This is a genomic window from Sphaerisporangium sp. NPDC049457 (assembly GCF_055586705.1).
This window is the reverse complement of the sequence record NZ_JBVJHR010000024.1, coordinates 112,363-156,389: the sequence shown is the minus strand read 5'-3', so window position 1 is coordinate 156,389 and position 44,027 is coordinate 112,363. Positions and strand designations below refer to the sequence as shown.

37 protein-coding genes and 1 tRNA gene (1 of these 38 running past the window's edge) are annotated in these 44,027 nt (G+C 70.9%); 10 read left to right on the top strand and 28 right to left on the bottom strand.

The genetic code is table 11. From position 1 onward, the window contains the following. Together ACZ6QO_RS32315 and ACZ6QO_RS32310 are read left to right on the top strand one after the other, a co-directional pair. Positions 1-804 (top strand): endo-1,4-beta-xylanase (locus ACZ6QO_RS32315; protein ID WP_465856310.1); only part of this gene is annotated, 804 nt, incomplete at its 5' end. Positions 805-1,026: 222 nt separating this feature from the next. Continuing rightward, a complete protein-coding gene (locus tag ACZ6QO_RS32310; RefSeq protein WP_465856308.1) occupies positions 1,027-1,803 on the top strand; it encodes an alpha/beta fold hydrolase in 777 nt (258 codons plus the stop codon). A gap of 43 nt (positions 1,804-1,846) precedes the next feature. Here ACZ6QO_RS32310 and ACZ6QO_RS32305 read toward each other — a convergent pair whose 3' ends face one another. From ACZ6QO_RS32305 to pdxH, 5 genes are all read right to left on the bottom strand, one after another. Next, entirely contained in the window at positions 1,847-2,014 is a 168-nt protein-coding gene (locus ACZ6QO_RS32305) for a hypothetical protein (RefSeq protein WP_465856319.1), read from the bottom strand. Positions 2,015-2,426: 412 nt separating this feature from the next. Next, positions 2,427-4,655: an ATP-binding SpoIIE family protein phosphatase gene (locus ACZ6QO_RS32300; RefSeq protein ID WP_465856306.1), complete on the bottom strand. Its 2,229-nt coding sequence runs from the start codon at positions 4,653-4,655 to the stop codon at positions 2,427-2,429. 168 nt (positions 4,656-4,823) lie between these two features. Then, entirely contained in the window at positions 4,824-5,528 is a 705-nt protein-coding gene (locus tag ACZ6QO_RS32295; protein ID WP_465856304.1) for a metal-dependent transcriptional regulator, read from the bottom strand. Between the two features lie 264 nt (positions 5,529-5,792). After that, positions 5,793-7,055, bottom strand: a complete 1,263-nt coding sequence (locus ACZ6QO_RS32290; protein WP_465856303.1) for an MFS transporter — start codon at positions 7,053-7,055, stop codon at positions 5,793-5,795. A 136-nt stretch (positions 7,056-7,191) separates the two neighbouring features. After that, a complete protein-coding gene (pdxH, locus tag ACZ6QO_RS32285; protein ID WP_465856301.1) occupies positions 7,192-7,878 on the bottom strand; it encodes a pyridoxamine 5'-phosphate oxidase in 687 nt (228 codons plus the stop codon). A 140-nt stretch (positions 7,879-8,018) separates the two neighbouring features. Here pdxH and ACZ6QO_RS32280 point away from each other — a divergent pair, with 140 nt between their 5' ends. Both ACZ6QO_RS32280 and serC read left to right on the top strand, forming a co-directional pair. Beyond that, entirely contained in the window at positions 8,019-9,125 is a 1,107-nt protein-coding gene (locus ACZ6QO_RS32280) for a citrate synthase 2 (protein ID WP_465856299.1), read from the top strand. Positions 9,126-9,360: 235 nt separating this feature from the next. Next, positions 9,361-10,473 carry a phosphoserine transaminase gene (gene serC, locus ACZ6QO_RS32275; RefSeq protein WP_465856297.1) on the top strand — a complete coding sequence of 371 codons (1,113 nt, stop codon included), beginning with the start codon at positions 9,361-9,363 and terminating at the stop codon, positions 10,471-10,473. Positions 10,474-10,599: 126 nt separating this feature from the next. Here the strand turns inward: serC and ACZ6QO_RS32270 are convergent, their stop codons facing one another. From ACZ6QO_RS32270 to ACZ6QO_RS32230, 9 genes are all read right to left on the bottom strand, one after another. Further along, the gene (locus ACZ6QO_RS32270; RefSeq protein ID WP_465856295.1) at positions 10,600-11,010 is read right to left on the bottom strand and encodes a BlaI/MecI/CopY family transcriptional regulator; all 411 of its coding nucleotides are present in this window, start codon (positions 11,008-11,010) and stop codon (positions 10,600-10,602) included. A gap of 115 nt (positions 11,011-11,125) precedes the next feature. Beyond that, entirely contained in the window at positions 11,126-11,767 is a 642-nt protein-coding gene (locus ACZ6QO_RS32265; protein ID WP_465856293.1) for a rhomboid family intramembrane serine protease, read from the bottom strand. Positions 11,768-11,987: 220 nt separating this feature from the next. Beyond that, positions 11,988-12,752 carry a crotonase/enoyl-CoA hydratase family protein gene (locus ACZ6QO_RS32260; RefSeq protein ID WP_465856291.1) on the bottom strand — a complete coding sequence of 255 codons (765 nt, stop codon included), beginning with the start codon at positions 12,750-12,752 and terminating at the stop codon, positions 11,988-11,990. A gap of 31 nt (positions 12,753-12,783) precedes the next feature. Continuing rightward, complete coding sequence (locus ACZ6QO_RS32255) at positions 12,784-13,557, bottom strand: SDR family NAD(P)-dependent oxidoreductase (RefSeq protein WP_465856289.1); 774 nt, start codon at positions 13,555-13,557, stop codon at positions 12,784-12,786. Positions 13,558-13,605: 48 nt separating this feature from the next. Continuing rightward, the gene (locus tag ACZ6QO_RS32250) at positions 13,606-13,947 is read right to left on the bottom strand and encodes an anti-sigma factor antagonist (RefSeq protein WP_465856287.1); all 342 of its coding nucleotides are present in this window, start codon (positions 13,945-13,947) and stop codon (positions 13,606-13,608) included. Positions 13,948-13,999: 52 nt separating this feature from the next. Beyond that, complete coding sequence (locus tag ACZ6QO_RS32245) at positions 14,000-14,746, bottom strand: energy-coupling factor ABC transporter ATP-binding protein (RefSeq protein ID WP_465856317.1); 747 nt, start codon at positions 14,744-14,746, stop codon at positions 14,000-14,002. A 2-nt stretch (positions 14,747-14,748) separates the two neighbouring features. Further along, positions 14,749-15,513 carry a cobalt ECF transporter T component CbiQ gene (gene cbiQ, locus ACZ6QO_RS32240; RefSeq protein WP_465856285.1) on the bottom strand — a complete coding sequence of 255 codons (765 nt, stop codon included), beginning with the start codon at positions 15,511-15,513 and terminating at the stop codon, positions 14,749-14,751. Next, entirely contained in the window at positions 15,513-16,571 is a 1,059-nt protein-coding gene (locus ACZ6QO_RS32235; protein ID WP_465856283.1) for an energy-coupling factor ABC transporter permease, read from the bottom strand. Before ACZ6QO_RS32235 ends, cbiQ begins: the two co-directional genes overlap by 1 nt. A gap of 289 nt (positions 16,572-16,860) precedes the next feature. Further along, positions 16,861-18,672, bottom strand: a complete 1,812-nt coding sequence (locus ACZ6QO_RS32230; protein WP_465856281.1) for a glycosyltransferase family 2 protein — start codon at positions 18,670-18,672, stop codon at positions 16,861-16,863. Between the two features lie 140 nt (positions 18,673-18,812). On the opposite strand from ACZ6QO_RS32230, the gene ACZ6QO_RS32225 reads away from it, so the two are divergent. The 4 genes from ACZ6QO_RS32225 to ACZ6QO_RS32210 all read left to right on the top strand — a co-directional run bounded on the left by ACZ6QO_RS32225 (position 18,813) and on the right by ACZ6QO_RS32210 (position 24,346). Beyond that, the gene (locus tag ACZ6QO_RS32225) at positions 18,813-19,187 is read left to right on the top strand and encodes an STAS domain-containing protein (protein WP_465856279.1); all 375 of its coding nucleotides are present in this window, start codon (positions 18,813-18,815) and stop codon (positions 19,185-19,187) included. A gap of 170 nt (positions 19,188-19,357) precedes the next feature. Further along, positions 19,358-21,712 (top strand): HelD family protein, encoded by a 2,355-nt coding sequence (locus ACZ6QO_RS32220; protein ID WP_465856278.1) that lies wholly within the window; start codon positions 19,358-19,360, stop codon positions 21,710-21,712. Positions 21,713-22,005: 293 nt separating this feature from the next. Further along, complete coding sequence (locus tag ACZ6QO_RS32215; RefSeq protein WP_465856276.1) at positions 22,006-23,187, top strand: TRM11 family SAM-dependent methyltransferase; 1,182 nt, start codon at positions 22,006-22,008, stop codon at positions 23,185-23,187. Positions 23,188-23,371: 184 nt separating this feature from the next. After that, a complete protein-coding gene (locus ACZ6QO_RS32210; RefSeq protein ID WP_465856274.1) occupies positions 23,372-24,346 on the top strand; it encodes an endonuclease/exonuclease/phosphatase family protein in 975 nt (324 codons plus the stop codon). Positions 24,347-24,381: 35 nt separating this feature from the next. On the opposite strand, the gene ACZ6QO_RS32205 is transcribed toward ACZ6QO_RS32210, so the two are convergent. The 3 genes from ACZ6QO_RS32205 to ACZ6QO_RS32195 all read right to left on the bottom strand — a co-directional run bounded on the left by ACZ6QO_RS32205 (position 24,382) and on the right by ACZ6QO_RS32195 (position 27,333). After that, on the bottom strand, positions 24,382-25,434 hold the full coding sequence (locus ACZ6QO_RS32205; RefSeq protein ID WP_465856272.1) for a cellulose binding domain-containing protein: 1,053 nt from the start codon (positions 25,432-25,434) through the stop codon (positions 24,382-24,384). 404 nt (positions 25,435-25,838) lie between these two features. Beyond that, the gene (locus ACZ6QO_RS32200; protein WP_465856270.1) at positions 25,839-26,210 is read right to left on the bottom strand and encodes a YybH family protein; all 372 of its coding nucleotides are present in this window, start codon (positions 26,208-26,210) and stop codon (positions 25,839-25,841) included. 199 nt (positions 26,211-26,409) lie between these two features. Continuing rightward, positions 26,410-27,333 (bottom strand): LysR family transcriptional regulator, encoded by a 924-nt coding sequence (locus ACZ6QO_RS32195; RefSeq protein WP_465856268.1) that lies wholly within the window; start codon positions 27,331-27,333, stop codon positions 26,410-26,412. A 545-nt stretch (positions 27,334-27,878) separates the two neighbouring features. Here ACZ6QO_RS32195 and ACZ6QO_RS32190 point away from each other — a divergent pair. Beyond that, on the top strand, positions 27,879-29,126 hold the full coding sequence (locus ACZ6QO_RS32190; protein WP_465856266.1) for a YbfB/YjiJ family MFS transporter: 1,248 nt from the start codon (positions 27,879-27,881) through the stop codon (positions 29,124-29,126). 117 nt (positions 29,127-29,243) lie between these two features. Here the strand turns inward: ACZ6QO_RS32190 and rph are convergent, their stop codons facing one another. The 9 genes from rph to cysS all read right to left on the bottom strand — a co-directional run bounded on the left by rph (position 29,244) and on the right by cysS (position 40,585). Beyond that, positions 29,244-31,841, bottom strand: coding sequence for a rifamycin-inactivating phosphotransferase (gene rph, locus ACZ6QO_RS32185; protein WP_465856264.1), 2,598 nt, complete (start codon positions 31,839-31,841; stop codon positions 29,244-29,246). A gap of 399 nt (positions 31,842-32,240) precedes the next feature. Beyond that, a complete protein-coding gene (locus ACZ6QO_RS32180; protein WP_465856263.1) occupies positions 32,241-32,969 on the bottom strand; it encodes a VOC family protein in 729 nt (242 codons plus the stop codon). Positions 32,970-33,220: 251 nt separating this feature from the next. Continuing rightward, positions 33,221-34,285, bottom strand: a complete 1,065-nt coding sequence (locus tag ACZ6QO_RS32175) for a serine hydrolase domain-containing protein (RefSeq protein WP_465856261.1) — start codon at positions 34,283-34,285, stop codon at positions 33,221-33,223. A gap of 161 nt (positions 34,286-34,446) precedes the next feature. Then, positions 34,447-35,046: a YdcF family protein gene (locus tag ACZ6QO_RS32170; RefSeq protein WP_465856259.1), complete on the bottom strand. Its 600-nt coding sequence runs from the start codon at positions 35,044-35,046 to the stop codon at positions 34,447-34,449. 161 nt (positions 35,047-35,207) lie between these two features. Next, a complete protein-coding gene (locus ACZ6QO_RS32165; RefSeq protein ID WP_465856257.1) occupies positions 35,208-36,446 on the bottom strand; it encodes a glycosyltransferase family 2 protein in 1,239 nt (412 codons plus the stop codon). A 601-nt stretch (positions 36,447-37,047) separates the two neighbouring features. Then, positions 37,048-37,545, bottom strand: a complete 498-nt coding sequence (locus ACZ6QO_RS32160) for a hypothetical protein (protein ID WP_465856255.1) — start codon at positions 37,543-37,545, stop codon at positions 37,048-37,050. Positions 37,546-38,047: 502 nt separating this feature from the next. Continuing rightward, positions 38,048-38,120, bottom strand: a tRNA-Thr gene (locus ACZ6QO_RS32155). Between the two features lie 74 nt (positions 38,121-38,194). Beyond that, positions 38,195-39,166, bottom strand: coding sequence for a 23S rRNA (guanosine(2251)-2'-O)-methyltransferase RlmB (rlmB, locus tag ACZ6QO_RS32150; RefSeq protein ID WP_465856253.1), 972 nt, complete (start codon positions 39,164-39,166; stop codon positions 38,195-38,197). A gap of 21 nt (positions 39,167-39,187) precedes the next feature. Then, on the bottom strand, positions 39,188-40,585 hold the full coding sequence (gene cysS, locus ACZ6QO_RS32145; RefSeq protein WP_465856252.1) for a cysteine--tRNA ligase: 1,398 nt from the start codon (positions 40,583-40,585) through the stop codon (positions 39,188-39,190). A 443-nt stretch (positions 40,586-41,028) separates the two neighbouring features. Between cysS and ACZ6QO_RS32140 the strand changes: the two genes are divergently transcribed. After that, on the top strand, positions 41,029-42,765 hold the full coding sequence (locus ACZ6QO_RS32140) for a DUF2637 domain-containing protein (protein ID WP_465856250.1): 1,737 nt from the start codon (positions 41,029-41,031) through the stop codon (positions 42,763-42,765). 402 nt (positions 42,766-43,167) lie between these two features. On the opposite strand, the gene ACZ6QO_RS32135 is transcribed toward ACZ6QO_RS32140, so the two are convergent. Together ACZ6QO_RS32135 and ispF are read right to left on the bottom strand one after the other, a co-directional pair. Further along, entirely contained in the window at positions 43,168-43,437 is a 270-nt protein-coding gene (locus ACZ6QO_RS32135) for a GlsB/YeaQ/YmgE family stress response membrane protein (RefSeq protein ID WP_465856248.1), read from the bottom strand. Between the two features lie 318 nt (positions 43,438-43,755). Further along, on the bottom strand, positions 43,756-44,027 hold the 3' portion of the coding sequence (gene ispF, locus ACZ6QO_RS32130; RefSeq protein ID WP_465856246.1) for a 2-C-methyl-D-erythritol 2,4-cyclodiphosphate synthase. Its footprint extends 193 nt past the window's final position; only the last 272 of its 465 coding nucleotides appear in the window; its start codon lies off the right edge, out of view; it ends in the stop codon at positions 43,756-43,758.

Sequence of the window (44,027 nt, the reverse complement as noted above, 5' to 3'; positions counted from 1 at the left end):
CGCGACTTCAAGCAGCGCGGCGTCCCGATCGACTGCGTCGGCCTGCAGAGCCACTTCAACGGCAACAGCCCCTACAACTCCAACTACCGCACCACGATCTCCAGCTTCGCCGCCCTGGGCGTTGAAGTGGCCATCACCGAGCTGGACATCGAAGGTGGGTCGGCCAACACGTACCAGGCGGTGACCAACGACTGCCTGGCGGTGGCCCGCTGCGTCGGCATCACCGTGTGGGGCGTGCGCGACACCGACTCCTGGCTCGGCTCCGGCGCCAGCGCGCTGCTGTTCGACGGCAACGGCAACAAGAAGTCCGCCTACAACTCCGTCCTCAACGCGCTGAACAACGCCACTCCCAACCCCACCCCCACGCCGACTCCCACCGGCCCCAACCCCACGCCGACCCCCACTCCCACCGACCCCGGTAACGGCGGTAACGGGCAGATCAAGGGCGTGGCCTCGGGCCGCTGTGTGGACGTGCCCAATGCCTCCACCAACGACGGCACCGCCGTCCAGCTGTACGACTGCAACGGGCAGAGCAACCAGAGCTGGTCCTCCACCTCGTCCGGTGAGCTCAGGGTCTACGGCAACAAGTGCCTGGACGCCGCCGGCAGCGGCAACGGCGCCAAGATCCAGATCTACTCCTGCTGGGGCGGCGCCAACCAGCAGTGGCGCCTGAACTCCGACGGCTCCATCACCGGCGTGCAGTCCGGGCTGTGCCTGGACGCCGTGGGCCAGGGCACCGGCAACGGCACCCAGCTCCAGCTCTACTCCTGCCACGGCGGCAACAACCAGAAGTGGACCCGCTGACCCTCGTCCCGCCGGACGAACACCCTCGTGACGAAACCGCGCGGTGACGAACACCCCGGTGACGAAGACCGCCAGGTGACGAGCACCCTCGGGTGACACGCCACCCGGCGGGAACGGCCCTCCGGTGCGGCGCGACCCGCCACACCGGAACCCGGACAATCCACGCGCTCGCCTGACACCTGCCCGGTGACAGGCGAGCGCGTGAGTGCTTGACTCGGGGACGTGGACCTGATCTTCGAGCGGCGCGGCAGCGGCCCGCCGCTGGTGCTGCTGCACGGCATAGGACACCACTGGCAGGCCTGGGAACCGGTCATCGACCTGCTCGCCCCGTCGCGGGACGTGATCGCGGTCGACTTCCCGGGGTTCGGGGCCTCGCCCCCGCTGCCGGCACGCATCCCGTACAACCCCGAAACGCTGGCCGACGCGGTGGAGGCCTTCTGCGCCCGCATCGGCGTCACGAGGCCGCACGTGGCCGGCAACTCCCTCGGCGGTTACGTGGCGCTCACCCTGGCCGCGCGCGGCGTCGTACGGTCGGCGACGGCGCTGTCCCCGGCGGGGTTCTGGGCCGGCTCGGAGGCTCTGCGTGCCCGGGCCCTGCTGCTCGGCCTGCGCGGGCTCTGCCGTTCGCTTCCCCCTGACCGCCTGTCCGCCCTGGCCACGTCGCGTGCGGGACGGGCGATGTCGGTCGGCGTCATCGTCGCCCGGCCTTCCCGCATGGCTCCGGAGGCCGTGATAGCGGGCGGCCAGGCGTTACGCGACGCGGCCGGCTTCGACGAGACGCTGCGTTCGTTCCGCGCGGTGGTCCCGCCGGGCCGGCCGAAGGCACCGATCACGATCGCGTGGGGCGAGCACGACCGGCTGCTGCCGCCGCGCCAGGCCGTACGAGCCGCCAAGTGGTCGGAACAGCGGGTGAAGCTGCTACGCGGCTGCGGTCATGTACCGATGAGCGACAACCCGGAACTGGTCGCCCAGGTCCTCCTGGACGGCAGCTCCCACTGAGCACCGGCTCCGGGCGGCTACTACGGGACGGCTCCCGCTGTGATCAGCCCTGGGTCTGGGTGTAGAGGGCGAGGACCACGATGACGAAGGTGATCATCACCCCGGCGTACGCCACCGGGCCCAGCCTGAACATCTTCCGCATGCGGTTCAGCCCCCAGGCGAACAGGAACGCCAGGAAGATCAGCAGGATCAGCCCACCGTTCTCCATCACCACCGCCACCCGAGATCGTCCGACATGACCCGCCCACAAGGGCTCGCCCCGCCTGCCCCCCACCCGCACAGCGCCGACCACACAAACGGGTGGCAGTGCCCCACGGAGAAGGCCCGGACTCACTCTAGTCGCGATCACGCCGCCGTCAGCGGCACTCTTCCCTCACGGCATCAAGGCATGACCTGATCTTCGCCTGCGCGCCCCTGCCGCCCGCCACGCCGTCACTCCGCGCTTCGGCAGGACGTTTCACGATCACGAGGTCCATTGATCGCCGTACAACGGCGCCGGATTCGCCGACCACCCTCCCACCGCTTCGGCGCCGGAAAGACCCCCCGACCCGGCTGAGCGGACCGGAAGCACCGCCGGCAAGCCGGGCAGTACCCAGCAGACAGGAAGGAGTCGCTGTTGCGGGTCAGCGGCCCTTGGTGGGGATTTCGAACCAGACGGCCTTGCCCTCCTTGGTGGGGCGGGAGCCCCAGCGGCGGGCGAGCTGGTCGACGAGGTAGAGGCCGCGGCCGCCCTCGTCGTTCTCGCCGGCGCTGCGGATGCGAGGCAGGCGCAGATCTTGGTCGAAGACCTCGACCCAGATGGACTCCTCGCCCCGGCGCAGCCGGAGGGTGAACTCCTTCTCGTTGACGATCTCGTTGTCGAGGCCGGGGACGTCCCAGGACTCGTCGAACGGCAGCGGCGGGCCGTCGAGGACCAGCTCTCTGCGCGGGACGCTGGCGCTCGCGGCGTGCAGCACCACGTTGGTGACGACCTCGGAGACGAGCAGGCAGGCCAGTTCGACGCGTTCCTCGGGGACGCCCCAGTTGGCGAACGCCTCCGACGCCATGCGCCGGGCCTCGCCCACCATGATCGGCTGGGCGGGGAAGGTGCGTTCTTCGAACTTGAGCTCCTTGCCCGCGGAGCGGATCACCAGGATGGCCATGTCGTCGTCGATCTCGCCGGGGACCGCGACCGTGGCGGCGTCGGCGATGCGCTCGACCGACTCGGCCGAGGCCTTGGCGACCTCCTCGCACAGGATGCGCAGCATCTCGTCGTCGCTCAGCGGCGCCTCACCGGACTCGCGCACCGGGCGGCGGTCGACCAGGCCGTCGGTGTAGAGCAGGAGGGCGGCGCCGGGCGGCAGCACCCGGGTCTCCTCCTTGTACACCAGGTCGGCGTGCATGCCCTTGGCGTTGACGCCGAGCGGCTGGCCGACCTCCAGGATGTCGAGCTCGGTGACCACGCCGTCGACGATCAGCAGCGGCGGGGAGTGCCCGGCGTTGGCGAACGAGAGCTGGCGCGACCAGGCGTCGTACACCAGGTACTGGCAGGTGACGATCGGCGGGGTGCTGACGTCGGTGCCGTAGTCGTCGCGTTCGGGCGCGGCGATGATGCGCGTCCACTCGTTGAGCCGGGCCAGGATGTCGGCCGGGGACTTGTCGTCCTGGGCGAACGCCCGCAGCGCGGCGCGAAGCTGCCCCATGACCGCCGCCGCCTTGGCCCCGCGGCCCTCGACGTCGCCGATCACGATGCCGACGCGGCCCGCGGACAGCGGGATCACGTCGTACCAGTCGCCGCCCACCTGGGTCTGGATGCCCTGGCCGTGCGAGGCGAGCGGGGCGGCGGGAGTGTAGCGAACCGCGATCTCAAGGCCGTCGAGCTGCGGAAGCTCGCGCGGCAGCAGGTATTTCTGGAACGACTCGGCGGTGTGCCGCTCTTCTTCGAACAGCAGCGCGTTGTCGACGGCTATGGCGACCCGGGTGGCGATGGCGCCGACGAAGTCGCGGTCGAAGGCGTCGTAGTGCGGTGAGCGCCGGTCGGTGAGGTTGGACATGCCGAGGTACATCAGGCCGAGCGTCTCGCCGCGCGCGCACAGCGGCGCCACGATGGCCGAGGTCATGCCGATCTCGCCGCAGAGCCTGCTGGACTCTTCGCTGGGCGAGGGGTAGCTCATCGTCGCGAAGTCCTCGACGATGATCGTCTCTTGCCGGCGCAGCGCGATCTCGGCGTAGTGGCCGGCGGGGTAGCGGATCTCGGACCCGACGGGGCGCCAGGTGCCCGGCGGAGGCGTCCAGCCCTTGACGTGGGTCGAGACCTTGCGGACCAGCCGGTCGCCCTCGGACAGCTCGATGAAGCAGTGATCGGCGAACTGCGGCACCAGCATCTCGGCGACGCGGTTGAGCGTCTCTTCGACGTACAGGGAGCCGGCGAGGCGCTCGCCGATGCGTTCGAGGAGCCCGAAGCGGTCTTTCTCGCGCTCGTTGCTGCGCATCGCCTCGCGGGCGGTGATGACGATGCCGGTGACCGAGCCGGAGGGGTGCCGCAGGGGGACGGCCTGCGCGCGGACGTAGATGATGGTGCCGTCGCCGCGCACCACGTCGAAGGTGCCCTCCCAGACGCCGCCCTTGAGGACGTGCTTGGCCAGTTCGACGGCCAGGGGGTGGTCCTTCTCCATGATGCCCAGGGACAGGACGGTCTGGTCGCCGCCCGCGGGCCGTTCGGGGCTGCCGAACAGCCGCTCGGCGAACGGGTTCCAGTAGAGCACGTTGCTGAAACGGTCGGTGACGACCACCGCCATCTCGGCGTGGTCGAGGACCGAATCAGGCGTCAGATGATCGGCCGCGTCCTGCGAAAGGTCCCCCCATCGCTTCATACGGCGGCCGCCCCTCGGAGAGGGGCATGGGCAAAGGCGACCACGTGCGCTCCTGCGGCAGCCTCGGCGGTCGGACCACGACCGCCGGCGGGCTTGGGGAAGGCGGGGCTGAGGGACAAGGGAAAGGGAGACCCCCCGTTGGGATGCAACCGAACACGCTCTGATCGGTCAGCGTCGGGAGACGAAGACGTGCGCGGCGACATCACGCGGGAACTCCGCGGGCGTGTTGAGCGCTTCATCGTCACCTGTCACCCGTACACCGTCGTCGCTCGCCGCGAGCGTCACCTCGCGTCCGGGTTGTATCCCAACTTGCTTGAGTTTAAGCATCACAGCAGGATCACTTTGCACTTGTTCGCTAATTCGCCGCACGACTACGGGTATGCCTCTGGGTCCGGCGAGATCCACCATGGCCGAGATCACATCATCAGCGGACGAGTCGGACTCTTTGACGCCCAGTTCGTCCAGACCGGGGATGGGATTGCCGTGCGGGCAGACCACCGGGTTGTCGAGCAGGGTGACCAGGCGGGACTCCACCGACTCGGACATGACGTGCTCCCAGCGGCAGGCCTCGACGTGCACCTCTTCCCAGGGAAGGCCGATGACCTGGGTGAGCAGGCACTCGGCCAGGCGGTGCTTGCGCATCACCCGGGTGGCCAGGGTGCGCCCGAGGTCGGTCATGGTCAGGTGGCGGTCGCCCTCGACGCGGACCAGGCCGTCGCGTTCCATGCGGGCCACCGTCTGGCTGACCGTGGGACCGCTCTGCTGCAGCCGCTCGGCGATGCGGGCGCGCAGAGGAGTGATCCCCTCTTCCTCCAGTTCGAAGATCGTGCGGAGGTACATCTCAGTGGTGTCGATCAGGCCGTGTGCGGTCAAGGTGCCTCCCCTCCAAGTAACGATGCTACGTCCGGCTCCCGGAGGCCACAGCCGCGTGTGAACAGGCTGAGGGAACTCTGCCCCGGGGCACGGACGGATGCCCGGACAGAGCTTACGCAGACCTACCGACACAACGACGCGAGACGGGGAACGACGACCGCGGCAGCGGAAGCATGTGACTCCTTCTCTAGGATGGCATCCTTCGCCACCGGCGTCGCCTGAACCCACAGAACCTGATCTCGCGGGACAGGGTCCCCGGGGGTCTCAGCGCCGCGCCAGGCCGTCGCGCACCGCGTCGTAATGGCGGAAGGCGGGCACGGCAAGCCCCGCGATCAGCACGATGGCGGCGCAGAGCAACCCGCCGCCCGCCCACGCGGGCACCAGCCCGAAGGCCCCCGCCGTCGCGCCGGCCCGCAGGTCGCCGAGCCGGGGGCCGCCGGCGACGACGACCATGAACACACCCTGCATGCGGCCGCGCATCTCGTCGGGGGCGTAGGTCTGCAGGATCGTCTGCCGCCAGACCGACGAGACCAGGTCGATGGCGCCGCCGACGGCGAGCAGCGCGACGATCAGCCACAGAGGCTGCGCGAAGGCCGCCGCGGCGACGGTCAGCCCCCACAGTGCGATCGCGGACGTCAGCGCGAGACCCTGGCGCCGTACCCGGCCGACCCAGCCGGAGAACAGCCCGGCGGCGACGGCGCCGATGGCCAGGCTGGCCGACAGCCAGCCGAAGGCGACCGGCGACCCGGCGAAGCGCTCGGCCGTCAGCTCGGGGTACAGCGCGCGGGGCAGCGCGAAAGCCATGGCGATGATGTCGACGACGAACGACATCATCACGATCGGCTGGGTGGCGATGTACCGGAGCCCGTCCACGACCGACCGCAGGCCCGGCCGGGACACCTCGCCGACGGGCGCCAGGCGCGGCAGCCGGACGGCGGCGTAGAAGCTCGCGCCGAACAGGACGGCGTCGATGAGGTAGGCCGCGGTGTAACCGGACCTGGCCAGGATGACGCCGGCCAGCAGCGGCCCGAGCACCGTCCCGACGCTGCTGACCAGGAAGTTCAGCGTGTTGGCCGCGGCGACGTCTTCCTTGGGCAGCAGCCTCGGGATGATCGCGCCGCGCGTGGGCGAGGTGACCGCGAACCCGGTCGACTGGACGGCGACCACGGCGAGGATCAGGTAGACGTTGCCCAGCCCCGTCCAGGCGTGCACCAGCAGGGCCATCGTCGCCAGCCACGCGACCACCGAGCCCATGAGCAGCAGCCTGCGCCGGTCGACCGCGTCGGCGACGGCGCCGCCCCACAGGCCGAAGACGACGAGCGGGATGAGGTTGGCCGGCCCGAGCAGGCCGACCCACAGGGACGAGCGGGTGATCTCGTAGACCTGGGCGCTCACCGCCACGGAGGTGAGCTGGAAGCCGATGAACGAGACGCCCTGCCCGACCAGCAGCCGGCGGTAGGCGAGGACGCGCAGCGGCCGGGTGTCGACGGCGACACGTCTCAGCGCCGACCGAAGAATGACCGCCACCCCACCTCGCCGACCCGGACATTTGAGAAATCTCCGGACACTTTACCCAGCGTGCGAGGCCACACGAGCCCCGGGGGACCCCGGACGGGCCGGCGCCCGGCGACTCCGGACGGGCCGGCGCCCGGGTCGCGCCGCCTCAGGGGGCCAGGCGCTCGACCACCCAGGCGTCCCCCGCACGGCGGTAGCGCAGCCGGTCGTGCATGCGGTCGATCTGCCCCTGCCAGAACTCGACCTCCGCGGGGACCACCCGGAACCCGCCCCAGAAGTCGGGCATGGGCGGCTCCTCGGGCCAGCGCTCGGCGAGCTCGCGGTAACGGTCGTCCAGCTCCTCCCGCGAACGGACGACCGCGGACTGCCGGGAGGCCCAGGCCCCGATTCGCGAACCGTACGGGCGAGAATGGAAGTAGGCGGCGGAATCCTCTCGCGACAGGCGCACCACGGCGCCCTCCACGCGCACCTGACGGCGCATGGGGTGCCAGGGGAACACCAGGGACGCGCGGGGGTTCTCCGCCAGGTCGCGGCCCTTGCGCGACTCATAGTTGGTGTAGAAGACGAAGCCTTCCTGGCCGTACCCCTTGAGAAGCACGGTCCGCGCGGTCGGGCGGCCTCCGGCGGAGGAGGTGGCGAGAACCATGGCGTTCGGCTCGGGAAAGCCCGCGTCCACGGCGTCGGCGAACCACGACGCGAACTGTGTCACCGGGTCGGCGGCGAGGGCGTCCTCCGTCAGGGGCAGGCCCTCGTATGTGCGGCGAAGCGCCGCGAACGGCGGCGGCGGGCTCGATGCGGCATCCACAGACCGGTATTCTTCCGCGTCCGGCCCCATCCCCGAAGCGGCACCCCCCACCAGGGCGGATCGCGTTTCGGCGGGCCCTGCGGCAGAGCACCCAGGCCGAGGGGGTTGAATATGACCCGCCGGTATCTCGACATCAAGGCTTTGACTTCAAGAAAGGGAGGCGGCCGAGAATGTCCGACTTCAAACCCGGGCTCGAAGGCGTAGTAGCGTTCGAGACCGAGATCGCGGAACCGGACAAAGAAGGGGGCGCCCTGCGTTACCGGGGCGTCGACATCGAAGAGCTGGTCGGCCGCGTCTCCTACGGTCACGTGTGGGGCCTGCTGGTCGACAACAAGTTCAAGCCGGGCCTTCCCCCGGCCGAGCCTTACCCCATCCCCGTCCACTCCGGCGACATCCGCGTCGACGTCCAGAGCGCGCTCGCCATGCTGGCCCCGGCCTACGGCTTCCGCCAGCTGCTCGACATCGACGAAGACCAGGCCCGCGACGATCTCGCACGCGCCTCGGTCACCGCGCTGTCGTTCGTCGCCCAGTCGGCCCGCGGCCTGGGCCTGCCGATGGTCCCGCAGTCGCGCGTCGACGAGGCCGAAACGATCGTCGAACGCTTCATGATCCGCTGGCGCGGTGAGCCCGACCCCAAGCACGTCAAGGCCATCGACGCGTACTGGACCTCCGCCGCCGAGCACGGCATGAACGCCTCGACCTTCACCGCCCGCGTCATCGCCTCCACCGGCGCGGACGTCGCCGCCGCCCTGTCGGGCGCGGTGGGCGCCATGTCCGGCCCGCTGCACGGCGGGGCCCCCGCCCGCGTGCTGCACATGATCGAAGAGGTCGAGCGCATCGGCGACGCAGAGACCTACGTCAAGAACGCCCTCGACAGCGGCGAGCGCCTGATGGGCTTCGGCCACCGCGTGTACCGCGCCGAGGACCCGCGCGCCCGCGTGCTGCGCCGCACCGCGCAGGAGCTCAACGCCCCCCGCTACGAGGTCGCGGTGGCGCTGGAGAAGGCCGCCCTGGCCGAGCTGCACGCCCGCAAGCCCGACCGCGTCCTCGCCACGAACGTGGAGTTCTGGGCCGCGATCATGCTGGACTTCGCCGAGGTTCCCCCGCACATGTTCACCTCGATGTTCACCTGCGCCCGCACCGCCGGGTGGGCGGCGCACATCCTGGAGCAGAAGCGCACGGGCAGGCTGGTCCGCCCAAGCGCGAAGTACGTCGGTCCCCCGCAGCGCTCCATCAACGACGTCCCCGGAGCCGACGAGGTCGTCGCGGCGGGCTGACGGCCGGCAAGCACGACCGTCCGCACGCCGACCGGTCCCGCCCCGGCGAGACCGGCCACCCGGATCGAACGCCCGTACAGGGCCCGCAGCCCCCGGTTGCGGGCCTTTCGCGTGCCCGGACGCGGCCGCCGCCCAAGGTCGCGGCCGGCCGGCGGCGTCTCAGCGACACGCCGATGGCATCTCAGGATCCGGACCGGGGACATGAGCACCGAGGCGGCTCACTACCCTTGGTTAGGTGGCTGACATCGAGATTCCCGCTGAACTGAAGCCCACTGACGGCCGTTTCGGCTGCGGGCCTTCCAAGGTACGCCCTGAGCAGCTCGCCGCCCTGGCCTCCGCCGGCGCGAGCGTGATGGGCACCTCCCACCGCCAGAAGCCGGTGAAGAACCTCGTCCGCCGGGTGCGCGAGGGCCTCACCGACCTGTTCTCGCTCCCTGAGGGCTATGAGGTGGTGCTCGGCAACGGAGGAACGACGGCGTTCTGGGACATCGCGGCCTTCGGGCTCATCAGGGAGAAGTCCCAGCACCTGCACTTCGGCGAGTTCTCGTCGAAGTTCGCGGCCGTCGCCGCCAAGGCGCCCTGGCTGGCCGAGCCGACCGTGATCAAGTCCGAGGTGGGCAGCCACCCGCGGGCCACGCCCGAGGCCGGCGTGGACGTCTACGCGCTCACCCACAACGAGACCTCCACCGGCGTCGCCATGCCGATCAAGCGCGTGGCCGACGACGAGTCGCTGGTGCTGGTCGACGCCACCTCCGGAGCGGGCGGCCTGCCCGTGGACGCCGCCGAGTTCGACGTGTACTACTTCGCGCCGCAGAAGAGCTTCGCCTCCGACGGCGGGCTGTGGATCGCCCTGTTCTCGCCCCGCGCCCTGGCCCGGGTGGACGAGATCGCCGCGAGCGGCCGGTTCGTGCCCGAGTTCTTCAGCCTGCCGACCGCGATCGACAACTCGGTCAAGGACCAGACCTACAACACCCCGGCCGTGGCCACGCTGTTCCTGCTCGCCGACCAGATCGACTGGATGAACCGCAACGGCGGCCTCGCCTGGACCACCGCGCGCACCGCCGACTCGGCCGGCCGGCTCTACAACTGGGCTGAGAAGACCGCCTACACCACGCCGTTCGTCACCGACCCGGCCCAGCGGTCCAGCGTCGTCGGCACCATCGACTTCGCGGCCGAGGTGGACGCCGCCGAGGTCGCCAAGGTGCTGCGGGCCAACGGCATCGTCGACACCGAGCCCTACCGCAAGCTCGGCCGCAACCAGCTGCGCATCGCGATGTTCCCGGCCATCGACCCGGCCGACATCGAGGCGCTCACGGCCTGCGTCGACTACGTCGTCGAGCGGCTCTAGCCGCACGCGGAGGCCGTCGCCGGCCGGCGACGGCCGCGGCGGTCCTTGGTGACATAAGGGCACTTCGGGACTCCTCCGCAGGGAGTGCGCAGGAGTCTCCGATAGTCGTCCGGACGCGTTCGAAGGTCACGACGAGGGCGGCGGCACCCAGCCGGGACCGGCGATGCGCGGGGTCTCGCCGGTGCGGCGGGCCAGCTCCTCCAGCAGGCGCAGGGCGTCGTCCAGGTCGACGCTCTGCGCGAAGCACGAGAGCGCCGGCGCGCGGTCGTCGGTCTCGGCGAGGGCGGCCAGCATGACCGCCGTGACGTGCTCGTCGCGCGAGAGCCGCGCGGAGTAGCGGAACGCCTTGCGCTCGGCCGTGCGGCTCAGCAGGCCCTTGCGCACCAGCCGCTCGGCGACGGTCTGCACGGTGGTGTACGCGAGCGGCTTGCCGGCGCCGGCGTTGAGGGCTTCTTGCACCTCTCGCACGAGCAGGGGTTGAGTGGAATCCCAGAGCACCTCCATGATGGCGCGCTCCAAAGATCCCAGGCTATTCACGCCGACATTGTCTCCCACACGCACCCGCCAGGCCACTAGAGATCATTTACCGCCACGCTTTCCCTCGCCGTGATCGTTTCGCCGTTCCCCCGCCCATTCGGGCGGTCCGCCGTATTCACGCGAGCGCCGCGGCGCGCCTTCTGCGGCGCAGCGTCCAGGCCGCGATCACCCCGCCGACGAGCCCGAACAGGTGGGCCTGCCAGGAGATGCCCGGCTGTCCGGGCAGCACGCCCCAGATGAGCGAGTAGTACAGGACGGCGACGCCGATGCCGAGCGCGATGTCGAGCAGGTGCCGGTCGAACAGGCCCCGCGTCACCACGTATCCGAAGTAGCCGAACACCAGGCCGCTCGCGCCCAGCGTCACCCCGGGCGGGCTGACCACCCACACCCCGAGCCCGCTCACCACGATGACGATGAGGCTGGCCAGCAGGAAGCGCCCGATGCCGCGCAGCGCGGCGAGGAAGCCGAGGATGGCCAGCGGCACGGTGTTCGCCATCAGGTGGCCGAACCCGGCGTGCAGGAACGGCGCGAACAGGATGCCGCTCAGGCCGTTGACGTCGTGCGGGCGGATGCCGTACAGGTCGAGGTTCTGCGGCATGACGTAGTCGGCGATCTCGACCGCCCACTCGACGCCCACGAGGAAGGCGACGACGATGGCGGCGCCGAGAGCCCCGGTGACCAGGTCGACGACGCGCCTGCGCACCATCTCGCCCGAGGTGCCGCCCCGCGGTCTGACTCTGGTCGCGTAGTCGCCCATCGTTCTCCTCGCGAAGCGGACTTGGAACGCTTTTGGTCCTCCCTTTACCGTACGCTGACGGTGTTTAACCCGCGATTACCGGTGGATGCGAAAAAGACGCATGTTCCGGTATCGCGGAACATGCGTCCTTCGGGCGCCGGCGCCGGCGCAGACCCCGGCCGGCGCCGGCACAGATCATCGGGCGGAGGTGCTCACTCCCCCGCCGATCGAGCGGAGGCGTTCACTCGCCCGTCCAGTTGGGCGCGCGCTTCTCCGCGAACGCGGCGGCGCCCTCCATGGCGTCCTTGGACCCGAACACCGGGTTCATGATCGCCGCCTGCCGGGAGAACATCTCGTCCAGCGGCCAGTCGGCCGACTCGACCAGGATGCGCTTGGTCGCCAGCAGCGACAGCGGGGCGTTGGCGGCGATCTTGGCGGCGAACTCCTTGGCCGCGGCGAGCGCCCCGCCCGCGGGCGTCACCCGGTTCACCAGGCCGAGCTCGGCCAGGCGCGCGGCCGGGTAGAAGTCGCCGGTGAGCGCGATCTCCATGGCGATGTGGTACGGGATGCGGCGCGGCAGGCGCATCACGCCTCCCGCGCCGGCCACCAGGCCGCGCTTGGGCTCGGGCAGGCCGAACTTCGCCTCCTCCGAGGCGATGACGATGTCGCACGACAGCACCAGCTCGAAGCCCCCGGCTAGCGCGTAGCCCTCCACGGCGGCGACGATCGGCTTCTTCGGCGGCGCCTCGGTGATGCCGCCGAAGCCGCGCCCCTCGACCGCGGGGAAGTCGCCGGTGAGGAACCCCTTGAGGTCCATGCCGGCGGAGAAGTTGCCGCCGGCGCCGGTCAGGACGTACACGGCGACGTCCTTGCGCTCCTCCAGCTCGTCCAGGGCGGCCACGACACCTCGTGCGACGGCGCCGTTGATGGCGTTCCTGGCCTGCGGCCTGTTGATCGTGATGACGGCGATGCCGCCGTCGACCTCGACGAGAACCTCGTCAGACACCCTTACCTCCGGTTCGCGGACTCGATCGGGCTCACTTGGGCTGGAAGCGAATGCCGCCGTCGAAGCGGATGACCTCGCCGTTCATGTAGTCGTTCTCGACCAGGGCCCGCACCAGGTGGCCGAACTCCGAGGCGCGGCCCATGCGCTTGGGGAAGGGCACCGGCGCCGCCAGCTTGGCCTTGAACGCCTCGGACTCCGGGCCCGACCCGTAGATGGGGGTGTCGATGATGCCCGGGCAGATGGTCAGCACCCGCACGCCGATCGCGGCGAGGTCGCGCGCGGCCGGGAGGGTCATGCCGATGATGCCGCCCTTGGACGCCGAGTAGGCCACCTGGCCGGTCTGGCCCTCGATGCCGGCGACCGAGGCGGTGTTGATCACCACGCCGCGCGCGCCGTCGGCGTCGGCGGGCTCGGTCCTGGCCATGGCCGCGGCGCCGATGCGCATGAGGTTGAAGGTGCCGATCAGGTTGATGTCGATCACCTTGCGGTAGCTGGCCAGGTCGTGCGGCGAGCCGTCCCTGCCCACGGTGCGGGACGCCCAGCCGATGCCGGCGCTGTTGATCACCGCGCGCAGGGGCTTGCCGGTGGCCACGGCGGCGTCCACCGCCGCCTGGACCGACGCCTCGTCGGAGACGTCGGTCTGGACGAAGACGCCGCCGAGCTCGTCGGCGATCGCCTTGCCGCGCTCGGCGTTCAGGTCGGCGACGACGACGGTCGCGCCCGCCGCCGCGAGCTCGCGCGCCGTGGCCTCGCCGAGGCCGCTGGCGCCGCCTGAGATGATTGCTGCTGCTCCGTTCAGGTCCATATCCCGGACCTTAACGTGGCAACCGAATGAAGTTCTACTGGGGGTGGCTCAAATCTCGGCCGAGATGGCGGCGTCGACGTCGGGATAGACCTTGATGCGCCGGTCGAGGCCCGTCGTGCGCAGGATGCGCGCCACCGGCGCCTGCGGGGCCGCCAGCGAGACCCCGCCGCCCTCGCCCGTGGCCAGGCGCCACGCCTCGATGAGCACCGACAGACCGCTGGAGTCCATGAAGGACAGCGAGCCGAGATCGAGCACCAGGCGGCTGCTGTCTTGCTTGATGGCATCGCGCACCTCGTCGCGCAGGAAGGGCGCCGTGAACAGATCAAGCTCGCCCTCGACCGCCACGACGACGGCGTCACCGAACGCGCGCCGCGCGAGCCGCAGCTTCATGTGGAACCTCCCTTGCGGAGCCCACTTTAGCGGGGTGACGCGATGACGGGGCTCAGTACGGCAGGGGGGCCACCGCGAAGCCGTAGGGCAACTCCAGGCGATGCGCCGCCAGCAGGTCGGGATCGGCGAGGATGTCGCGGGTCGGCCCGTCGGCCGCGATGACGCCGCCGGACAGGATCAGCGAGCGCTCGCACAGCTCAAGGGCGTAGGGCAGGTCGTGGGTGACCATCAGCACGGTGACGTCCAGGGACCGCAGGATCTCGGCCAGCTCGCGCCGCGAGGCGGGGTCGAGGTTGGACGAAGGCTCGTCCAGGACCAGGATCTCGGGCTGCATGGCCAGCACCGTGGCGACCGCGACCCTGCGGCGCTGCCCGAACGACAGGTGGTGCGGCGGCCGGTCGGCGACGTCCGGCAGCCCGACCTGGGCCAGCGCCTCGTTCACCCGAAGCTCCAGCTCGAACCCGCGCAGCCCCAGGTTGGCCGGGCCGAACGCGACGTCCTCGCGGACCGTGGGCATGAACAGCTGGTCGTCGGGGTCCTGGAAGACCAGGCCGACCCGGCGGCGGATCTCGCCCAGGGTGTCCTTGCGCACGGGCAGGCCGGCCACCTCGACCTCGCCGTGGCCGGCGGCCAGGATGCCGTTGAGGTGCATCACCAGGGTGGTCTTGCCCGCGCCGTTCGGGCCGAGCAGCGCCACCCGCTCACCCCGCTGGATGGTCAGGTCGACGCCGTACAGCGCCTGGGTGCCGTCAGGGTAGGCGTAGGCGAGCTTGCTGACGTGCAGGGAAGGTGTCGGCATGCTCACGAGATGCTCCAGGAGAGTACGGCCGTCGCCAGTGCGGCCATGGGCAGCAGCGCGGCGGTCGCCCAACTGCGGGCCGAGGCGCGCCGATCGTCGATGACGGGCATTGAACCGGTGTACCCCCTGCTCAGCATCGCCAGGTGCACCCGCTCGCCGCGCTCGTAGGAGCGGATGAACAGCGCGCCCGCCGACTTGGCGAGGACCGGCAGGTGCCGCACGTCGCGGGCCACGAAGCCGCGCGACTCGCGGGCGACGCGCATGCGGCGCATCTCGTCCAGGATCACGTCCATGTAGCGCAGCATGAACATGGCGATCTGGACGAGCAGCTGGGGCAGTCGCAGGCGCTGGGCGCCGAGCAGCATTGTGCGGGGCTCGGTGGTGGCGGCCAGCAGGATGCTCGCCACGACGCCCAGGGTGGCCTTGGCGAGGATGTTCCAGGCCGACCACAGCCCTTCGGCGCTGAGCGACAGGCCGAGCACCTCGACGCGCTCGCCCAGCCCGATGATCGGCAGTGCCACGGCGAAGATGACGAACGGCACCTCGATCACCATGCGCCGCAGCACGAACCTGACCGGCACCCGGGCCGCCGCGGCCACCGCCGCCAGCAGCAGGACGTAGATGCCGAAGGCCCAGAACGCCTCTCTCGGCGTGGCGACCACGACCACGGCGAACGCCGCCACGGCGGGAAGCTTGCACTGGGGCGGCAGGCGGTGGATGACCGTGTCGCCCGGCCGGTAGAGCTGGTGGGTGTGCCCTGCGCCCATTACGCGGGCACCTTGTCGCCGTCGCGCTCGCCGTCGCCCGCCGCCTGGCGGCCGCGGCGGCGCAGCGCGTAGAAGACGACCCCGCCGGCCACCACGGTGATGCCGACGCCGACGACGCCGGCGACGCCCACCGACAGCCGTTCGTCCTCGACGCCCTTGACGCCGTAGTCCGACAGCGGCCCGTCGCCGAGCGCGTGCCCCTGCTCGTTGACGTTGAGGCCCTTGTCGCCTGCGACCTTCTCCAGCCCGTCGGGGCTGCTGGAGGCGTAGAAGGAGGCCACGCCGGCCAGCAGGACGGTGACCAGGGCGCCGCCGATCAGCAGCGGCCGCAGGCCGCGGGACGGCGCCGGAGCGGGCGCGCCCCCCACCTCGGTGGTGCCGCCGTCGGCGGTGCGCAGCACGAGCTTGGCGGCGAGCCCCCGGGCGCCGTACACCAGGTCGGGACGCACGGCCAGCACGCTGCTCACGGTGAGCGCGGTGATCAGGCCTTCGCCGAGGCCGATGAGGACGTGCACGCCGCCCATGGCGATCGCCACCGACGACACGTCGATCGGCGCGGTGCCGCCGAGCCAGAACAGCAGGGTGAAGCCCATCGCCGCGACCGGCACCGAGACGGCGGCGCCGACGAAGGCCGCGACCGGGATGAGCGCGCGGTTGCGGGGCGCGGCGCGCACGATCAGGCGGAACACCGTCCAGCCGACGACGGCGGTGACGATGGCCATCAGCGAGATGTTGACGCCGAGCGCGGTGAGGCCGCCGTCGGCGAAGAAGAAGCCCTGGACGAGCAGCACCACCGCCACGCACAACACGGCCGTATAGGGCCCGACGAGCACGGCGGCCAGCGTGCCGCCCAGCAGGTGGCCGCTCGTGCCCGCGGCCACGGGGAAGTTGAGCATCTGAACGGCGAAGATGAACGCCGCGACCAGGCCCGCCATGGGAGCCGTGCGGTCGTCCAGCTCGCGGCGCGCGCCGCGCAGGCACACCGCCACGCCGGCGGCGGCGAAGGCGCCCGCGCCGACGGAGACCGCCGCGTTGAAGAAACCGTCTGGTACGTGCACCGGAGCCTCCGGGGAAAGTCGATTCGCGCCCAACTCTAAGCCATCCGCTTGTAGCTGCAAGGAAGTGGCAAGAACGACCGAAATGCTGGGGGCGTGCCCCGGCGCTGGTAGGGGTTCCCGCCACCCCGACTCTGGCTCTAGGGGTACATGTTCGTGGCCAGCCCAGCTCACGTCCCTTACCGGGTGCGCCGCCCGGAGAAGATCGGCATTCCCGTGCGGCGCGCGGGCCTGCGTGACCGTAGCCGGTGAATGTGACGGCCGTAACCGGCCGCGCGGGGGTCGGCGGGGGTCAGCGGATGGTGCGGATCGTCCGGCGGACGACGGCCCGCGGGCCCCGGGCGAGGACGGTGACGACGAGCTTGCGCCGGATCTTGGACGCTCGCACGGTGGCCGTCCAGCGTCTGCGCCCGCGCCACCACACCACCCCCGATCCGAGACCCGTGGCCTCCGCCCCGCCGACCTGGACGGGGTAGCGCAGCGGCGGCCCGCCGAGGTCGACCTCCAGTTCGGCCTCCCAGATGCCCGGAGCGTCGAGCGTCGCCGTGGCCGTGAACCCCGCACCGCCGACGGCCGCGACCGGGACGCGCCGCTCGCTGCCGGAGGAGCGTTCGCGCCAGACCACCTGGCGCGCGCACCGGGCGGCCGGGCAGTCGCCCCCGACCGTCACCGCCCCCTCGATGGTGAACGTGCCCTTGCCGCCCCACGCGGTGCGGGTCAGCCGCGCCGAGCCGGGGACCGCGGCCACGTGGCCGCCGATGTCGATGGTGAGGTTGCCGTGCGGGCGGGTGAAGTAGGGCACCGCGACCGCGCCGGCCAGCCTCGCGGCGGGACACACGACGCCCGCGTCGCGGTCGGCGCCGAACCTCGCCACCCGGCGCACCCCTTCGCAGGCCAGCACGACGTACATGTCCCACACCCCGGGCGGCAGCCGCGACACCTCGACGCCGCCGGCGAAGACGTCGGCCACCGAGGTCACCGGCACCCGGCGTTCGGCGCCGGTGGCGCGTTCGCGCAGGAGCAGGCCGACCGTGACCCCGTTCCAGGAGTCCGACAGCGAGGCCCGGCCGGAGATCTCCAGGCGGTCGCCGGTCCATTCGAGCCCGGTCAGGCGGCGGCGCAGCACGGCGGTCTCCACCCTGGCGAGCCGGACGAGGCGGCCGGCGTCGCCGAGCGAGGCGGCCCGGAGCCGGTCGATCGGGCGCAGCCGTTCGAGCACCCCGTCGGTCAGCCACGCCGCGCACATGTCGGTCACCTCGCCGGCGATGGCGGCGCGCGCCGCGGCGTCCGCGGCCAGGAACGGCGCGCCGAGCTGGCCGAGGATGTCGAAGCGGAAATGCCGCCGCATGAGATGGTCGCGCAGCGGGCCCTCGGGGACGTGGCGCATCATCAGCTCGATCGGCGTGCGGATCATGCGCAGCCAGGCGAGCGGATCGCGGCTGCCCGGCTCCTGCATGATGCTGCTGCCGTCCGGCCGGGCGACCAGGTGGTAGCAGTCGTGGTCGGCGACCACGGAGATCGTCCGCGCGTGGCAGTAGGCGTGCACCGAGAAGACGATGTCCTCCCCGACGCGCAACGACTCGTCGAAGCGGATCTGGTGGCGGGTCAGCAGCTCGCGGCGGAAGAGCTTGAAGCAGGTGAGGGCGTTGTAGACGGTGGTCTCGCCGAGCGGCGCGAGGTCGCGATTCTCCCGGAACATGGACGTCGGCACCTTGCGGCCGTGGCCGACCATCTTGCCGAGCACGATGTCGGAGCCGTTGCGCTCGGCCATGGCGAGCATGCGCTGGAGCGCCTCAGGGCCGAGATGGTCGTCGGCGTCGCAGAAGAAGACATAGCGGCCCGTGGAATGGGCGATGGCGCGGTTGCGCGGCCGGGCGGCGCCGCCGGACGCCTGCTGGTGCCACACCCGTATCTCGGGGAACCTCTCGGCGTAGTGCGCCAGCAGGTCGCGGCTGCCATCGGTCGAGCCGTCGTCGACGACGACGATCTCTTTGCTCACCGCCTGCGTGAGGAGCGAGGCGAGGCACCGGTCGAGGTAGGGGCGGCAGTTGTGGACGGGCACCACGATGCTGACGTCGACATGCCGATTACTTTCCGTCTTCATTGCGATTCATTATGTAACCGTTGACGCTCGCCACGCGGCGCAATCACCGCGTTGACATGAGCCGGCCGACCAGCTGATTCGGCGATGCGCGCTTATTGCCTGTTTGTCGGGGTAGCGGGCCGGGAGTGGAGGTGAGGGAAATGGCCTACCCGGCACGCCAGACGGCATTGCACATCTGCGAAAGACAGGACGGCCCGTGCGTGGTCGTGGAGATCGACGGCGAACTCGACATGGGCGCCGTCCCGCGACTGCGCGCGGAACTCGATCACGCCATCGAGGAGTCGCGCCCGCCCTGCCTGGTGCTCGATCTCACCCGCACCAGCTTCTGCGACTCTCTGGGCCTCGGCCTGCTGGTCAACACCTACAACAGGGTGCGCGAGATGGGCGGGAGGCTGGCGCTGGCGGTGACCCCCGGCATGATGATCTCAAGACTGCTGACCATCACCAACCTCGACCACCACTTCGCCACCTACCCGACCACGGCGGACGCGGTGGCGACGATGCGGGCGGCCTGAAACGGGTCGCCCGCGGGCGGCACCGGGCGCGGTCAAGCGGTAAGGGTGAACGCGAGCACGCGAGCGTGACCTGACGGAATGCGAGGGCGAGCGAGAGCTGTTATGCTCGATCACTTGGCATGCCTGAACACAGGCGCGCACACCCTTCCCGTAAGGAGTATACCACGCCGATGGAGCGTCGTGCATCCTCAACCGCCCGCGCAACCGCCCGCGCCGAAGCACTGCGAGCCGAGCAGGCCTATGTCTCCATGCTGTACGAGCGCCTCGACGCCGTACGGGAACGCGCCGACCGGGCACTGCGCGCGGATCATGGGAGCGGCGCGCCCGGCGGCACTCACCAGGCCCGGCTCGAACGCGACGTGTCGGCCCACGAACACGCGCGCCGCCTGTCCCAGCTGTCAGCAGTGGAGCGCGGCCTGTGCTTCGGCCGCGTCGACGACGTCGACGGCGACACCCTCTACATCGGCCGGGTGGGGCTGCGGGACGCCGGCGACGACCTGGTGCTGATCGACTGGCGCGCCCCGGCGGCCCGTCCCTTCTACACCGCGACGCCGAGCCACCCCGGGCCCCTCATACGCCGCCGCCACCTGCACACCCGGGGCCGCACGGTCGTCGGCCTGGACGACGAGGTGTTCGACCTCGCCCGCATGAGCGACCCCGACCGCCGCACCCTGGTCGGCGAGGCCGCCCTCATGGCGTCGCTCCGGCGCGGGCGCACCGGGCGCATGGGCGACGTCGTCGCCACCATCCAGGCCGAGCAGGACCAGGTGATCCGCTCCGGCCTGCCGGGCGCGCTCGTCGTCCAGGGCGGCCCCGGGACGGGCAAGACCGTGGCCGCCCTGCACCGCGCGGCCTACCTGCTGTACGCGCACCGCGAGACGCTCGAACGCCGTGGAGTGCTGGTCGTGGGGCCGAACGCCATGTTCCTGCGCTACATCGGGCAGGTCCTCCCCTCCCTCGGCGAGACCGACGTCGTGCTGACCACCATCGGAGAGCTGTACCCCGGGGTGCGCGCCACCGCGTCCGACCGGCCGGGGACGGCGCTCGTCAAAGGCGACGCGCGGATGGTCGAGGTGCTCAGGGCCGCCGTGCGCGACCGCCAGCGCGTCCCCGAGGGCGACCTCATGGTGCCGGTGCCCACCAAGACCTCGGTGCGAGGCGGCGTGGAGGTCGTCGTCGAACGCATGGAACTGCGGGTCGACCACGCCACCTGCGAGCGCGCCCGCGACCGCGCACGGGCGGTGCGCAACCCGCACAACGTGGCCCGCAAGCTGTTCGTCGACTCGGCCCTGACCGCGCTCGCCCTGGACGAGGCGCGGCAACTCGACCGGCCGCTCGACGAGGAGGACCTGCGCTACTCGCGCCTCGCGCTGTGGCGGACGCCCGTCGTGCGCGAGGCGCTGGACGCGCTCTGGCCCTACCTCACCCCGCAGAGGCTGCTGTCCGACCTGTTCGCCGACGACGGCGCGCTGCGGTCGGCGGGCTCGGTCCTGCGGCCCGACGAGCGAGACGCGCTGGCCCGGCCGGCGGGCTCCCCGTGGACGGTCGAGGACGTCCCGCTGCTGGACGAGGCGGCCGAGTTGCTCGGCGAGGACGACGCGGAGGCCAGGGCGGCCGAGCGGGCCACCGCGCGGGAGCGCGCGGAGGCCGAACTGTACGCGCGCGAGGTGCTGCAGGTCAGCGGGGTCGCCGAGTTGGAGATCATGGACGCCGCCGCCCTCGCCGACCGCCACGACGGCGGCGGCGAGGCGCTCACCACCGCGCAACGCGCCGAACGCGACCGGCGCTGGGCGTACGGCCACGTCATCGTGGACGAGGCCCAGGAGTTGTCGGCGATGGCCTGGCGCACGGTCATGCGCCGCATCCCTGCCCGATCCCTGACGATCGTGGGCGACATCGCCCAGACCGGCTCGGCGGCGGGCGCCCGGACGTGGGGAGAGATGCTCGACCCGTACGTGAAAGGACGCTGGCGGGAGGCGCGGCTGCTGGTCAACTACCGCACGCCGGCCGAGATCATGGAGGTGGCCGCGGACGTGCTCGCGACCGTGGCCCCCGACCAGGAGCCGCCGATCTCCGTCCGCGACGGTGAGGGGCCGCCGCGCGCCCTGCGCGTCGCGCGCGCGGACCTCCCCCGCGACCTCGCCGCGCTGGTGCGGTCGGAGCTGGCCGAGATCGGCGAGGGGCGGACGGCCGTCCTCACCCCCGACGCCCTGCACGACGAGATCGCCGCGATGCTTCCCGAGGCGGCGTGCGCGCTGACGGCCGACGCGCTGGACTCCCCCGCCGTGGTCCTCACCGTCACCCAGGCCAAGGGCCTGGAGTTCGACTCGGTGGTGATCGTGGAGCCCGCGGAGATCCTGGCGCAGTCCCCGAAGGGCGGCCAGGACCTGTACGTGGCGATCACCCGGGCGACCCGGCGGCTCACGGTCGTGCACGAGGACGACCTGCCGCCCGTTCTGGCGCGCCTCGCCCCCGCGGGTCCCGCAGAGGCCGGGGAAGACGCGGCGCGGGGTCTCCCAGCGTGACCGTGCTCGCGGACGCCGAGCCCGAAGGTCCGCGCGGCGAGGCTCGGCGCGGCTGTTAGCATCACGACCATGAAGTTCTTCTACCGACGGTAAAGGTCCGTCGGCGAGGCGAGGATCCCCCGTCGTCGACGAGGCGGGGCGGCGTGGCGCCGTCCCGGGCCTTGACGTGGGAGAAGAACGACCATCATGCGCGTTCGCGCAGGCATTCTCATCTCACCGCGTCCCAGCGCTCGCGCCGCCTCATGACGGCGGCGCGCCTGGTGGCGCGGTGCGTCCGGGGACTGGAGCCCATCGTGGCCGACGAGGTCCTCGGGCTCGGACTCGGAACGATCACTCACCTCAGGCACCGAGAGGTGCACTTCCGCCCAGAGCGACCCGGCATCCGACCGCTCATGCCGCGGACGGCCGACGACGTGTTCCTGTCCGCGGCGCGGCTGCCGGACGTCGGCTCCGCCAGGACCGGGCTCGACGCGCTCGCCCGGCTCGCGTGCCTCGCCGACGTAGGCACGCTCCTACGGCGGCGCCAGGACTACGGCGGCCCGGCCGCGCTCACCGGCGTGGAGGTCTCGGCGTCCTTCCTGGGCAGGCGCAACTTCAACCGGTACGACGCGGAGGACGCCGTCGGCCGGGCGCTGGCGCGGCGGCTCGGCGTGGCGTACCACTCGCGGCGCGAGGGCGTACCGCCGCCGCCCGGCCACAGCGCATGGCGGCTCACGCTGGACGGCGAGTGGGCGACGCTGATGCTGCGGATCGCCGACCGGCCCCTGCACCGGCGTGACTACAAGCTGAGCACCATTCCCGGCACGCTGCATCCCCCGGTGGCCGCGGCCATGGCCCGGCTGGCCGACATCCGGGCGGGCCACCGGGTGCTCGACCCCTGCTGCGGGGCCGGCACGCTCCTCATCGAGGCCGGCCTGCTGCGGCCGGAGGCACGGTTCGAGGGATTCGACATGGACCCGGACGCGCTGCGGGCAGCCCGCGCGAACGCGTCCCGCGCCGTCCTCGCCATCCCCCCGGACGCCGCCACCACCACGACCCCGAGGGCCGCCGTGCGCGCAGGCGACACGACCACCATGCGCGTAGGCGACGCCACCAGCGCGCGCGTGGGTGACACGACCACCGTGCGTGTGGGCGACGTCATCACCGTGCGGCGGGGCGATGCCGGCGAGCTGCCGGTGGCCGACGCCGGCGTCGACCGCGTCACCTGCAACCCGCCCTGGGGCGCGCAGGTGCCGGCGAACGGCCTGCTCCGTCAGGGGCCGTCGCGGTGGTGGGCCGAACTCCGGCGCGTCCTCGCCCCGGACGGGATCGCGGTGGTGCTCATCCCCGACCCCGCCGACCTCACCGCCGCGATCGCGCACGGGCTGGACCCGGTCCACGTCCAGCAGGTCCGCCTGTCCGGCGCCACGTCGCACATCATCCGCCTCCAGGTACGTCGGGATTCTCCCCGACGTCCGCCCCGGTGCCCACGGTAGTGACGCGGGGAACCGCGGACCCGGAGACTCTGGGGAGAGACGATCGGGCCCCGGGTCCCGGGTCCGCCCGCTAACCTCCCAAAATGGACACGATCTTCCCTGCGAGGCTGCGCGAAGGCGACACCGTACGGGTGGTGGCGCCCGCCTCCCGTGCGTCGGTGCCGACCTTGCGGCGGTCGGGCCGGTGACCGACGAGCCGGAGGCCGCGCGGCGGCGGTGGCGCTGGGTGACCGTCCTGGCGTGGCTGCTTCTCGTGCCGTTCGCGGTGTGGGCCGTGCTCCGCCTCACGGGATGGGACCTCGGCCTGTACTGGATCCAGCTCGTGGCGTTCACGCCGTTCGTCGCCGCCGCGTCGGTCGCCGTGCCGCTGGTCGCGCTGCTGCTGCGCCGATGGCCGGTCGTGGCGGCGGGCACGCTGGTGACGGTGGTGCTCGGCGCGTGCGTGCTGCCGAGGGCGCTGGCCGAAGGCGGTCCGGCGGCTTCCGGGCGTGAGTTCCGGATCATGTCCGCCAACCTGGCCGTGGGCGCGGCCTCGCCGGAGGAGATCGTCGCCCTCGTGCGACGGCTCAAGCCGGACGTGCTGGCGATTCAGGAGCTCACGCCGGGCGCGATAGAGAGCCTGAAGAAGGCGGGTCTCGACGACCTCCTCCCCCATCGGATGGGAAAGCCCGCGCAGGGGCCATGGGGGTCGGGCATCTACGCGCGGTTCCCGCTGCGTGCCGGGTCCGTCATCGAGTACGGGAACTTCCGCCAGGCCGAGGCCGTCGTGCGCGTCCCCGGCGGTCCGGAGGTGTACGTGGCGTCGGTGCATCCGTGCGCGCCCCGCTTCGACTACAAGGTGCGGTGCTGGTCACAGGGCCTGAGCGCGCTTCCCGCCGCCGAACCCCGGGGAACGGTGCGCGTCCTGGCCGGCGACTTCAACGCCACGCTGGACCACGGGGCGCTGAGACGCCTGCTCGGCACCGGGTACCGGGACGTCGGCGACGTCACCGGGCAAGGGCTGTCACCGACCTGGCCCGCCAAAGGGTGGAAGCCGATCCCCGGCGTGACGCTGGACCACGTGCTGGCCGACCCGCGCGTCGCGATCCGCGGGTACAGCACCCACCTGGTGCCCATGACCGATCATCGTGCCGTCTTCGCCCACCTCGTGCTCCCCTGAGGCCGCCGAGCCGGCGCAGAACGGGGTCGGCTCGACTACGTCCGGGCGCAGGTGGCCGTGGGCGAGTTGTCGGTGCCGCTCGTGGTCGACAGGAAGCCGAAGGTGGTGGACGCGCCGGGGCTAAGCGCTCCGTTGTAGCCCTCGTTCGTGATCGTGTACGGGCTGGCGGTGCTGGTCGTCCGCGCACTCCAGATGTTCATGATCCGCTGGGTGCCGGGGAAGGTGAGCGTCACCGTCCACCCGGTGGACGCGGTGCTGCCGGTGTTGGTCACGGTCACCTTGCCCTGGAAACCGCCGGACCAGCCGCCGACCTGGCTGTACACCGCCGTGCACTCGTCGGCGCCCGGCGTCTGTGACGGGCAGGCCGGGGTGACGACGATGATGGGGGAGGTGAAGGCGGAGGTGTTTCCGGCCGCGTCACGCGCACGGACCTGGAAGCGGAAGACCCCTGCACCCGACAGTGTGAACGACGTGGCCGTCGTGATGCCCACGCCGAGGAACGTGCCGCCGGTGGAGCCGGGCGCACGCCAGATCTCGTACCCGGTGACACCCACGTTGTCCGTCGACGCGGTCCAGTTCAGCGTCACCGAGCCGCAATCGACGCTCGCGGTCGGCGTGCCCGGCGTGGTGGGCGGCTGCGTGTCCTGCGGTGGCCTGGTCGGGCACGGCGGCGGCACGACGCTGACCGGCGCGGTGAAGGCGGAGGTGTTGCCGGCGGCGTCGCGTGCCCGCACCTCGAACTGGTACAGACGGCTGAGGGGCTGGGTGAACGAGGTCGTCGTGGTCGTGCTGACCGACTCGAACGAACCGCCGTAGGGGGCGCCGTACACGTCGTAGCCGGTGACCCCGACGTTGTCGGTGGACGCGGTCCAGCTCAGCGTCACCGTAAGGGGATAGCAGCTGACCGTGGCCTTCAGCCCGGCCGGAACCGTCGGCGGGACGGTGTCGGCGGCCTGAGCGCCGCCGCTGTGGAGGGCGGTCCGCATGACCCCCACGGGGGTCGCCGCGGACAGCGCGGGCGCGGTCACCACGAGCCCGGCCAACGCGGCGAGCGCCGCAAGGAATGTGCAGAAAAGTCGCCGATGCATGATGACTCCCTGACGGCCGGGAGGTGAGGGCAGCGGGCCTGTCGGTCCGCCGTACCGCGCGACACGGTGTGCAGACGGTAGACGCCCGGCCTGCCGCATGTCGAGCCAACAACAAGGCAAGCCCACGAACCACCAGGTCACATCTGCAACTTTCAGCGACAGTCAGCGATCCTCCACACCAACTGTCAGCCACTCCCCATGAACCCTCCCCGTCTTGCCGCGAACATCCGGTATCGGACGCTCAGCACGATGACCAGTGTGCGATGACCCCATACCTCCACCGAGCGCCGTCCCCCACCCGGTATGTACTGGCTGTTGGACGGCGCCGCGTCGGCGAGTCGGGGTACGGCGATGCCGGCGCCGCCGTACGACGCTCCACCCGGTGAACATCCATCGACGGCGCACTAGTCGAGGCGGGAGACCTGGTAGTGGGTGATCTGCCAGCCTTCCCTGGTCTGCTTCACCAGCACGGTGAGGTAGGCGTTCAGGGTGGGGCGGTCGGTGAACGAGAAGTCGACGGCCAGGTAGCCGAGCACCAGGTCGTCGGCGAGCGCTCTGGTCTCCAGGATGCGGTACGCCGCCGTCAGCCCGAGCGGCTGGGAGTCGTAGTAGGCGGCTACGCCCGGCCTGCCGACGCTGTAGGGGCGCAGCCCCTGGAAGATCGCGTCCTCGGTGAACTGGGCCGCGACCTGCTCCGGTTCGTGACCGTCGACGGCGGCCTTCCACCGGTCGAGGACGTCCCGCAGGATCGCTTCTCTATCCGTTTCGGTGTTCATCAGCGTTCTCCTGTTGATCGAATCCCGTGAATGAAGTAGACCGGTCGACTATATGCAGGCGACCTTAGGCGGCCAACGCGGGAGGAGCCAAGTCGACAGGGCCTACGACGGGACCGGCATCATCCCCGTTGGCAGGTGGGCACTCCGGGCCGAGGCCGGCGGAGGACACCCGACGCGCGGCGCGGCACTCCGCCGACGATCAGACTTCCGGCCGGCGCCGGTGCAGGTCGTCCTGGGGCAGCCAGGCGTCCGGGCCGTGGATCCCGAAGTCGCGGTCCTCGCGGAGGGCCTCGACGACGGCCAGGACAGCAGGGCGGACCTCAGCCCGGCGCCACACCAGGGACCAGGTCCAGTAGATCTCCGGCGCGACGATGGGACGCCGGACGAGGTCGCGCGGCAGCGCGGTGTTCTGGCCCTTGGGCGAGTTGACGACCGGGCGGCCACTGCGGCGCACGTGGTCGAAGAACGCCGGGCCGGTGATGCCGCCGTCGGAGATGTGGACCGCGCGGACCCCGGTCTGGCCGGCCAGTTCCTCGGCGTAGGCGTTCCAAGAAGACCAGGAGGTGACGTCGTTGTCGATGAGGACGACGGTGTCCCGGGCCGGAACGGCGCCGGTGTCACCGCCGGCGGCGACGGCGTGGAGACGCTCGGCGCCGATCAGCCGGCCCCGAAGGCCGTGCCGCTCCAAATCGTCGGCGCGCAGCCAGCACACCGCGAGGTCCAGGCCACCCTCGGCGACCCGCGCGGCCTGGGTGTGCGAGGGCTCGACCCAGGCGTCGACGTGGACACGGGCCACCGCGGCGGTGCGCGCGGTCAGGTCCGGCGGCAGCCAGTTGACGTAGCCGAGACGGACCGATTCGGCCCCGGACAGCCGACGGGCACGCCGCTGCAGGTCATCGGCGCTCTCCAGCAGGGCCCGGGTGTGCGGGAGCAGGGCGGAACCGGCCGGGGTGAGCGACACCGAGCGGCGGTCCCGGTCGAACAGGCGCACGCCCAGGCCGCGTTCCAGTGCCTTGATCTGCTGGGACAGGGAAGGGCCCGCGATCAGAAGGCGCTCGGCGGCGCGGCCGAAGTTCAGTTCCTCGGCAACCGCGACGAAGTACCGCAGCTGGCGCAGTTCCACGCTTGTCATGCTACGTCGGTGGGAGGCTGCGCCTACCAGCAGGGAGGGAACCGGTCGTGGCGCTGACCTCGGTGAAAGCACACAATGAAGGACGTGAGAGCCCGACCGCGGACGCTCACAGGGATCCCAGCAGCCGACCGGTGGACGCTCACGAGACGCTCCGTCCGGACGACCGTCACGAAACGCCCTGTCCGGCGGACGCCCACGAACCGGCTCATCCAACCGGCGCTGACAACGGCTCAACCGGCCGACACTCACAAAGCCGCTCATCCGGCCGACGCTCACAGAACGGCTCACCCGGCCGACGCTCACAAAGCCGTTGATCCGGCCGGCGCTCACGAACCGGCCAAGCCCTTCGACGTCTCACGCGGGACGGTCGAGCCTGCCGCCCGCCGGCACGAATGCCCCGTCCGGGCCTGACCACGCCGGGAAGGCGCTCGGCACGATCCCTCCGCGCCTCGCGGATGACCACGGCCGCGGTGCCGTCCACCCGGAAACCCGCTCCGCCTGACCTCGCGCTCGGCCTGACCTCGGAGGACTTCCGCATGACCGTACGGCCCCTGCCCGCGGGCTCGCCCCGAGGAGACGACTCGTCCCGAGGAGACGGCGCGCTCCACTCACCTTGGGGCCATGTCATTCAGGCCGCCGCCGCGCTCGCCGCGGGCATGGGGGTCGGCCGGTTCGTCTACACCCCGATCCTCCCCTTGATGCACGCTCAGGCCGGGATGTCCGCGGCGACCGGCGCCAACCTGGCCACGGCCAACTACGTCGGATACCTGTTCGGCGCGCTCGCCGGCATCCTGTCCCCCGCGCTGGTCCGCTCGCCCAGGCTCCTGCGTACCAGCCTGGTGGTCCTGACCGCCAGCCTGGCGATCATGCCCGTCACCCAGAGCACGGCCGTGTGGATCACGCTGCGGTTGCTCGCCGGGGTGGCCAGCGCCCTGATCTTCGTCATCACGGCGAACTCTCTCCTCAGCCACCTGCGCGAGCACCCCGCGCATCTGCCCGGCTGGGCGTTCGGCGGAGTCGGCGCCGGCATCGCGCTGTCCGGCCTGCTCGTCCTGGTGCTGCGCTCGGTGGCCGACTGGCGGACGGCCTGGTTCGCCTCCGCCGTACTCGCCGAAATCCTCACCGTCGCCGCGTGGAACCTCCGCCCCGAAGCCCCGCCGACCGCGCCCGCCAGATCCACCAGGTCCGCGGAGGCGGCGGACGGCGGGCCGAGGCCGCGAACTCACCGCTGGTTCACCGCGCTGTTCGCCTCCTACACCCTGGAAGGCATCGGGTACATCGTCGCCGGCACCTTCCTGGTCGCGGCGATCGAGCAGAACTCGCCCGGATGGGTGGGCAGCGGCGCCTGGGTGCTGGTCGGCCTGGCGGCCGTGCCGTCCTCTGCGCTGTGGGCCTGGCTCGGGCGGCGCTGGTCACGCCCCGACCTGCTGCTCGCCGCGCTCTTCACCCAGGCGGTCGGCATCGCCCTGCCCGCCTTGACGCAGGGCGTGACGGCCGCCCTGGTCTCCGCGGCCCTGTTCGGCGCGACGTTCATCGGCGTCAGCACGCTCGCCCTCGCGGCGGGCGCCCACCTGCGGTTCCCGCGCTCCGTCGCACTGCTGACCGCCGGGTACTCCGCCGGTCAGATCCTCGGTCCCCTGGTCGTCACCCCGCTGCTCCACCACGGCTACCGGCAGGCGCTGCTCCTGGCCGCCGTCGTCGTCCTCACGGCCGCCACGGCCGCAGCCGTACTGCGCATCGGCTTCCCCCACCACCCGGCGGACGTGCCGGGGGGCGCCGGGTGAAGCACCCGGCTCTCCGTTCGGAACGGTGCGGCAGAGCGGCCGCGCGCGGCACATCGGGGTGACGATGGGCGCCGCCCTCGTCACCCGGATCTTCCTGCCTGAGCGGTGAATGATCTGTCAGGGGAGAATCTCGACGTACCCGTCGCTTCCGTGCACGCGGATCCGCTGCCCATCGGCGATCAGCCGGGTGGCGTCCACCACACTGACGACGGCCGGCAGGCCGTACTCCCGTGCGATCACCGCGCCGTGTGTCATCAACCCGCCGACCTCCGTCACCAGGCCCGCGATGCCGACGAAGAGTGGCGTCCAACTCGGGTCCGTGTGGGCCGTGACGAGGATGTCACCCGGTTCGAGATCGGCCTTGGCCATGTCCAGGATGACGCGGGCGCGCCCTTCGACGGTCCCGGCCGAGACCGGCAGGCCGACCAGGGCGCCGGCCGGCACGTCATCGCGCCGGTACGCCCCGGCGATGACCTCGCCGTCCGACGTCAGCACCCGGGGCGGCGTGAGCGCGCGGTAGGACCGGAACGCGTCCTTGCGCCGCTGGATCAGCTGGTCGTCCACCTGGTTCGAGCGCGCGGCGTCATGGAACTCCTGGAACGTGAGATAGAAGACGTCGTCCCTGTCGGCGAGCACGCCGGCCCGAACGAGGCGCTCGGCCTCTTCCAGCAAGGCCTGCTTGTAGACGAAATAGCGGGTGATGATGTCGTACTTCGGGTACTCCCGATAGCCGATGAAGATCCGGACTCGGTCGATCATCCGCTCGGTCTCGTCGGCCCTCTCCTCCCCGTCCGGCAGCGCCCGCAGACGTTCGAGCACCTCCCGCGCCTTCTTCTCCGCCTCCTGCCGTCCCTGCTCGAAGCGCCGTGCGGCGGCGCCCGGCTCGAAGTTCCTGACGTTGTCGAGGATCATGGGCACGAGCGTGGCGGGGCGTTCGCGCCAACGCGGCCTCGTGATGTCGATCTCGCCGACGCAGCGCATGCCGTACCGGTCGAGGTAGGCCTCGATGGCGTCGCGCGCTTCGGCCCCGCCCGCGACCTTCGGCAGCTCGTCCAGGAAACCGTCGTCCTTCACGCCCTGCAGGAACGCCACCACCTCCGGACGCGCGCGGACCACGTCCGCGACGTCCAGCAGCGCCAGGCCCATCTCCGACGTGACGTTGCCGGGCGCTGACAGCGTGAGGGTGTCGGCCGCGTTCTTCTCACCCAGCCACTCGCGCAGCCGGTCGTTGAGCCACCAGGTGGCCTCCATGCCCGCCATGATCGCCCGCATGTTCAGCGGATCACTGAGGACGCGCTTGTGCTCCTTGAATGCCTCCAGCAGGAACTCGAACAGCGCCGGCCCGGTCTTCGCCCGGATGTCGCGGCGCAGGGCGGCGATGGAGGCCCTGCTGCGCTCGATCAGCTCGGTGACGACGGCCGGATCGGTCTCGGCCGGGGCGGACGCGCCGCCGAACGGCGGCCTGGCGGCACCGCGGTCCGGGAGCGCCGGGACGAACTCCCGGCGGTCGAGGACGGTCTCCAGCGCGTCCCTGGTCAGCGGATCTGACCTCCCCACCATCTCCAGGAAGCCGGCACGGCTCGCGGGCGACGCCAGATGCGGGGTGGCATCGACGAACAGCCTCCCGCCGGCCTCGTGCGTCGACGCGATGGCCGTCAGCTGCCACATGGAGAGCCCCAGCGGCTTCATGGCGTCGGTCATCATCTGCTGATGGCCGACGGAGAGGTAGACGTGGTTCTCCCGGTCGCCGGCCGCGGGGATGGGGAACAGCGTGGTGATCGGCCGGCTCTGCACGATCTGGAAGTCGTCGCCGACCAGGCACCACTCGATGTCCTGCGGGCGGCCGAAGTGCGCCTCGATCCGCCGTCCGAGCCGCGCCAGCCGTACGACCTGCGCCTCCGTCAGCGCCGGCTGCTCCTGCCGCTGCGGGTCGATCGCCACTTCCCGCGTCCCGCCGCCCGGCAGGGCGTGGACGGCACGCTGCTTGGCGGCGATCGTCCGGGCGACGATCTCGTCGCCGCGCACCTTGTAGACGTCCGGGTTCACCAGGCCGGAGACCAGGGCCTCGCCGAGACCGAAACCGGCGTCCACCGTGGTGATCTTCCGGTTGCCCGTGACGGGGTCGGCCGTGAACAGGATGCCGGACGCGTCCGGGAAGACCATCCGCTGTACGACCACGGCCATGTGGACCTTCCGGTGGTCGAAGCCGTTCCGCAGGCGGTAGGTCACGGCCCGCTCGGTGAACAGCGACGCCCAGCACCGGCTGACGTGCTGGAGGACCGCCGCCGGCCCCACGACGTTCAGGTAGGTGTCCTGCTGGCCCGCGAAGGAGGCCGTCGGCATGTCCTCCGCCGTCGCGCTGGATCGCACGGCGTAGGCGGCCTGCTCGCCGGGCCCGGCGAGCGCGCGGGTGAACGCCGCCGCCAGCTCGCCCGGGATGGCGGTCTCCTCGATGGTCCGGCGGACCTCCGCGCTGAGCGTCCGGATCGCCTCCCGGTCGTCCGGGTTCAGGCGCGACAGCCGATCGAGCCGGTCGTCGATCGACGACGCCTCCGCCATGATCCGCCGGAAGGCGGCCGTCGTCACGCAGAACCCGGCCGGCACCTGGATGCCTTCGATCTGAGACAGCCCGCCCAGGTGCGCGGCCTTGCCGCCCACGACCGCCACCTGAGTCCCGCCGACCTCCTGAAGATCCATCACGTACTGCTCGATCATCGACGACACACCCACGTCGTCCCCCCATTTTTCTCGTCGACGCTGTGTCCGGCCGTCGATTCTGCGGCAAGACCCGGGTCTTGCCGCAAGCCCCCCTGTGCGCTATAAGTTGGAAGTGGCGGGGAGTGCGATCTCCCTGCCTTTGCTTTTGCCGCCCCCCTTGCCGGCCGCTCTGGCCGCCGCCCTTGCCGGCCGCCCTTGCCGGTAGCTTCGGCCGGCTCTTCGCCGGCCGCCACGCGGAGCATCCAGTGCCGTGACCGCTTGCCTTCGCCTTGCCTTCACCGGGTGTGCTACCTCCCCCGGGGGTTCTTCCATCGGCGCCGCGTCGGCGGGACGGTGGACGGCGAATGCCGGCGCCGCCCTACGGCGGGCACCTGGCGGACCTTTCCGGTCATCGCATCAGGAAAGCCACTCCTGAAGTCCGGTCAGATACCCGAGCTCTGACTCGATGCGCTGTCTGTCGCCCGAGGTGAGCTCCAGCCCACGCAGATCGGCGCCCCATGGATCGGTGGGCTCGCCGAGGACCAAGGCGAGATCGATGAGGTGGCACAGCGCGATGGCCCGCTCGACCACCGGGGCGTCCGCGCCATGTCTGCGCACGGCGGACTTGAGCGCGCGGAAAGCGTGCTGGTCGTCGTACTTGAACTCGCGCAGAATGCGCGCGTTGTCCACCGCTCTGGCCAGGCCGGTCAGCTTCTTCGAGCCGCCGTACTCCACTTCGGCCGGCTCGCCACGCTGGATGAAGATGATCGAGTTGCCGGACGGATCGACCAGCGTGAACCGGGACGCGCCTGGACGGTAGCGGGTGATCCGCGGCACGCCGGAGCTCAGCACCTTGCCGTGGACCCGGCGCATCGCCGCGACGAACGCCGCGTGGTACGGCGCCACGTCGTCGACCATGACCAGGCAGGCTCCGGACTCCTCCTTGGCCGGATCGAGCCCCTTGGGCGCCGGGCCGAAGTGCAGTTGGAATCCGCTCCATCGCAGCGCCAGGTAGACATAGGGCTTGCTCTGCTTGTAGGTCGCCTCGAACCCCAGCGCATCATAGAAGGCCAGTGTCTCCTCCACCGACGCGCACGGCATCAACGGCACCGTCGTCTCGTTCGGCCGAACCGCGATCTCACTCACGTCATTCCACCTTCCAGGTCGCCCGACGATGCTCGCACCCTGCGGCGGACCGCGCACATGGCTCGTTCCACTGCCGCGGAGACACAAGACCGGCACACGCACCCGCCGCCGCTCCGGCGGGGCGGCCGTCAGTCGTCGATCGCCTGGTAGACAGCGGTCCAGAATTCGTTCCACATCGGCAGCCTCTGGTCGCCCGCGTGCGCCCGCTGCATGATGAAAATCGCCGTCATGTCTTCGGCGGGATCGTTGTACTAGGCCGTGCCGTAGAAGCCGGGCCACCCGTAGCTCCCGGCCGAGGGGCCGAGGCGCGTGCGGCGGGTGACCACCGACATCCCGAAACCCCAGCCCATGGGGTCGAAGTACCCCGGCCAGAACCCGGAGACGGCCTTCTGCGCCGGAGTCAGGTGGTCGCTCGTCATCAGCGTCACCGACGGCCGCGAGAGCACCCGTTCGCCGTGGTGGGAACCGCCTGCCAGCAGCGCCGACGCGAAGGCGAGGTAGTCGTCGGCGGTCGAGACGAGCCCGCCGCCACCTCCTTCGAACACCGGCGGCCGGCTCCAATGCCCGTCGGGGCCGTCCTGAACGACCGTCCCACCGGTGGCATCGTCGCGCTCGTACGCCGTCGCTAACCGACCGGCGCTCTCGCCGCCCACGCTGAAGGCGGTGTCCTTCATCCCGAGCGGATCGCAGATGCGCTCGCGCAAGGCATCTCCGAACGACATGCCGGTGGCCCGGGCGATGAGCACGCCCGTCACATCGGCGGCGGTCTCGTACATCCAGCGCTCACCCGGCTGGTGGACGAGCGGCAGCGCGCCGAGCCGGCGCATCCACTCGTCGTACGGCGGAGCGCCGAGCGCGTTCAGCGCGTCCGCGATCGGGACCGTGCCCGGCTCGGCGAGGACCATGCCGGTGCCGAGGGTGAAGGTCAGCAGATCTCGCAGCGTTATCAGGCGTCTCGCCGGAACGGTGTCTTCCAGTGGCCCGCCGGGATCGGCGAGCACGGTCATGTCCGCCAGCTCAGGGAGGAGGTCGTCGACCGGGTCGTCGAGGCGGAGGGTGCAGTCCTCGACGAGCGTCATCGCGCACGCGGCGACGATCGGCTTCGTCATCGAGCTCACGCGGCAGATCGTGTCGCCCGCCATCGGCGTCCTGGCCCCTGCGCCCTCGAACGCGAGATTGCCCGTCGCCTCCATGTGCACCTCGCCGTGGCGGGCGAGGACGGCGACCATGCCTGGGACAGAGCCGGAGTCGACGTGACGCTCGATCACCTCGCGCACCCGGACCAGCCGTTTCAACGAGAAACCACCAACAGCCACCTGTCTCCTCCTCCACGTCTCGCGCGTCCGCACGCTACCTGTCGCGTACGACGTTCGGCGTTCCGCGAGAACGTCGAGGCGGAGCCCCGAGGAACGGCAGCGGCGCCCGGGGTCGAAGAGGCCGAGCCCCCGGAGAAAGCCGCAGGCACGATCGCGGCCGGCTAGCGCGAAATCCTCCTCTCGTCGCCCCTGAGACCGCGCAGCGTCCAAAGCCCGTACAGCGCCAGCAGCGGCTTGACGATCAACCACTCGCCGGCCCGGTAGTCGTCCGCGGGCACGAGTCTGTCGGCGAGATCAGGGCGCTGACGCCGCAAGTACGCGCGGGCTTTGAGCGCGTGCGCCGGCTGGGAGACGATTTTGATGCGGCCGACGTCCTCAAGCAGCGGGATCACGTTCGTGACGTTCTCCCACGTCGTTCTACTTTGGTCTTCCAGGAGAACCGTGCCGTCGAATTGCAGCACCGACTTCGCGTAGTCGGCCATCAACTGAGCCTCCGCCGCGCCGGCGCTGGTCGCACCGCCGCTGAAAATCAGGCGCGTGTCCCGCTCGAGGCCTGCCGCTATGGAGCGAAGGCCGGCACGAACTCGCCAGCGGTTGACGAGGTTCGCCGTCGCTTGAGGGTTCCGGTATCCCAGCACCACCACAGCCTCGGAAACGCCCCCGCTGTTCCCTACGAGGGTTCGAGACCAGCGCCAGTTCAACCATTCTCCCCAGGCCAGAAGCACCACCCCGGCCACAGTCAATCCCGTCCGCCGCCACATGCGCCGACTCTAGGACACCCCCGTCATCGAACGGCGAAAACAGCGGCCACTACGACGCATTAGAACCATGGGAGACGATCTGACAGCCCCATTGTGGATAGCGCTGGTGGCCCTGTGTACCGTCGGCCGACCGGGGCACGGACGTGCCCGAGGCCGGCGGGTCAGCCGGCGGCCACCGGGTAACGGCTGAAGATCTCGGCTCGCTGCGCCTCCGACGGCCGGTGGAAGTAGAGCAGCTCGCGGGAGGTGTCCACGCACTGGACCAGGCCGGCCAGCTCGGCGCCCCTGGTCTCATCGATGACGAGAAGATCGTTCGTCGCACCACGAGCCGCCAGCTCCGCCGTCGCGGCGTCGACCGTGTCCTCCTCGACCACCACGAGCTGGTAGGTGACGGGCACCGGCAGCCGGCCGTCGAGGGCCCGCGCGGCGATCTCGAAGCAGCGCATCGCCTCCACCCAGCCGATCCGCCGGTCGGCGGGGTTCATGGCCAGTCCGACGATCGACTGGATCGCCACTTCGGGCGCCTGATGCTTGGCCATCATGTAGGCGAGATTGCGGCCCCAGTCGCTGTACATTCCGGCGTCTATCCCCCGGCGCCGCTGGTGGTAGGCCACGGCCGAGGAGTTGAAAGCGAAGGCCAGTCCCGCCTGCCGCAGCCGGTATCCAAGGTCGGTGTCCTCAAGTCCCCAGCCGAGAAATGCCTCGTCGAAACCACCGAGCCGGCGTAGGTGCTCGGTGCGCACCGAGGCGTTGCAGGAGAACAGGAGATGCCAGCAGATGGCGATCCGGTTCATGTTGCCGGAGAACTCGGCCAGCACCCGCTCGCGCGGATCACCCCAGGCGACGGCGGGCATGGCGTCAAAGCTGAATTCGCGGCTGAGGCGCTCGTCGTCGAAGTCGCCCTCTCCGAGGTCCGGACGGGAGCCGATCACCACCAGATCATTCCTGATCCGGTGATAACGGACGTGTTCGGCGAGATAGGTCGGCCCGACCACCGTATCGGCGTCGACCATGACGATGAGCTCCCCGCCGGCCTTGGCGATGCCCGCGTTACGGGCGGCCGCCCGGCTCGACCGATCGGTGCGCGGAAGGTAGAGGTAGGTCAGATTGTCATGGCCCGCCAGCTCGGCGACCATCTCGCCGGTACCGTCGGTGGAACCGTCGTCGACGACGATGACCTCGAAGGAGTCGTCCGCATCGAGCACGCTGTGCGCGAGGGTGTACAGCAAGAGGCGTAACCTGCTCCGCGCGTTGAAGGCTGGAATGACGACGCTGACCTTCACGGAACCTCCTGTGAATGGACGGCAAAGGATGACCGGCACGGACACGTCGAACGCCTTCGCAACCAGAATTATCAACCGTCCGCAACTCCGGCGCAACGATTGTAAGAGCGATTCCACGTGTGTTAACATCAGCCGCCGACAATACGAGCGAAGCCCATTCTCAACACAATCGCGTCGCAGACGGTCCCCAGACGGTTCCGCCGGGTAACCCGCCATCCCAGTCGGACATATCCAAACGCATTCCATCCCGCTTGACGTTGCCGCCCAGATTCGCATCGCCGTCAGGTCGCGTACCGAGCCCGGCAATATATAAAAAGACGTTCGGCATAGAGAGTCCTTCGGCGCGGCAGAGCCCGGCTCGCCAGAACCCACATTCCCACGAAAGAGATGCGCAAGGCCTTCGAGATTCCTCCACCGGACCTTCATGATGTCCCCGCCATATGCGCATGCCCAGGGTGCTGTTTCGGAACCGGGCGCTACGACAGGGGCAGGACCGGGTCTTGAACGAGCCACCCGAGCCGGAGCCTGGCGCGCCCGGCGGGCCGCGGAGCGGGCCGCCTCTGAAGACGTGAAAAGTTCTCATCCGGCAGCGCGCGGGCTCTTGTCCCACCTCGGTTGATGCCTGACGCGGCGGCTCCGGTTGATCGTTGACATGATCAACCGGAGTCGTGCCGGGGAATGCGACTCGCGGCATGAGCGGAAGTCCCGTCTGCCCCGTTCAACCCGCTCCGGCGTGCTTTCTGATCCACTCTTCCAGGGCGGCGATGCAACGCGCGTTGTGTTGGACAAGCCAGATGGGGGGTCTCCTGGCGAACGGTGAGACAGAGAACGCTCCGATCTTGGTCGAATGGGGCCATCCGTGCCCGTCCTCCCACCGCAGATACACCCCTCCAAACAGGCTGCGGCGAACACCGAGGACACCGCTGGCCGGAATACGCCGAGTCACGTGAAGGCCGTGAACTTCGACGACCGTCTCGGTGCACGTGACCCCGAACTTCGCGGCACGCACCGCCCACACTCCGCCGAGCACCGCAAGCGGCACACCCACAATGGCGGCCGTCAGGAGGTGCGACAGGTCGGCTCGGGGAATGTCGTCCAGCCAGAAAGGATCAACGGAAGCAAGGACGATCCGTCCCCACTCGCTGGCGCGCATGATCATTCCAAGTCCCAACACGCCAATGCATAATCGACCGAGGGGCTCTGCGCGCAGCTTCACTCTTCCATCCTGGAACAGTTTCCAGGCATTGCGAACACTGAACCGCGCCGGGATCGCCGGAGGCTTTGATGTGCCCCGAGCTTCGTGGAGTCGGCTTGGTTGATTGTCATGCCAGCGGGGTGTCCGAGTGGGGCATCTCGTACTCGCTCGTCGATCCGTTCCGCACCCATCTGCGCCAACGCCGGGCCGAAGATCCTAAACGAAAATGATCAGAGGCAGATGTACGGACGAGCCGGCTTCGCACTCCTCCGCCATCGCATCCTGCTCGGCTGACCACCGTCCGTCACCACCGAAAGTGGGCCAGAGCCGTTGGGCGGACAGACCCCGGCCACGCTGATCCGGCGATCACTCTTCGGGTGTACGCGCACGTGATCAATGAGCAGATGGCGACGGCCGCCGACATCCTCGCCACAGCGATCAAGGAGGCTGCCGCATAGCTCGTGTTAGCAAAGGTGTTGGCGAAAGGCCCCTCGCGATCATCGCGGGGGGCCTCTGAGCTGGGAGCCGACGAGGGGAATCGAACCCCTGACCTACGGTTTACAAGACCGTTGCTCTGCCGATTGAGCTACGTCGGCGTGTGCGGTGCGCTACGAGTTTAGTCGTATGGCGCGCGCACCGTCACCGATGTCGGGACGCCTGTGGGATGGGGTCAGCGGCGGTGGCGGGAGACCTCGTAGAGGGCTATGCCCGCGGCCACACCGGCGTTGAGGGATTCGGCGGCGGCGCGCATGGGGATGCGGGCCACCACGTCGCAGGATTCGCGCACCAGCCGGGACAGGCCCTTGCCCTCTGAGCCGACCACGACGACCAGGGGCTCGGTGGTGAGCTCGACGTCGCCGATGTCGGTGGTGGCCTCGCCGTCCAGGCCGACCACGAACAGGCCCTGCTCGCGGTACTCGCGCAGGGTGCTGGTGAGGTTGGCGGCGCGGGCGACCGGGAGGTGGGCCAGTGTGCCCGCGGAGGTCTTCCACGCACCGGCGGTGACGCTCGCTGAGCGGCGCGAGGGCACCAGGATGCCGTGCGCGCCGAAGGCGGTGGCGGAGCGCGCGATGGCACCCAGGTTGCGCGGGTCGGTGACCCCGTCGAGGGCGACGATCAGCGGGACCTCGGCGGCTTCAGCGGCCCGCTCGACCAGGTCTTCGGGGTGGGCGTACTCGTAGGGGGGCAACTGGAGGGCGAGGCCCTGGTGGACCGCGCCCTCGGTCAGCCTGTCGAGCTTGTCGCGGCTGGCTTCGAGCAGGGGGATGCCGCGGTTGGAGGCTATCTTGATGGCCTCGCGGACGCGGTCGTCGCTGTCGATGCGCTGAGCGACGTAGAGCACGTTCGCGGGCACCTCGGCGCGCAGCACCTCGAGCACGGGGTTGCGTCCGCCGATGACCTCAGGGGCGTCGTCGCGCTTGCCGCCGCGGGCCGGCCGGGCGGACCTGGCCGGCTGCTGGGCGGACGCCGGTGCGGCGCCCGCCGCGGCGGCGGACCGCTGCTTGCCCTTGTACCAATGCCGCTCGTGGGCGGGCGGAGTCGCGCCCTTGCCCTGCAGAGTCTTCCGGCCCTGCCCACCGGTGCCCCGCGTGGGACCCTTGCGCTTCGCGGGCCTGCCCGACCCTTTACCCCCACCTGCCATGCTGTCAGCCTACCGGCGCGATCAGCGGGCCAGTTCCCATCGAGAACCTTGGGGGGTGTCCTCCACCATGACGCCGGCGGCGGCGAGCTGGTCGCGGATCGCGTCGGCGGCGGCGTAGTCCTTGCGGGCGCGGGCGGCCTGGCGCTGCTCCAGAGCCACCTTGACCAGGGCGTCCACCGTGTCACGCAGGCCGCTGCCTGCGCCGGACTCGCGCCACTGCGGGGAGCGAGGGTCGAGACCGAGCACGTCGAGCATGTTCTGCGTCTCGGCGAGAAGGCGCGCGACCTGCTCTTTGTTGCCGTTGGCGAGCGCGACGTTGCCCTCGCGGACGACCTCGTGGACCACGGCGAGCGCCTGCGGCACGCCGAGGTCGTCGTCCATGGCGTCCACGAAGGCCTGCGGGAGCGGAGCCGCCGCGTCGACGTCGTGGATGACCTCGGCCGCGCGGGTGACGAAGCCCTCGATGCGCTGGTATCCGGCGGCGGCCTCGGCCAGGGCCTCCTCGGAGTAGTCGATCGCGGAACGGTAGTGCGCCGCGACCAGGTAGTAGCGGAGCTCGACGGCGCGCACCTTGCCCAGCATGGCCGGGACCAGCAGGGAGTTGCCGAGCGACTTGCTCATCTTCTCGGCGCCGATCTTGAGCATGCCGTTGTGCAGCCAGTAGCGGGCGAACCCGTCGCCGGCGGCCTGCGACTGCGCGATCTCGTTCTCGTGGTGCGGGAAGATCAGGTCGACGCCGCCGCCGTGGATGTCGAACGTCTCGCCGAGGTACCTGGTGGCCATGGCGGAGCATTCGAGGTGCCAGCCGGGACGGCCGGGACCCCACGGGGTCTGCCAGGTCGGCTCGCCGGGCTTGGCGCCCTTCCACAGGGCGAAGTCACGACCGTCGCGCTTGGCGGAGTCGTTGTCGGTGTCGCCGGCCGCCCGCATGTTCTCGGGACGCTGGTTGGACAGCCTGCCGTAACGCTCGGCGTAGGACATGACGTCGAAGTAGACGTCGCCGCCCGCGGCGTAGGCGTGCCCCTTGTCGATCAGCCGCTGGATCAGCTCGATCATCTCGGGGATGTGGCCCATCGCCCGGGGCTCGACTGTGGGCGGGATGCAGCCGAGGGCGTCATAGGCCCAGGTGAACGCGCGCTGGTTGCGCTCGGCGATCACGAACCAGGGCACGCCCTCTTCGGCGGCGACTCGGATGATCTTGTCGTCCAGGTCGGTGACGTTGCGGCAGAACGACACCTCGTACCCGGACCGGGTCAGCCAGCGGCGGATGACGTCGAAGTTGACGCCCGACCGGATGTGGCCGATATGCGGCGGAGCCTGCACTGTGGCCCCGCACAGGTAAATCGAGACCCGGCCCGGCTGGACGGGGACGAAGTCGCGGACCGCACGGGTGCTGGTGTCGTATAGGCGCAGACTCACGAACGCAAGGCTAATGCCTCGCAGGCCGTGACAGGACGGGTTGCCCGACCTCACACGCCCGCAAAAGCAATGTGATTCCGACTGCCTTTCCCCACCGGACACACCCTTGACCGGCTTCTTCCAATTTGTAGCTAGATGTCCTTGATGATTTGTCCGATAGGACATGACTTGGGGTCGATGCTCCTGTCTTGGTCAGCCGGGCGCCCCTCGACGGTAAAGACCGGCGGCGCCCCGGAGGTCGGCTCGTGGCGACCGGGGCGCGGCACGGACGTGATGCGGCGGAACGCGGCTGGGGCGCGGGCGGGAGCGGACGGGACGCGGCTCTGGGGCGCGGGCCGGGCGGCACGGGCCAGGCCGGGCGTCGGACGAAGCGCGGGCGGGTCCGCGTGGCGTCGCTCTCCGTCCCCGTGACCACGACGCCGATTCTGTAGGCTCGAAACGCCATGGAAGTCACATCCCCCTTGGCGGCAGGCAAGTCCTCCCGCCGGCCCGGTCCCCCGCCCGCTCCCGCCCGCCCGTCCCGAGCGGCACTGGTGCTGCGCCGCGTCGCGACCGCCGTCGCGGGCCTGGCCGTGGCGGCGCTGGTCGGCGTCGCCTGCGTGCTGTCGTTCGACGCGATCCGCGCCGTCGCGCTCGCCGGCAGAGCCAGGGACGACCTCGCCTACCTGTATCCGGCCGGCTTCGACGCCCTGCTGGTGATCGCCCTTATCGCCGTCCTGCTGCTGCGATCCGCCCGGTTGCTGGTGCGCCTCCAGGCCTGGCTGATCCTCGCCCTTCTCATCGTGGCCGCCGGGGCCGCGAACACCCTGGCCGCGACGCAGAGCGTCTTGGGCGGACGGCAGCTCGCGGTGGGCGTCGCCGTGGCGCCGTGGGTGATGCTGCTGGTCGGCCTGTGGCTGTTTCTGCTCCCTGCCGGGCGTTCGCGGGCCGGCGCGACCGACGACGCGCTGTCCGAGAGCCCCGCCGGGCGAGGCCCGGGGAACGACATCGTCCCGTTCGGGCGGGAGGAACGCGACCCTGACCTGGCTCCCCCGCTGGAGACCGCCGTCCACGTCACCTCTCCCAACCGTGAGATCGTCCCGCACCTCGGCTCACCGGACGACCTGGAAGCCGATCTGGTCCCGGTGGTTCCGCCCACCCCCGCGTCGGAGACGCCCACCGTGGATGAGCTGCCGCCGCTGCGGAGCGACGGCGCCACTCGGTCCGCGCCGGCGGGGGGAACGGCTAAGCCCGCGGCTTCCCGCACCCCTTCCTCCGCTCACACCGCTTCTTCTGCCGTCACCGCCGCCCCGGCCCAGGGTTCGCGCGACGTCCCGGAGGTCCTTCCGGCTTCCCGCGAGGTGCCTGCGGCTGCTCCGGAGGTGCCTGCGGTCTCATCCGAGGCGCCCGCCGCTGCTCGCGAGGTCCCCGGGCCCGCTCCCGAGGTCGCCAAGCCTGCTCCCGAAGTTCCAACATCCACTCCCCGGGACGACGCCTCGGACGCGGCCACGCACGCGGTGTCCGGCAAGGACGAGCCGGACGCCGCCGGGGCGACATCGGCCACGCACGCCGCATCCGAGGCCGAGCACAATGTGCCCGCGCCGGAGCCGGAGCAGCGGCTCGTGCCCAAGCCGCGAGGGCAGGCGCCCACCGCCCCGCGGGCGGAGACGACTCCAGACAGGCCGCAGAGAGATCCCGACCGGCCGCTCCGCTGGGGTGACCTCGTACGTCCCTCCGCCGGTGACGTGCTGGTGCACCCGCTGCCCAAGCCGGGGACCGAACGGCAGCTCGGGGACACCCAGCCCTATCCGAACATCACCGGTCCCGCGCCCGAGCAGGCGTCCGCCGACGCCGCCGAGCCGGAGGACTCCGCCGACACCCAGCCGTATCCCCACCTGCGCGAGGACGCCGGTCCGCTGCCGTCCGCCCCGCCGTCGGCCTCCGAGGCGGCGGCCACAGGGACGCACGAGATACCCTCCGATGCTCCCGACGAGACGCCGGCCACCGACGAAGCGCCGCAGGACGAAGCGCCGCAGGACGAGGCTGCGTGGGACGGGGATTCGGCACCGGACCCGGCGCACGACGCCGGCAGCGCTGACGAGGAAGAGGCGGCCCAGAGCGGGCGCTACGTCTCATCCGAGTCGGCGGCCCCGCCGCCGTCCGGGCGGATGCGCAGCACACCCCTGCCGCCCGAGGAGTAGAGCAGCACATCTCTGGCCGTATGAAGGGCAGAGAAGCACGCCCCGCCGTCCGGAGAACCGCCCGACGAGGAGAGCGGCACGCCCTGCCGTCCGAGACGTGAAGGTACAAGGGCGTCCGCGGTGCTCCCGGGGCCCACGGTGCCGTAGGCGGTGAGATCCGGGCGGTGCTAGGTGCTCCCGGGCGGTGCTTCCCGGCGGGGACATCTGGGGTCGTGGGGGCTGGACGGCGAAGATCCGCCTGGTCCGTTGGGGCCAGGCGGATCTTGAAGGTGCCGGCGAAGTGCGACACCGTTTTCGGGACCGCGGTGCTCAAGGGCCTGAGGGCCGAGAGCCCGCTTTCGACGGTCGAACCGTCGAGCGGGTCAGGCGGAGGGTCACCGCAGTGGCGCACTCCGCCCTACGTCAAACCCTCTCGCGGCCTCGGATCGCGGCGACGGCGGCGACGCCGACCACGGCGAGGACCACCTGGAGCAGCAGTTCGATCCAGTCGATGCCGTCGGTGGTCGCGACACCGATGACCTGGGCGATGGCCGTACCGATCAGCGCGGCGACGATGCCGACGATGATGGTCAGAAGCCACCCGATGGGCTGCCTGCCCGGAAGTACGAGACGACCGAGCGCGCCGATGATGGCACCGATGACGATGGCACCGAGGATGGTCTGAATGGACATATTGAGCCTCCCCTTGAGGGTTGCACCTTCACGCTGACAAGGTGGCTACCCCCAGATGGGGCGCTAATCCAAGAAAGTAAGAAAATCCTGATCAGAGGGCCATATACACGCCATGGAGCCCTTCCCGTCCCGCTACACGAGGGTTGTGCGCGCTGGTGAACGGCCTTCACAACACTGCCGCCGGCCACCGGACGTGGCCCGTGAGCTCACAGGCCGCACCGCCCTCGCCGGCCGCTCGGCGAGCTGACGTACGACACCCACACGCACGACGCCCAAGCAAAGCCCAAGCCCAAGGTACGGCGCCCGCGCTTCGCCGGCTCAGGCTTCGGGGGCGAAGACGAGAGCGGTGGCGATGGCGGCTATGCCTTCACCGCGGCCGGTGAGCCCGAGGCCGTCGGTGGTGGTGGCGCTGACGCTGACCGGGGCAGACACGACGTCGCCGAGGACCTTCTCGGCTTCCGCGCGACGCGGCGCCAGCTTGGGACGGTTGCCGATGATCTGCACGGCGATGTTGCCGATCTCGAACCCGGACGCCCGCAGGTGGCGCGCGGCCTCGGCGAGCAGGGTGACGCCGGACGCGCCCGCCCAGC

Excerpts from the sequence above, each read along its gene's own strand:
- ACZ6QO_RS32300 (WP_465856306.1), bottom strand. The coding sequence starts at position 4,655 with ATGAAGCGATGGGGGGACCTTTCGCAGGACGCGGCCGATCATCTGACG.
- pdxH (WP_465856301.1), bottom strand. The coding sequence starts at position 7,878 with ATGGGGCCGGACGCGGAAGAATACCGGTCTGTGGATGCCGCATCGAGC.
- ACZ6QO_RS32280 (WP_465856299.1), top strand. The coding sequence starts at position 8,019 with ATGTCCGACTTCAAACCCGGGCTCGAAGGCGTAGTAGCGTTCGAGACC.
- ACZ6QO_RS32265 (WP_465856293.1), bottom strand. The coding sequence starts at position 11,767 with ATGGGCGACTACGCGACCAGAGTCAGACCGCGGGGCGGCACCTCGGGC.
- ACZ6QO_RS32255 (WP_465856289.1), bottom strand. The coding sequence starts at position 13,557 with ATGGACCTGAACGGAGCAGCAGCAATCATCTCAGGCGGCGCCAGCGGC.
- ACZ6QO_RS32250 (WP_465856287.1), bottom strand. The coding sequence starts at position 13,947 with ATGAAGCTGCGGCTCGCGCGGCGCGCGTTCGGTGACGCCGTCGTCGTG.
- ACZ6QO_RS32245 (WP_465856317.1), bottom strand. The coding sequence starts at position 14,746 with ATGCCGACACCTTCCCTGCACGTCAGCAAGCTCGCCTACGCCTACCCT.
- cbiQ (WP_465856285.1), bottom strand. The coding sequence starts at position 15,513 with ATGGGCGCAGGGCACACCCACCAGCTCTACCGGCCGGGCGACACGGTC.
- ACZ6QO_RS32230 (WP_465856281.1), bottom strand. The coding sequence starts at position 18,672 with ATGAAGACGGAAAGTAATCGGCATGTCGACGTCAGCATCGTGGTGCCC.
- ACZ6QO_RS32225 (WP_465856279.1), top strand. The coding sequence starts at position 18,813 with ATGGCCTACCCGGCACGCCAGACGGCATTGCACATCTGCGAAAGACAG.
- ACZ6QO_RS32220 (WP_465856278.1), top strand. The coding sequence starts at position 19,358 with ATGGAGCGTCGTGCATCCTCAACCGCCCGCGCAACCGCCCGCGCCGAA.
- ACZ6QO_RS32205 (WP_465856272.1), bottom strand. The coding sequence starts at position 25,434 with ATGCATCGGCGACTTTTCTGCACATTCCTTGCGGCGCTCGCCGCGTTG.
- ACZ6QO_RS32200 (WP_465856270.1), bottom strand. The coding sequence starts at position 26,210 with ATGAACACCGAAACGGATAGAGAAGCGATCCTGCGGGACGTCCTCGAC.
- ACZ6QO_RS32190 (WP_465856266.1), top strand. The coding sequence starts at position 27,879 with ATGACCGTACGGCCCCTGCCCGCGGGCTCGCCCCGAGGAGACGACTCG.
- rph (WP_465856264.1), bottom strand. The coding sequence starts at position 31,841 with ATGATCGAGCAGTACGTGATGGATCTTCAGGAGGTCGGCGGGACTCAG.
- ACZ6QO_RS32170 (WP_465856259.1), bottom strand. The coding sequence starts at position 35,046 with ATGTGGCGGCGGACGGGATTGACTGTGGCCGGGGTGGTGCTTCTGGCC.
- rlmB (WP_465856253.1), bottom strand. The coding sequence starts at position 39,166 with ATGGCAGGTGGGGGTAAAGGGTCGGGCAGGCCCGCGAAGCGCAAGGGT.
- ACZ6QO_RS32140 (WP_465856250.1), top strand. The coding sequence starts at position 41,029 with ATGGAAGTCACATCCCCCTTGGCGGCAGGCAAGTCCTCCCGCCGGCCC.
- ACZ6QO_RS32135 (WP_465856248.1), bottom strand. The coding sequence starts at position 43,437 with ATGTCCATTCAGACCATCCTCGGTGCCATCGTCATCGGTGCCATCATC.